The sequence below is a fragment of the Photobacterium sp. GB-1 genome (genome assembly GCF_003026165.1).
In the GTDB taxonomy this organism is placed as follows: domain Bacteria; phylum Pseudomonadota; class Gammaproteobacteria; order Enterobacterales; family Vibrionaceae; genus Photobacterium.
In genome coordinates, this window is sequence record NZ_PYOB01000015.1 from 57,672 (window position 1) to 99,703 (window position 42,032).

Below are 42,032 nucleotides of genomic sequence, written 5' to 3' on the forward strand. Positions count from 1 at the left end.
AATAGGTAAATCGATAACAACTTGATCATTATGGTTAGCGACTAGACCATCGATCTCATTACCATTGTGATCTAATGGTCCGTACTGAGTCATGGTAACTTTTACATCAACATCTTTACCATTCGCTGCTTGAAGGGCTGTCAATGTTACGCTAACAACAGTTGCACCATTTGCGCTTCCGGTTAATACGCCCGTTGCTACATCATAAGTAAATGTTAATGGCTTACCGTCAGAACTAAGCTCTGTTGTAAGCTCATTTTTTAAAGCCTCGAGTTGTTTCTCATCAATCGTAATCGAGCTTGGGTCTAATCGGTCAGCACCAGCGGTAATCGTTAAAGAAGTACTTGCTGAAACGGGATACCCGACTTCATTACCTTCTGGGGTTAAATCCCCTTCTGTAATCGTAATACTTGCAGACTCACCGCCACCGGCAATTGCACCGTCTTCTACTTGAATATTTAATTGGCCTTGTGCGGTATCGCCGTCTTTATCTGTTGCTGTGACGTTTAATTCTATTTTCGCAATATTAAGACTATCTTGGTCCAGCTCGCCTTCTACAATAACTTTGTAGCTACCATCATTAGCGATAGTAACAGTCATTACAGGCTTGCCTTCAGCATCAACGACGTTAATGGTATTACCTGAAACAGAAAAAGTAACAGGTTTGCCATCACTCGTAATATTCGCTAAGCCTGGTTGTTCAGCATCAAAGTGAATGTGAGATATTTCGTCTGAGCCAATATTAAGGGGGATTTTCCCATCGACAACTTTACCTAGAGCATCGGTCTCATTAATTGGATTTTCTGTTCCAAGATCAATACCAAAAACAGGATTATCACCATCATTGATCGTGATATCTACTTGCGCAGGTTTTTCAAGAAAATCACCATCAGTGTCTTTTGCTTGAATAGGAAGATTGATTGAAATGTTACTGCCATTCACAGTAACAAAACCTTGTGAATTTCCAGAAGGGTTATGATCAAGTGGTAATTCTTGAATGATTTGAATTTCGACGTTAACGTTTTGACCCACTTGCGTTGGGATTAATTCAACTCGTACGGCAACTGTATCAGTACCCGCAATGGTACCGACTAAGTTACCATTAGCGTCAATCGTAAAGGTTAATGGTTTGCCACCAGATGTAAGCTCTGCGTTTAGCTCTTTAATTAAATCCGTTTGCTGCGTCGCATCAATGGCAACGGTGGTTGGATCGAGGCGATCTTCCCCCGCAACCAGCGTAAGCTCACCGGTTTTTTCTACTGGGTAAGTGGTATCTGCGCCACCCGTGCTTGTACCGCTCCCATCAACGTCAATATCACCTTCCGTTAATGTAATAGAAACGCGTTCCCCACCCGCAGCATCAGTGCCATCATTTATGGTGATATTTAACTCACCTTGAGCTGTATCACCGTCTTTATCTGTCGCAGTAACATCTAATTTAATATTCGCGATATCGTCACTGTTTTGGTCAATAGGCCCAGTCACTTTTACAGTGTAGGTACCATCATTCGCAATGGTCACCACCATCACAGGTTGCGAAGATGAATCTAAAACAGTTAAAACATTACCATCAACGGTAAACGTTGTTTCTCGACCATTACTTGTAATTGCCGTTAAGCCTGCTTGTTCAGCATTAAAATGAATGGTTGCGATTGCATCAGAACCAACATCAAGTGGAACCTTTCCGTCAATAACCTGATCAGCTTGAGTACCTTCATTAATTGTCACGCCGGTATCAGTACCAAATTCGGGATTTGCACCGTCGATAACACCAATCTCAACATTAATTGGCTTATCTAATGCATTACCACTGCTATCTGTGGCTTGAATAGCAACATCAATATTGATTTGATCGCCATCACGATTGACTAAGCCAGAAACATTATCACCAGAGTGGTCAAGTGGCTGATTAATCGTTGTGGTTACTGTCACCGTTACATCACGCCCATTTTCTGACGTTGCTTCTAATGCAATAGACATAACAGGTTGACCATCGAGAGTACCGATGATCATATTCGTTACTTTATCGTAGACAAAAGTAACAGCCTGACCGCCTGATGTGATCTCACTGTTTAATTCATTTAAAACATTATTGATGGTGAGAGGATCAAATACAAACGATGAAGTCTCAAGAGGAAGCGTTGCCGCTTCTACAAAAATAGATGTCGAAGAAACAACAGGATAGGTATTATCACTGAGATCACCCTCAGTAATAAGTAATGAGCCTAGTTCGCCACCATCAGGAACTAAAATAGCCCGTGGATCTAGGTTATCTATATTTCGACTTGGATCATAAGCCGTATCGAAGCCAGCTTCAGCTAAAAGTGCATCGTTATCGTAATTAATCGTTATAAAACTTGCAGCAGAAGATGATCCATTAAGGCCTACATTACCTGCAGATTCATTACCAGCCGCAGGTGCTTCAAAAAGTTGAGTAGGATCCAGACCGTTTAAAATCGCAGCTTGAATTGCATCAATGTCGTCAGAAGCGAAAGTTGTATGTTCCGCTCCCTCATGATTAAACGCGATTTTGTTATTAAGATCCGTTGCTTTAACACCTACAGGCGTTGTTACTACGCAAGTTGGGCATGTCTGATTAATGACTTGCTCAACGCCATTATTGTTAATAATAAATTTAGCGTTACCATTAGTAACAACGATTTCATCAGGTTGAAGAGTATGCTCATCAATAATTGGCTGAACTTTATCACCAGCCTTAAGAATAAAGCCGTCTCCATTCACAAGCTTGATCATGCCTAAATTCTTATTATCAATGGTAGTCATACTCTCTTAACCTTTTTTGTTTATTCAATTTGATAGTAACGATCCCAGTCATACAGAACATGTTACGCACCACCAATTGATGTTTTTATAATCGATAGAGGTTTTCTATTAAAAACGGTATTTTTTTAATTGATTTAAAAAAACATATCGTCAATAATTTGACGACATATTTAGCTAAAAATTCTTATTATTCAACTATGATTTTGCAAGCTTTTGTAACATACTTCATAGAAATATCAATAATAAATACCAATTAAGAACAAATAAGAGCGAAAAAATGCCCTGCAAACTTAATGATACTAGTGTTGATAGCATACAGTAAATAGTATAAAAACTGTAATGCGAACGACCATTTTAAATAACAAAATACATGGACGTCGGTCAGCATTTCCCTTTAGTGAGCATCTAACGCGGACAACTAATGAACAAGAAAAACACTTCTATTTCAGCAGACAACCTAGAGTATGTGGATGATAAATCAGCAGCATTGTTGCTTAATACCCCTAAAAGCGCGCGTGTTATTCTGTGGGTAATGATCTTATTCTTTGTCACGGCTTTCATTTGGGCTTACTTTGCCAAGTTAGATAAAGTGACCACCGGTAGCGGAAAAGTTATTCCGTCATCTCAACTTCAAGTCGTTCAAAACCTGGAAGGTGGTATTGTCAAAAAAGTGCTTGTTAAAGAAGGTGAACAAGTAAAGAAAGGTCAAACACTATTATTAATTGATGACACGCAATTTAAATCCGATTTTAAAGAAAAAACACAAAGCTTAGCTTCTATGCAAGCAGACTCCCAACGTTTAAATGCGTTACTTGCGAGCGTTACAGTGAGCAACAAAGCCGATAATACGCATTGGCGAAATAGTGTCACGATTGAACGTAAACCACCTGTTTTTGATGATACATTTAAAAAAGCACATTCAGCATTAGTTCGTCGGCAGCTCAATCAATTTACAGACAAATTAAATAACCTACAAAACCAGCTTTCTGTTGCTTCTGAGCAAGCATCGCAAAAAGAAAGAGAGTTGGCTGAAACACAATCTCGAGTCAGCAACTTACGTAACAGCTACAATATTGCTCTAAAAGAATACAATATTACGAAACCATTAGCTGAGGAAGGTGTTGTACCACGGATAGAATTACTGAAGTTACAACGGTCACTCAACGATACGAAACGTGATTTAAACTCTGCAAAAATGCAAATCCCTGTCACGCAAGCAGCGATTCAAGAAGCTGGCTTTAAGTACATTGATATTGCATTACAGTTCCGTTCAGATATTCAAGCACAACTAAATGAAACCAGTGACAAATTAGGGAGCTTAAGTGAAACCCAAATTGGTTTAGAAGATCGTGTTAAACGAACAACCGTGGTTTCACCAGTAACTGGCACAATTCAAAAAATATATGTCAATACTGTAGGTGGTGTTATTCAACCAGGCATGCCACTTGTGGAAATTGTTCCAACGGAAGATACCTTGCTAATAGAAGCTAAAATAGCACCGCAAGATATTGGCTTTCTACGACCAAATCTACCTGCAATTATTAAGTTTAGTGCCTATGATTTTACTAGCTATGGTGGTTTACATGGAACATTGGAAACAATCAGTGCAGATACAATCCAAGATAAAGAAGGCAATAGTTTCTATCAAGTCAGAATTCGTACTGATGCGAGTAGTTTAAAGGGACCTAATGGCGAAGCTTTACCGATTATACCCGGTATGACAGCCACCGTTGATATCATTACAGGAAAACGCTCTGTACTTGACTACCTTCTTAAACCAATACTCAAAGCGCGACATACCGCGTTAAGAGAATAATGAAGTGACTATGAAATATAAATTAAAAAAAATTACTCTTCTCATCGGTCTTCAATGTATGGCTGCGCCTGTAATGGCGCAATCATTGGAACAAGCTGTAGCTGAAACGCTCTCAAGTAATCCAGAGATTAAAAGTGCCTACAATGAGTTCCAAAGTAAGCATCAATTGATCAATGCTTCAAAAGGTGACTACCTACCAAGTGTCGATCTTGAAGCGGGTGTTGGCTATGACGATTACAAAGCGAAAAGCCCTTCTGGTGAATATAAACCTCGTAATGCGAAAATCAACATTCGACAGCTAATCTGGGATGGCTCGATTACGTACAACGATATTCAACGTAATAAGTCAGAAACAGAAGCAGAGCGTTATCAATTACTGTCTGATGCACAAGACAAAGCATTAAAAAGCACAGAAGCATATCTAAATGTGCTTCATGCTCAAGATGTACTCGCTTTGTCTGAATCAAACCTTAAAGTTCATCAAAAAATGTATTCAGACATTAAAAAACGTGCAGACTCAGGTATTGGATCAACAGCTGACTTAGCACAAGTCGAAGGCCGTTTAGCCAGTTCTAATACAAATCTACTGGCAGCACAAAGCAATTTGCAAGACAAGATCACCCAGTTTGTGCGTATCGTTGGCCAGTATCCTAAAGATCTTGTAAAGCCTGAAGTTGACGTGAACTACCTACCAAAATCATTAGATGATGCATTAGAAAAAGCGAAGAAAAATAACCCTGTGGTACACGTTGCCTCAAATGACATTGACGCTGCTGAATATCAGTACAAGCAAGCAAAAGGTACGTTCTACCCATCATTTAGTATAGAAGCATCACAAGAATGGGGAGATGACTTAAATGGCTCTGAAGGTAAAACTGATGAGCTAAAAGCCATGCTAAAAATGCGCTATAACCTGTATAACGGTGGCAGTGATGTAGCAAAATCTCGTCGTGCTGCATACCAAATTAACAAATCTAAAGACATTCGTGATCGTGCTCACCACATGTTAGAAGAAGGTACTCGCCTATCTTGGAGCGCACTAGATTTAGCGAAAAAACAAAAACTGTTCTTGCAAGAGCACGTTGATGCCTCTGCACGTACCGTTATCGCATATGAAAAACAGTTTAAGATTGGTCAGCGTACATTACTGGATGTACTCAACACCGAAAACGAATTATTTGAAGCACGTAAAGCTTATTTAGCAGCTGAATATGATGGTATTTTAGCAAAATACCGTGTTCTTAATGCAACCGGTCTAATCCTTGATGAGATGCGCGTTGAGATCCCAGAAACTTGGGCAAAGTCTGTTAAATAAAAGGATTAAAAATGAAATACGTAATCACGGTTTTACTGTCTTTTTCTTTACTTGGTTGTTCACTCTCTGTACCGCAGCCTCCTATTGCAAAGCAAACAAAAGATCTGTTTGACGCAGATAGTGATGGTGTGATCAATCAGCGTGACCGCTGTGCTGATACGCCTATAGATGCCGTCGTAGATAACGATGGCTGTCCTACATATGTTAAAAATTCAGAAGAGAATAATATTCACGTATTATTTGCTAATGACTCTGCAGAAATCCCTGAAAGCTATATGGAAAACATTAGCAATATGAGTGAATTTTTAGCCAAATACCCAAAAACACACATTGAACTAAAAGGGTATGCGAGTCCAGTTGGTAACGCGGCATACAATGTTGCGTTATCAAAGCGCCGTGCTGCAGCTATTCGACAAGCACTGATCACTGAAGGGGTTGCACCGTCTCGCATTAAAACTATTGGTTTTGGTGATAGCGATCCTGTGAAAGCGTCAGATGTTGAAGAAAGTAACACACTTAGCCGTCGCGTTGTCGCTCAAGTTGTTGGATCTCAAGGTAACGTTGTGAAAGAATGGAGTATCTATACTGTTCGTGAAAATTAATAAATAGAATCCACGTTGAATAAAATAATCTTCTGGGCTCTGTGTTTAGTCGTGGCAGTGAATGTATTCGCTGCCACGAACAAGCAACAGATCGCAAAAATAGAACACTTTTACGGAGAAAGAGCTGGGAAACGAGCGACTGCGTGGCGAGCACTCATCCAAAATTCACAACACTTAAGTGAACAGCAAAAACTGAAAGCTGTTAATAACTTTTTCAATCAATTTGTTTTTATCAGTGATGAGAAGTTATGGGGTAAAGAAGATTACTGGGCCACACCTTATGAATTTGTAGGTGCAGGTGCCGGTGATTGTGAAGATTTTAGTATCGCCAAATACCAAGCATTAAGAGAACTGGGTATTCCAGATAAAAAGCTGCGATTAATTTACGTAAAAGCTTTAGAACTGAATCAATTCCACATGGTTGTCGCTTACTACCCTACTCCCTCCTCTGTACCTCTAATTTTAGATAACTTAAAAGGTGAAATTTCACCTGCAACACAACGAAAAGATTTACTACCGATTTACAGCTTTAATGGTAGCAAGTTGTGGCTAATGAAAAATAGAGGGCAAAGTCAAGTCGCAGGAAAAGCGTCACGTCTTAGCCTATGGAACGACCTCCGTGATCGTTCCAATAAAATAATACTACACCGCCCTAAAAATACTTATTAACGAGTGAACATCAATGACACTTTATCGACAGCTTTTACTATGGATGCTGGTTGTATTTTTCGCATTTATCAGTGCGGTCTTTGCAATCCAATTCAGTACTACAAAAGACTATCTTGTTCACCAGCAATCAACAGAGTTAACTAATGCAATAAGCTCTGTTGGTTTTGCCCTGTCTCCTTACCTTGAAAATAAAGACATGGTTGCTGCAGAATCAGTGATAAGCGCAACGTTTGACTCAAGTTTTTACAGTGAAGTTAAACTGGAGCTCTTAGATTCCGACAAGAAAATCGTTCGTCAGTATCCTCAGAAGGTTGCTGGTGTACCTAGCTGGTTCCAAAGCCTCATTAATATTGAACCGATAACGCAATCAACAACACTTGCAAGTGGTTGGATGCAACTTGCAAACCTTACAGTAACAAGTAGCCCAGCTACAGCTTACCAACAATTGTGGAAAGCTACCGTGCAGCTCATGCTAGGTTTCGTTATATGTTCAGTTTTAGGTGCAATCGTTTTATCGCTTGTTCTCAATAAAGTATTACAACCGTTAAAACAGATCCAAAATAGTGCAAAAGAGATGGCATCACAGCATTTCACATCTTCTCTTCCAATGCCTCTCACCCGCGATCTAGCTGATGTGGTTACCGCTTTTAACTCAATGAACCAACAACTTCAAAGTCACTTTGAACAGCAAGCACAAGAGGCAGACAACCTTCGTATTCGTGCTTATCAAGACCCTGTATCAGGTTTGGCTAACCGTAGTTATCTCCTATCAAAAATTAACACCTGGCTATCTCATAAACCAAGTGGCGGTATGGCGTTATTGAAAGCAGATGATATTGAAGATAGCTATACTCAATCCGGCTATGAAGCTGGTGACCAATTAGTTCAAAAAGTTTCTTCTCGCTTAAAAGAACTGTCGAATGACGATGTAACCATTGCACGTCTAAACCAATCAGAGTTTGCTTTAATATCTCCTAACGCGACCAAAGAAGAACTTATCGAAACTGGTCGAAAAATGCTTAACATGACTTCAGAACTTAATTCAGATCCATTAGGCATAGCACCATTACATGCTGCTGTCGGCATTGTGATTTGTTCAGACAATGAAACAATCTCTACATTATTAGCCAGTGCTGATAATGCGTTAAACAAAGCACGACAAGAGCCTAAAGAACCACTCGCGCTGATTGAATCTCATGAGAAGAAAGAAACGGCATCATTAGGTAAGCAACAATGGAAAGCACTGGTTGATGAAGCTATCGCCAATAAGCTTATCCACTTCACATTCCAAAAAGCGATCAATGTTGGCAATAAAATACTGCATAAAGAAGCTTTCGCTTACATTCAAAAAGACAACCAGCGCTTTAATGCCGGTCAATTTTTATCTGCGATAGAACAACTCAATGAAGGTGCTAATTTTGACCGCTACATCGTTGATGCATTATTTAGCGATATAGAGAGAAATCCAACCTCTGTTCCTATTGCGATTAACATTACACAAAGCAGTATTAACGATACGGGTTTCATTCGTTGGTTAAACAGCAAGCTCCAAAGTTCACAGCAAATTAAAGATCGTGTTTTATTCGAATTACCTGAAATTTGCTTTATTAAGCAAATTGACAATGTATCTTTACTGTGTGAAATCATTCATCAAAATGGCTTCCGCTTTGGTATTGATAATTACGGGCATAACTTTAGCTCAGCTGGTTATTTAAATCGTCTCCGCCCAAACTACGTTAAATTAGATTTTGCTTATACCTCACAACTCGATGATCAGATAAAAACGGATGTACTTCAATCTATCACACGTACGGCCAATAACCTTTCTGTCACCACAATTGCAACACGCGTAGAAACGGCTGAGCAAAAAGATAAATTAGCTGCGATGGATATCCTCGGGTTCCAAGGTTTTGTTACTGATCAATTGAATCACGAGAATTAAAATGAAAGATCCTTTACTTCAGTCACTCGTATATGTCAGCCGTTTTTATGGTCAAGCAAATTCACCAGATGCTCTCGTGGCAGATTTACCATTAACTGATGGTTTACTTTCTCCTTTTCTTCTTCCTCGCGCAGCAGAAAAAGCAGGACTGCAAGCCAAAGAAACAAAAATGGAATTGAAGAGTATCTCTTCTCTTCTATTTCCTGTCATCGCTCTACTTAAAGGTGGAGACGCATGTGTCGTTTTAAGTATTGATAAAGAAAAAGGTGAAGCCGAAGTTGTCCTGCCACAAAATGAAGGTAGTGAACAATGGGTCAAATTGAATGAATTAAATGCGCAATACACGGGCCGGTTATTTTTAGTCAAAAAGCGCTTCCGCTACGATGAACGCTCGCCTGAAATTTTAAAAACGCGTGATGGCCACTGGTTTTGGAGTACCTTATGGGAATCTCGTAATATTTACCGTGATGTATTGATAGCCTCAATTCTTATCAATATATTTGCCATCGCCGCTCCCCTTTTCACTCGCTTAGTGTATGACAAAATTGTACCTAATTTAGCGTTTGATTCATTATGGGTGCTAGCCATTGGTATTACGGTTATTTTTGTCTTCGATTTGATATTAAAATTGCTGAGAAGCTATTTCATCGATCTTGCTGGTAAAAAATCAGATATATTAATATCAGCAAAAATATTTAGCCGTGTCATGGGTATACGTATGGAAGCAAAACCAGCTTCTGTTGGTGCGTTTGCTCGCCACTTACAAGAGTTTGAATCTATTCGAGAGTTCTTTACCTCGGCAACCGTATCTTCATTAATCGATTTACCTTTTGCTCTGCTATTCCTACTGATCATCTACATAATGGCAGGGCCTTTAGCATTAGTACCTTTGATTGCTGTACTCATATTAGTGGCGTATAGCTTCTTTATCCAACGCCCACTTCGAAAAAGTATTGAAGAAGGCTCACGTCTTTCTTCGCAAAAACATGCCAACCTCATCGAAAGCCTATCAGGTTTAGAAACAGTTAAAATGTTTGGCGCACAAAGCCAATTCCAATACCGTTGGGAAGAAGCTGTCGCGCATATGTCTAACTGGAGTTTAAAATCACGTCGTTTAACAGACTCTGTACAAAATACCGCAGGTTTCTTACAGCAGTTCGTTTCTGTCGCAATGATTGTGGTAGGCGTGTATTTAATTGCCAATGGCGACCTCACTATGGGTGGTTTGATAGCCTCAACCATGTTAAGTGGACGTGCGGTTGGTCCAATGGTACAACTTGCCCTGCTTTCTACCCGTTATAACCAAGCAAAATCAGCAATGACGGTAATTGAACAATTGATGGCTATGCCACTAGAGCAAGAAGACGGCAAACGTTACATTCATCGCCCTGTTATTCGCGGAAAAATTGAATTTGATAATGTATCCTTTGCTTACCCCAATGCAACACATGCCGCGCTAAAAAATATTAACCTCACCATTAATCCTGGTGAAAAAGTGGCAATTATTGGTCGTATTGGTTCTGGTAAAACAAGCTTAGAACGTTTGTTAATGGGGCTATATAGACCAACAGAAGGTTCTGTTTTAATTGATGATACTGATATTAATCAACTTCATCATATTGATATCCGTAGGAATATTGGCTGTGTTCCACAAGATATCACATTATTCTTTGGCTCGATTCGTGACAATATTACATTGGGGCGCCCGTTAGCCAGTGATAATGAAATATTATTAGCAGCAGAGCGTGCTGGCGTGACAGCCTTTACCCAACACGATGCCGCAGGTTTAGAAAAACAAATTGGTGAAGGTGGTCATGCTATTTCCGGTGGTCAACGACAAGCAATTGCGATTGCGCGTGCATTCTTATCTAACCCACCCGTTATGATTATGGATGAACCAACGAGCAGTATGGATAACCGCTCTGAAATGTATATAAAACGTCAACTGACTAATATGACCCCAGAAGAAACACTGATTTTAATCACTCATAAAACCAGTATGCTTGATATTGTTGATCGACTTATTGTTATGGAGCAAGGACGCATTGTCGCCGATGGTCCAAAAGATGCCGTGTTGAAGTCACTCCGTGAAGGTAATGTAAGCCAGCCAAAATCAGAGCAATAATAACCGTCATCTTGTTTAATTAAATCACACATCAACGCCGATATCTTAATATAATAAAAAAGATATCGGCGTTTTTATTTATTAACAATTACTTAGTTGAAATTTCCCATACCGCAATACTGCCAGAAATTTCATTACCAATAATCACTAACGGCTTTTGAGTTGGGCTATTTTTTGCTTCCACAAATGTCATGCCTTCAGGTGCCAAATCACCCGTGATCGCTTCGCCTTCTACAACACCACGATTAATGAAATAATCGACATAATGCGCTTTACGTGGTTCTGTAATATCATAAACAACTACCCCACCCATGCGCTCTAATCCAACAAAAGCATATGTCTTGTCACCCACTTTTCCGACGGTTAACGCTTCAGGTTCAGCACCTTTAGCGTCAGAACGCGCATCACCTGCATTTTCATCTTCATCATTATTAAATGCTTTACCGTGAATTTTAGCGGTGAGTTGTCCAATCTCATCACCCGAATCAAAAATCATCTTGCCTTGACTATCTAAAATAGAAAAAGAACGTCCGCCAAAGGTATATAGCTCTTCATACTTACCATCGCCATCTTTATCACCTAACTGAGGATTAACTTTAAGACGACCTATATCCGATTCATCATTTTTTAAATAATTAAAATTATCAGCAAGCGTTAATTTTTTTGCGCGAATATCATTAACAAAAGACACACAGCCCTTTTTCTTGTCAAAATCTACTCCGCCTTGTGCTTTACATGATTCCTTATCTTTCGCATCAAAGAAATATTCGCGACCATCACCTTCATTTGCAATCACAACAAAGTTCTTTCCATCTACACTATAACTTGCGAGAGTGTCAGGCTGGAACATGCCATAGAGTCCGGAATAAGTCTTCATATTAATGCCGCCATCTTTATCAGATGCATCCATTTTATATTTAGACCAATCTTTGAAACCTAGGCCTTTTAAAGTGAGTTTATTTGTCGCTAAATCAACAATAGCGATACCATTATTTTCCTGCAACGACACATAAGCAGTTTTACTGTCTATCGACACAGCTACATATTCAGGCTCTATGTCTTGGGCGACTGTTGTTATAATTTTCGAGCCCTTAATGGTTTGACCGCTAGGATTAGAAAAAACCATCCCTTGTTTTTCTAGTTCTGATTGTCTGCCATTAAAAGAAGTAAAGTCGAGTAATTCTGCTTTATCTGCCACTTTGCCATTATTAATACTAATAATACCAATAGAGCCTTCAGGATTGGTTAAGTAATCCCCTGATGGTTCACCCTCATTGGCGACGACAACTTTGGTTTCATCCGGTGTAAATGTCACCATATCTGGTAGATAACCCACTTCGACATTCTTAATAAATGCAGGTATGTCTTTACTTATGTCATAAAAAGCAATGACGCCTTTTTCACCTGTTTTATTAGCAGCCATAGCAACAGCAGCTAATCCTGATTTTTCAGCAATCGCAATACTATTCGCATTTCCTGCTGTATATTTATTTAAATCAATCGTATAGCTAGATTTTAAATTACTACCATTAACCACCCCTTCAGATGTTCGTTTGAGTTTTTTTAAGGGGGTATTAGCAATATCAACAATTTCTACCGTCGATGTCGAACCAGATCCATTAATTGCAAATATTCGTTTTTTGTTATTCTGGTACGCAACAATTTCAGCTGCACCTTCTGGCGATTCAGCATTAAGCAATGCACGTCCAATTAAATGTATATCAAATTGACTTTCAGCCTGAGCGTTAGAAAAAGGTATAGATAAAGACGAAATCAATAGCCCAGCAAATAATGGTTTTTTCACAGTTGATCCTTAACATTAATAAAAAACCACTACACTTTGGCAAACAAAAATGAAAATTTTACTACAATGGAAGGATGTTTTTATGACGAAGAGTAAAGGTGCAATATTCTCTAACATAATACTTATACTATTAAGTCATTAATTTAGTTATTAATTTTCTGACTAGCATGTAACTTAATAAAGGAATTATCATTAATACATTGCGCTATTTCATTGATTTAACTAAAATTCACTCATCGGATGAGTTAATTTATGCGACACAAAGCACGAAAAAGTTTGTGAAGATGTAATATCTCGCTAAAATACGTGCCCCCCTACAAGTGGGTTATATCAACGAAGGTTATGCTCTATGAAAGAAAAAGTAGTCGATTTTATCAAACGTAAGCGTGAAGACTTAGCGCATCACCAGTTTGAGTTTAAAGACTGGCTATCACCAACAATCCGAGATTACTGGGTTGAGTTCTTAAACAAAGCAAACAATAGCCAAATTGCTTCATGGGTTAAAGATCATAGCTTGGTTTCTGTCGCCAATGACAATGCTATAGAAGTTGAAAAGCCAGAACCTATTGAGATGCACCCTGAAGCTCAAAAGCTAATGAATACCTTAACTGCAACATTAGGTGAAGAAATTCATGTTGGGGAATGGTTAACAGTCGAGCAGTCACGTATTAACCATTTTGCTGATGTCACTGAAGATCATCAATGGATACATACTGATCCAGAGCGCGCACAAACAGAATCACCTTTTAAAACAACTATTGCTCATGGATTTTTAACACTGTCATTATTATCAGTATTAACAGATAGTGTCGATCCTAAAGATCAAAAATTTCCTACAGCCAAAATGACCGTGAATTATGGATTAAACCAAGTGCGCTTTCCATATCCTGTAAAATCAGGCGTAAATGTGCGTGCTCGTACTAAAATTCAATCCGTCACGCCAATTAAACGCGGCTTGGAAATTGTGCAAGAAATTACAGTTGAAATTGAAGGATGTCGTCGTCCTGGCTGTGTTGCTGAATCAGTTGTTCGCCTCTATTTCTAACAAATAAGAATAATAAGTCGCAAAGCCGAACATAATGTTCGGCTTTTTTATATAAAAATTAGCCTCGGAATAACGGTCATAATATGAACTCCATAAGCAACCTAACTTTCCATTAATGGCTCTTTATCGTAAATTTTTGCATGGTATGGTGAGAAGCTATCTCTACTATCGGTATATTAAAATGAAAAAGTGGTTTAAATTTCTTCCTCTTATTCTACTTGTGGGTTACTTCATCACTTATGATGTTGTTACACAGGTTGAAAGTACAACGCCCTCTGCACAAACCAGCCAGCAATAAATTTTCATCACGATTAGAGGCATGGTTTCAGCCATGCACTCATTTCAACTTTTTTAATTATTTGCTTTTCAGGTCAGTATTCTTTAACTACGCTTTATAGGGACAGGTTAGAAAATTAACATTTATGTTATCAACCTTACCTTTCAACAATAGCTATATGTTCTGACAACCTGCAATGTTATCCTAATTTTAAGCAATAAAACGCATTAAAATTCTCTATAGAGAAACATAAATATCATTCCCAAATCATATATTCTTCCAGTTTATAATATGTGATTTGGTTTTTTTTTAACTATTACTTTTGTTACATTTAGCGATTTAAGCCAAACCTCACCTCCTTGTACAATAGAAACAGAATCTTCCTCTGCTTTACCTCAATAACGTTACCCTGTAAATTCACTATATTGTCTAGTCATTGTCAGGTCTGTTAAATGTCCGTAACAACACGTGTTTTTATTTCTCAATCAACACAACCTTGGTTTAACCTTGCTGTTGAAGACGCTATTTTCCGAAATATGCCAGCCAATCAGCAGGTTCTCTTTTTATGGCGCAATGCGGATACAGTTGTGATTGGTCGAGCTCAAAATCCATGGAAAGAATGTAACACTAGGAAAATGGAGCAGGATGAGATCACCCTCGCTCGTCGTCAAAGTGGTGGCGGTGCAGTCTTTCATGATTTGGGTAATACTAATTTCACTTTTATGGCAGGAAAACCAAAATATGATAAAAACGTCTCAACAGAGATCGTTTTATCAGCCTTAAAACAACTTGGAATAAACGCAGCAGCAACAGGTCGAAACGATCTCGTTGTATCAACAAAAGACGGTGATCGAAAGTTTTCAGGTTCTGCATATAGAGAGACAATGGATCGTGGGTTTCATCATGGCACTCTTCTTCTAAGTGCAGATCTGACACGTTTAGCTAACTATCTAAATCCTGATAAAAAGAAACTAGAGGCTAAAGGGATCACATCCGTCAGATCTCGCGTTATCAACCTAAATGAACTTCTTCCAAATATAGACCATAAAAGTGTATGTAAAGCGATTACAGCCTCTTTTTTTGCCCACTACGGTGAATATGTAGATATTGAATATATCTCACCAGAAAACCTGCCAGACTTACCTGGATTTAAAGAAAAATACCAACAACAAGCAAGTTGGAACTGGAACTTTGGCAATACGCCCCAGTTTATGCATTCTCTTGATGAGCGCTTTTCTTGGGGAGGCGTTGAACTTCATTTAGATGTTAAAAAAGGTCATATCATTTCTGTAAAAATGTTCACAGATAGCTTAGATCCTACACCTATTGAGCTAGTTGAAAAAACACTCTTTGGTCTTGAATATAATGCAGCCACTATAAGTAACGCCATATCAGAATTAACAGTAGAGCAGGAGCAATATAAAAACGAGCTGTTCGATATTAATACATGGCTTAAACAGGTTATTATCTAGTCATTAATAGCGGCTTTATTCTTTCATTAAATTTAGATATTTGCCGCTTATTAATTATCTTCCCAATTAACCAAGTAGCCTTGATTATATATCCCCTACTATAAGAAGGTGTATAGCTGATATTGCTAATAATAGATATATTTAAAAATAAAGAGGTAATGTGCAGCAACAACATCGCCTCTTTAATTTTTTAAATTTATCGCCTCAAAATTAACTAGTTATTGTCATCACAGCTATCACAACAAGGATTTAATATTCGTTCTTTGCAGTTAAAAGGTTCAATGTGAATAATGATATCAACCACTTCATCTAACACTTCAAGTAAATGCATTTTAAAATTTTCTGCAATCGTATGCGCTTTATCTACACTCATTTCAGGATCGACAAGTAAATGAAAATCTAACAAAATTGTACTGCCAGTACGACGACTACGAATGGCATGTACTTCTTTGATATCCCTTTCCTCTGCCGCGTATGCTTGAATTTTATTTTCAATTTCAGCGTCAGCTTTCGCTTCTGTAATTTCAAGTACCGCAGGCCATAAAATTTCAGCCGCTGCTTTTAAAATCATAGCCGTAACAATTAGCGCGGCAATTTGATCTAAATAATGCAGTTCAGGTACAAAATAATTAGCAATAACAGCAATAGCGACAGGAAGAGAGCTAAGAGCATCAGAGCGGTGGTGCCATGCATTGGCATATAATGCCCGACTATTAATTTCTTTTGCTTTCACTGCAGTCCAGCGATACAGCACTTCTTTGACGACAATTGAGGTAACTGCAGCTGCAAACGCCAGCATACCAGGATGACTATGTGATTGTTCACTAATAGACGTCAGTGATTCCCAGCCAATACCAATACCAACAAGAGCGAGTAATATACCAATAAATATATTGGTTAACGTTTCAAAACGCCCATGACCATAAGGGTGTTCTTTATCGGCAGGCGCCGTCCAATAACGCGATCCAATAAGTATTGCAGTATCTGTGACTAGATCAGAAAAACTATGTACACCATCAGCAATAAGTGCCTGACTTCCCGTCATTTTACCAATAGTAATTTTGATAAATGCGAGGCTAATATTGGCGATCGATCCTATCCATGTAACTTTTTGTATAACTTTTACTGCTGTTTTAGGCATAATTAACCAATTAAGTAACTATTATAAACCAACACATAATAGCGAATTTTGTTCATGAATGAGACAAATTTTCTTTAATCATACTAAGTTAAACACTCAATTGTTCACTTACTTTGATTTAGATAATGACAATTAATCAGCGTAAAAATAAATTAAATATTAGTTATCAATTGATTCTCTTAAAGTATTGTTTTCACTATGCCTAATTAACAAAATTATACATGTAACACACCGAATAATTCGCCCACAAACATTCCATAAACATATATGTTGACAAAAAACAACCTATTTACCATGCCTTTTTGAAATATTAATGAAACTATTCTTTGTTATATTTTATAAATCATATGATAAAAAATGTTGATAAAAGTAATAATTACCTTAAATATCATTTCAGATCACACTATCTATAAAAAATTTCAGGACTATATTTCATAATTTAGTTTTTTGTACATAATGAACATGTGAGTCAATATTTTATATTGATCAACATAAAGGACGTTTTATGAGAAATCTGGCAGATTTTATATATCAAATGGAAAGTGAATTGCAAAATTTCACTACTTGGGTACACGATTCAAGAGGACACTATAAAAAACTGCATATTTCTGATATTGATTGCAAAAATATAAGCTTAAGTGATTTTTTAGAAAATCAACTTAATGTTATTGTTGAAATTATCACAGACGATGGCACCAATTGCGCCTATTTACTGTTACCTGAAATCAACGTTGCAACCACTATCAACTTCGATAACGGAGATGTTATCTCTATTATCGATGCAAAAGCAGCATAAACACAGAAACAAATTAAACACGAACGATTAAGAAATACTACGGCTAGGCTTTCTTATTATTCACTCTAAAAAACAGATCATTTGATCTGTTTTTTTTTACCTGAACATTTTGCATCTTATTGTAAGAAGATTATTACATCTATATTCTTTTACCAAATTATTTATTGCGTTATTTGAGATTGGTCTCATCTTATCCATTAATTAGAATTTTCAGCATTTACAACTTTAAATAGATAAATTCTTAGCATTAATATCATCAATAACTTTCATTTCTCCCGTAGCACACGCTTGCATCCCATCATCCCATCCCATATTAAAGCGAGAGTCTGAACCATCTAATGTCGAGTCTTTCTTAGAACCAGCATTCGAATGACCTCTCTGAGCCAATACAGACTTGCAACCTTGGTTATAACCATAATAATAAATGCTATCGTGTTGAACATTACTGACATACTGTTCAGGTAAGAAACGTACTCCGTTATTAGCAGTATGAGTACAACCGAGCATCATAAGTGCGACAAATACTACAGTGATATTATTTTTCATTGAACGTCTCCTGTTAGATAATACTTCAGCAAATCAAGTTTGGCTCACTATCCAATAAATTGTTAATCGATTGTTGGTATTTTCACATGTCACATCACATTTAACGCAAAAAAAAGCTGCCCTTAAGACTCGCTTAAGGACAGCTTTACAACTCTACATTTTCCGATTAAGGCTCTTCAGCTATTGGTTTCGGTTGGTAATGTTCAGGTTTTAAGCCTAAATACTCTGGTAATAATGTACCGACAGAGATTGAAGACCAAGTACCCGTTAAGATACCGATAAACATCGCAATAGAAAATCCTTGTAGTGACGAACCGCCTAATAACCATAGTGAGCTTATAGTCATCAATGTTGTACCAGATGTCACCATAGTACGAGAGAACGTTGCAACAATCGCTTCATTGTTTGTCGTTTCAATATCTTGCTTAGGTTTCGCAATCAATAATTCACGAATGCGGTCAGCAATAACAATTGAGTCATTTAGCGAGTAACCTAGGATAGCTAGGATCGCAGCAAGTACTGTTAAATTAAATTCCATTTGCGTCATAGCAAAGAAACCAACAGCAAGAATAACGTCGTGTAATAACGCTAGTAATGCACCTGCAGCAAGACGCCATTCAAAACGGTAACTTAGATAACCTAAAATACATAGCATTGTTACTAATAGCGCTAAACCACCTTGCTCGGCCAACTCAGCACCAACTTGGGGACCAACAATACTGGTATTTAACACCTGTATATTGGCATGGAGCGGCGCAAGAACTTTTGTAATTTCTGGATAGTCAACACCTTTAGCTGGCGCTGCATAACGTAAAATCCAACGGCCCGGTTCATCTGCAGCAATAACAACAACATCTTGATTAAAGCCTGCATCCATTAATGGCTCAATTTCACTGTTTGTGATTTGGCTGTCCATTTGAATTTCACTAACAACACCGCCAGTAAAATCTAAACCCCAGTTAAGACCTCTTACACAAATAAAAGTAATAGAGATAACCATTAAGGCGATAGAGACAATACCTGTCATGTAACGCAATTTGGTTAAGTTTTTAATAATCCAATTTTTCATTGCGTTAAACCCTTACATTTCGACGCGAATCACGACCCCAAACCAAGTTAATAATGGCTCGAGAAGCGAAAATACCAGTAAACATACTTGTTAATAGACCAAGACCTAACGTCAATGCGAAGCCTTGAATTGGACCATTACCAATAGAGTAAAGCACAACAGCTGTGATCATTGTTGTGAAGTTAGCATCGAAAATAGTACCAAATGCACTGCTAAAACCACGGTCAATGGCTTGAGCCATGCTTCGACCATCACGGATCATATCGCGAATACGTTCAAATATAAGTACGTTGGTATCTACCGCCATACCGACGGTTAACACTAAACCAGCGATACCAGGTAAAGTTAATACCGCACCTGGAATCAACGCCAATAGACCAAATAGCATGATCATATTTGTAATAAGTGCAATGTTAGCAACCCAACCAAGACGACGGTACCACACAGCCATAAATAGCAGTGTTACACCCATACCTAGAGCAAGTGCAGCGAAACCATTTTTGATGTTTTCAGCACCCAATGTTGGACCAATAGTACGCTCTTCAACAATTGTTACAGGCGCAGTAAGCGAACCTGCACGTAGAAGTAAAGCAAGTTGCTGTGCATCTTCTAGCGAACCTGCCCCCGTAATACGGAAGCGACTACCTAATTGTGTTTGAATCGTTGCAACACTGATGATCTTATTAGTTTGTACCGTCTGACCTTGGGCATTACGGCTATATTCACTGTAAGACGTCGCCATTGGTTTACCCACATTCATACGTGAGAAATCAGACATGATCTTACCGCCAGCACTGTCCAGCGTAATATTTACTTCAGGCGTACCGTTTTCACCGAAACTTGCACGCGCATCAACAATGTGATCACCTGTAAGTACAGGCTTACGGCTAACACGAATAGGATTACCATTCTTATCAGGTAGAATCATTGTGCTACCTGTGCCTTCTTCTTTCACAGCATAGAAAGCAAGACTTGCTGTTGCACCAATAACATTTTTCGCTGCCGCTGGATCTTGAACACCAGGAAGTTCAATACGAATACGGTTTTCACCTTGACGCTGAACAGATGCTTCCGTGATACCAAGCTCTTCAATACGACTACGCATTGTTTGTAAGTTCTGCTGAACGGTTAGGTTACGCAAATCTGTTTTCTCTTTCTCACTAATTGTAAGAAGAAGATTATCAGCAGAACCATTGGTAGCTTGCCATTGTGGGTACTGTTCCCGAATAAACTGGCGAACCTTATTATTTGCCGCCTCACTAGGCAAACGAACAATAACTTCATCCATACCTTTTAATTCAGCACGACCGCCACGAATATCTTCCTTACGGAAATTAACGCGTAAGTCATCCATTAATTGCTGAGCATGGTTTTTGTAAACTTGCTTAACATCAACATCTAAAAGAAATTGAACACCACCGCGAAGGTCAAGACCTAGCTTAATTGGTTCAAAGCCCATGTCTTGTAGCCACATTGGAGCTGCTGGTTCTAATGCTAGCGTTAAACGTTTTTCACTTTTCAACAGTGTATCTAACGCCGCTTTAGTATCCGTTTGCTGTTTAGTGTTATCTAATACAACAATTGTTTTATCAGGCTTTTGTTCAATTTTTAGCGGTACAATATCATGTTCTTTTAACACCTTTTGAATTTCAAAAGGTGTCGGCATTGGACCGCCTTTATTGCTGATTTGTACAGCTTCATTGTCGCCATACCACGTTGGAATAGCACTTAATAACATTATTAAAACTGTCACAATTAACACAACATATTTCCATGCTGCGTAATGATTCAGAATCTGTTTAGTATTCTTTTTTCTCATTATATTTAGCCATGTACCTTGCAACAGACAGCCTGTCGCAGTCGATAGAACACCTATAATTATACCTTTATCACAAGAGTTTGTTAAAGATACTCATAAATATGACCACTTTTAAAGGATCAATATAATTACAGATACGATAAATAGAACTTAATAATCAGACAATTATTAATATATTTTGAAAGGCTATTACTATTAGCTGAATCGTAATTTTCAACTAATAAATAATATTTTAGACAACTTGTAGTTGTTCGCCATATTGAGAGTAGATCAGATTTGTATCTTTCCAACCTGAAATACGTGATGAAGATGATTTAATTTTGAGTATCCACTCAACCGTTGGTGACAGAGGCTCTTGATAACCGAGGGTAAGTGGTACAGCAACAAGGATAGGAAGCTCAAATGCTAATCGATATTCAGGCGAGACTTCTTCAGGGTTAAGATGAAGCGCATTTAATAAACGGCTCGATGTCCCTAAAGCAATATTGTAATCGCTAAATTCAATACGATGTTGCTTATTCTTATCACTGCTTTTATTTGGCTTAGAAATTGGGAAATTCCAGACAAATTTTGAATTATTAACAGAAACAGGTAAACCAATACTGTTATTGCTTTGTATTAATTGGTGTTCATTACCAGAAGAATGTTTAACTATTTGATTTTCATTACAATTAAGTGGTGCAACATCCGCATTATGATTGACAGAGTGCGATTGCACAACCATTTCATTGCATTGATTAACAGTATTATGCACGACATACTGTTGAACATTTTCGTTGATATGTGTAGATGCCGAAGCTAATGACGCAGCCCCTAAGCAAATACTTAATATCAAAAAACGAACAAAGGTCAGAAACATAATACCAAAAATAGTGAACAAAAATAAGGTCATTGCAATGATAAGCGTCGATACTCATGGTGACAAGGAAATTATTCACAAAATCTTGTTATATTTTAATTTCTAGCGCTAAAATCAAATAGTTTCCTTCTTTGTTACTGATACTAATAAGCATTAAATAACAATAAGATATGGATATTTATTGAAAAGCACGTATTAAAAAACCGCAAAGCAAACTCTACGGCTATAAATTTTTATGCTGTTAATAACGCTTATAATCCGATAAAAATACCAGCAAGCGCCGCACTCATTAAGTTAGCTAATGTTGCCGCTAAAACGGCTTTAATACCTAATTTTGCAACATCACCACGACGCTCAGGTGCCATAACACCAATTGAACCAATTTGAATAGCAATAGAACCAATATTCGCAAAACCACATAATGCGAAAGTGATGATCACTTGGGTATGTTCAGATAACGTTTGTTTAACCGCTGCGAAGTCCATAAAGGCAACAAATTCATTTAGAATTAGCTTCTCACCAATAAAAGTACCTGCTTTCATCATTTCTGTCGCCGGTACACCGATAACAAAAGCAAGTGGCGAGAAAATATATCCCAAAATAGCTTGCATAGTTAGTGGCGTTGTAGCGAACCAATGCGATACCGAATCAAGACCAATCGTTGCCGTAATGCTAGCTAACCAATGCCCTACCCCTTCAAGGCCAGCATTCGCCATTGCGATCACACTAACAAAAGCAATAAGCATAGTACCAATCGCAACAGCTACTTTCATACCGTTCATTGCACCAGCAGCTAATGCATCAATAGCATTACTGTGCTCACTTTTTGCCATTTCGACCTCAGTTTGTTCCATTGGCTTTTCTTGTTCTGGTACAAGAATTTTAGCCATTAGTAAACCACCGGGTGCAGCCATAAAACTTGCTGCAATCAGATACTTAAGTTCAACACCTAATCCTGCATAGCCACCTAATACAGAACCCGCAACTGACGCCATACCACATGTCATTACCACGAAAAGTTCAGAGCGTGTCATTTTTGCAAGGAATGGACGAATAAGAAGAGGAGACTCACCTTGAGAAAGGAAGATATTACCTGTCGCAACCAAAGACTCTGCGCGACTGGTGCCTAATAGTTTTTGGATACCACCACCTAAAACTTTAATTACCCATTGCATAATACCGAAGTAATAAAGGAGAGAAATTAAAGCACTGATGAATATAACAAGAGGAAGAACACGAATAGCAAAAACAAAACCGCTTTTTTGGATATTAGCTAAATCACCGAAGACGAAATTGATACCAACATCAGCGAAACTAAGAAGACCAGCTACACCGTCACTCATTGCACCTAGCATCTTCTGACCAATGGGCACATATAGTACAAGAGCGGCAAAGCTCGCTTGTAAGAATAAAGCACCGCCAACGGTTCTCCAATTGATCGCCTTTCTATTATCAGAAAGCGCCACTGCGCATAGAACCAGTACTACGATACCGGCTAATGTAATTAACAACTGCATTATTTCGTCCTGCTGTTTTTTAAATGGGTGTCGAATAATGAAGGTATTGCTGTTTGCTGCCATTGAGTAACAATTACTTTTGGGGAAAAAGTAAAAAAGGTAGGATTAACGTAATACAACGCTAAAAATATGAATGTGTTCGCCCAATAATACAACATACGAGTCACCTAAATTAACAAGCTACAAATAACGCCGGTCCAACTCCGTGGGTCGTTCACTTATCCCTGGTGACAGCTTGTAAAATAAGGTGGCTGAACTTAACTGTTCTGACCGAGGCGAGAGTATATAGAGATCTTGCTCACAATAACAATATCATTTTTCACAATTAGCATACTTCAAGGCCAAGTGAATACTATATAAGCAAATAATACCTTATATAAATCCTTTAACGCATAACTGTTGATTTATCGTACAGCGCACTCAATTGATAACAAAAAAGCCGAACACGATAAATGTTCGGCTTTTGGGAATATATTATTAGTGAGCAATGTTTACTTTGTAAGTGCTTCATTTAGCCATTGGTCGAAATGCGATTTCGGCATTGCGCCATTTAGCATATCAACCATCTTGCCTTCTTTAAACACCATGATTGTTGGAATACTACGGATACGATATTGAGCAGCGAGTGCTTGTTGTGCTTCAGTATCAATCTTCACACAACGTATTTGGCCATCACGCTCTTGAGATACGTCTGAAAATACAGGAGCAAATCCTACGCATGGATTACACCACGGTGCCCAGAAATCAACAACGACAGGCTTATCACTTTCTAATAGTGTAGAGAAATTATCGCTAGTACCTTCAATTGGCATGCCGTCGAATAATTTTTCCTTACATGAGCCGCAGCTTGCTTCATCATTTACGCGCTCAGAAGGTAAACGGTTCAGTGCTTTACAGTGTGGACAGCGTGTTGTGATTGTAGTCATTGTTATCATCCATCTTTAAACTTTATCTGTATTTACTGTAACGCTTACAGATAAAAAAGCAATATGATTCAACTTATTAGAGCAATAGTCTAAAACTATCAAAAGCCGAATGTCGCAAAAAAGATTGATAAAAAACTATTATATCGAACGCATACAAATGGGATGCAAACATCGCATCCCATTCAGTGTCACTTATTATTAGTTAATTATGATTACACTGCTTATTCTGGAACTCCCACAACTACAGTGACAATGTCACAATACGATTAGCGTTAATAACTTAACTGGTAATTAATGTAATAACCCTAACTCACGGGCTTCGGCAATGGTAAGCCCGCTCGCTTGAATATCACGGAGAAGCTCTATACGTCGTCTTGCTGCCGCTTGTTGTTTTTTACTCTCAGCAATATTGGTTGCCGACTCATCCTTGTGATCCCACTTAGATGATACGGAAGAAATTTCTGAAAAATCGATAGAGTTAATAGACACAACAACCTCCTAAAGTAACCTGTGTCATTATGATTTACTTAGTATCAGAGGTAATTAGAGGAGTTAAGCTGATAAATTTAACTTTGTGATCAAATCGAGGTTCATGTAATAAAATTACAAAAACAACTGAAAATGACTAGTCAATAACGAATAACAAGCGTAGTAATAGAAGTTCTTGGCAAATAAAAAACGTTTAATATTTAGACATATTTGACCCAAGCTATTTATATATAAGCTTTAATTAATAAGGCATGAATATAACAACATTTTGTGTATATCTATTTATCAATAAAATGCGTCAACATTTTTGATTTAAGCTTATGATAAAAAAAATAACTGTTTTCTGTCAGTATGTTATGTCGCACTTTACACACTCACATTTAGTAATTTAACATTACATTATTCATACTATAGTTATGAGTATAAAAAGCGTAGCGTAATAAAAAAATTTAAAGGTTTTTATTATGAATACTCAATTATCTGAACTTGCACAACCTGGTGCTATTTCTAACCCTAATACTTTCGCTGAATACCTCACCTTTATTTTCAAAGAAAATATTGAAAATGATGACGTAACAAAAATCTTTGCCAAAATTCAAATTATTGAAAAATCCATCGCGCAAAAAGATCCTTCAGCTAACCTTTCTTTAACCATTGGTATTTCAAATAAAGGTTGGCCTACCGTTTTTCCTGATGTTCAAGCGCCATCTTTATTGCATGATTTCATTGCTATGACTGACGGCGAACGTAGTTTCCCAAGTACACCGGGAGATATTTTCATCATGATAAAATCTGAACGTATGGATATTAATTTTCAAGCTGCGAAATACATTGCCGCAGCGCTTCAACCTGTCGCTAATTTAATTGAAGATATTCAAGGCTTTAAATATCTAGACAACCGCGACATGATCGACTTTGTTGATGGAACTGAAAACCCAAAAAATGAAGCTCGTTTTAATGCCGTATTAGTTGATAATGACCGTGATATCCATCAAGGCGGGACTTACTTAACCGTACAACGCTATGTAGATCGTCAAGGCTTATGGGATAAACAAACCACAGAATACCAAGAGCAAGTTATTGGTCGTACCAAGCTTGATGATATTGAACTTGATGATGATCAAAAACCCGCTTGGGCGCACAATAATAAGAGTAAAGTTATTATTGATGACCAAGAAATTAAAATGCTACGTCAGAACCGTCCATTTGGTAATGCTATGGAACATGGCACTATGTTTGTCGGGTTTGCCGCCTCACCTGAAATTCTAGATATCTCATTGAAGCAAATGATTTATGCTGATGAAAATGGTAACTACGATCGCTTACTGGATTTTGTGGAAGCAAAAACAGGTACTCACTACTTTGTACCTTCACAAACACTAATGAATACTTTCGCCGGTTAATCTATCGCCTCAGCAATGTGCCTACAAATGAAAATTTGTGGGCATTTTTTTATTAAAAATCATAAAGAAATAAAAATGTAATTTATTTTTAACTTAACCAATTGAAAAATAACAAATACATTTTATTTTACAGAATATTTTCTTGATTCCTCACACGTTCTGTTGTCCCCTATACACTTAATAATTAATTCTATCTTTTTATTTATATATACGAAGAGTATTTCTGGGGGCAAGAATGCGCAAAACCCTTTTAACCCGAGTATCACTAGCAAGTCTTATTGCTACCGTTGCGGGTTGTTCATCAACACCACCGCCGCCAGCTCCAAAAGTTGAAAAAAGTTTCAAAACGATAGCTAGCCAATTTATGACTTCTGATGCAACACGTAGCCAAGGTACAGTTGTTGATAAAGGTATGTTTTACCCTAAAGAAACCTTCTCTCTAAGTTATCGTTACTGCTCTGCAAGTGCCGAACAAGCGAAACAAGATATTGATCAATTTTATCAATTAGCAAAAAAAACATGTAAAGCTAACTCTGGCACCATGATCAACCAAGATACTGATGCCTGGTGTGTGAGTCACCCTAATACGCCTGATGAAACACCTATTTTCTCAGCACGAATTACGTCAACAGATCTATGGGCTGATGTTTGTCCTACAGGGCCATTTGTTACAATGCGTGTCATTGAAAATAAAGACGTCAATGAAGCCGCTTGGATTGATGGCGCTAAACTTCTTGGTTATCAACCCTATTCTGTACATAGAAAAATTGTCCCATCAAACCAATCTCAAGCAGCACTGTTTAATGAGAAAGAAACACCTGCACCGGAACAAGAACCTTGGACTGAAGAAACCGGCTTTATTGCGACACACGTAGGTGAAACTGTGTGTATGTATAAGAAGACCAAAGACGAAGCTTATGGTGTGACCTACAAAGGTAAAATCCAAAGTGTAAATGACAACCGCGTTAGTGTATTAGCGACTGAAAAGTTAAAAGGCGATATTCGTATTGCACCTGAAATTGATCCACTACCTTGGTATAAAGAAGCGGTAATTGAAGCAGATGCACGTTCTTGGTTTATTTGTCAGTAAATAGTATTACTCTCTTTAAAAAATAACAAAGCCCAGCATAATCTCATCGTTATGCTGGGCTCTTTATTTATCTTACGCATGAATAGCATAAAATCATTAACTGTAAGTCTCAAAAAAGTCTAACGTATCGTCTAATGCCTGATTACGTAAGCAATCTTTTTCCATTAACAATTCATGTCGAGCATGTGGGATCACTTTCATTTCACACTCTGCACATTTTGCGTAAAAAAGATGATGAGAATTATTATCTACAACGGTATCGTCGCCTGCCTGCAACAATAAAATGGGCGTATGGATATGTCCCACATCCCGAATACAGCTTTTCGCGGCAGCTAATGCTTGCCATACCCATCGTGCACTAGGACCACCAACACGCAGTTCTGGGTGGCACTGATACAAATGCTTCGCCCAAACGTAACGTAATTGACTTTGGCATTGATCATTTTTTTCAAAAGGTGCTTCGTGATACGGCTTATATCCAAACACATAAGACGGCTGTGTTTGATAATGCTCGATAATTTTAGCGATTGAAGATGCGACTAATTTAAGGGGGACAGGAAGATTGATACCAAACATAGGTGCATTAAGAACAACGGCATTAAAATGAGTCTGATAATGCTCTAAATATAAGGTTGCTACCGCACCCCCCATTGAATGAGCTAATAAAAACCGTTGTCTGTATGTTTGTTTTCCAACGACATTTGTAATAAATGAATGAAGATCTGACACATAATCATCAAAACAAATCACATGTCCAAGTTCACTATCGTTAGTTAATCGTCCTGATGCGCCTTGACCGCGATGATCGTAGGCATACACGTCATAACCTTTACGAGATAACTCATAACATAACTCCTGATATTTCCAGAAGCTCTCATTACGCCCATTAACAATGACCACACAACGTTCATTTTGAGGATGTCGAATACTTATCCATCGGATCGGTATTCCATCAACACCTTTAAATTCGCCTTGCTCCCTCTTCTGCCACATATAATGGACTTCACTCGCCATTAATTGTGTAAAAACCGACTCCTTGGTAACAAAATCCCTCTCACAATTTTGTTTAACCATGACAACTTCTTATAATTATTATACAAACTTACATAAATCGCTGACTTCTTCTCCCACTAAATGGGATGCATTACAATGAGGTTCATCAATATCAATATAACGACCCACAGTGTTTAAAAAATACTTACCTGATTGATAACCAAGCCTATAATCTTCTTCTAAAGATGGCATATCACTACCAATCATTTTTGATTTTAGTGCTTTTTGCGGATGAATCTCATAAATAGTAACATCATCAGGTGGATTACTAAGAAACTCTTGTGTTTTTCTATAGTTATCTTCGTGCTCTAACAACATCTCAATCATACCTGCGGCTTTTGATTGGCCTAACGCACGACGAATATTACTCATCCAACAATGATCAAATGATGTATCAATAGGCACAGTGCGGATCACCACAATATGACGATAACCGCGCTCATAAGCTTCTTGAACAGGAATGGGGGCAGATAAGCCACCATCAACCCAATATTCATTTTGTGAGTAAATGGGTTGTCGATTTAAAACAGGGATCGCGCATGAAGCTTTTAATGCCAAAGACCAATTATCCGTATTTAAATTAAAATACGCCGCTTGATGACTCACCGTATTACTTGCTGATGCGAGTACAGTTCGATTACGCATATTCTGTCGGCCTTGATGCCAATCAAGCTCAAAGCGTGTCTGGGTTTGCTGCATTAACCAATCAAGATCAAGCCCTTCACGACCAAACAAAAAACGATATACGTCAAAGAAATGGTGATTCGTTGTTGCTTCTGTGATCACCTTAAAAGCATGTTTCTTTTGACCACAGATATAAGACGCTAAATTAAGCGATCCTGCAGACGTACCAATCATTAGTGAGAACGGATTAAAATCCTGATCTAAAAATGAATCCAATACCCCTGCGGTGAAAATCCCTCTTTGGCCTCCACCTTCCGTGACAAGTGCTATCTTAGATACGTCCTGAGGCTTATGGGACAATGCGTCATAATTTTGTACCGCATAAGATACATGCTTACCTGTCATGTTACTCTCTCAAGATTACTGCATACTTTGATGCATATTCATCATACAAATATCGCAAGGCATACTATCAAATAGGGGTCTAATGTCTAATAAAAAACGATCAATATTTGATTGTAAAAATATACGCTCTAATTTCTAAACATTAACAGCTTGAACTTTAGGTTTTATGTGATTATACAAGTTAATATTATCAGAGAGTATTTAACTCGTTATTCAACATTACCTCATATAAGGCTTAAATAACGCATGAACATTCACTCTTGCTTTAAGCTTGGCTGCCAACAAATATAAACCACCCAATTTACGGTGTAAAAAAATAGCATCTGCGGGCGGTGTATGCCAATAACCACTATTCATACTCAAGGCACTACCGGCATCGCGAATGCGTTTCCCCATATCTGTTGCACCAAAATCATACACACCATCAAAGGCTAATGGCTCACAAGCTTCTACACACAAATTCACGACTGCTTGTTGTGCGACATCTTCAATGTGCTGATGGAAAAAGCCTATTTGTTTTAACGCGTTAAGCATAGATCCCCGATCATTTTTCACCGCACCAGTCATCAATTGGCGATAGCCTTCAGAGACGTGCTCGGGATATTCACGCGTGGCGCCGAAATCAAGCAAGATAAACTGATTCGTTGTGAGGTTATAACGATAGTTAGCAAAATTCGGGTCGGTTTGCACCAATCGAAATTCAAACACTTCTTTGAACAATAAGGTAAAGGCTAATGCCATCACCTCATCACGTACCGCTTGGGGTTGCTTAGCCAGTTGCTCTATTTCTATGCCTTCGACAAAACTCATCGCAAGGATCGTTTCACATGTTAAATCATCGTATATATCAGGGATCAAAAAGCGGGCATCATCAGAAAGTAACTGGCGAAACTGTTTAAGATATTGTGCTTCTTTCTGATAATTAGCTTCGGCATGTAACTGTTTTTTCGCCTCGTCTAATAACTCTGACACATCAATAGACTTAGGGATCAATCCTGATACATTTAGTAAGGTTGAAACATTATGTACATCGCTATCAATACTTTCTCCAATACCTGGATACTGTATCTTTAAAGCAATATCTCGACCGTCTTTGGTTTTTGCTCTATGAACTTGTCCTATTGATGCTGCAGCAACAGGGTAAAACGAAAACTGAGCAAATTTGTCTTGCCAATCTTCCCCCCAGTTAGCAATGAGCACATGATTCAATTGGCTAATAGGCATAGGTTTAGCATCAGCTTGCAAACGAGATAGCAGTTCAGTTAATTCTTTCGGGAGTAAATCACCAGCATCCATCGATAAAAGTTGACCTACTTTCATCGCAGCACCACGTAACTGTGCTAATTGATCAGCCACACGTTGAGCATTTTTCGGCGTTAAGAGCAACTCACTGGCTTTAGGACGATGTCCTGACGCTAACTGTTTCACCCCTTCAGCAACCATGCCCGTTGCGACTCTTGACGCCAGTGAGCCTAATTTCGATAGTCGTGATAATCGCCCTTTAGGCACTTTTGAATACTGATGTGGATCTTTCATGCTTAAACCTTATCTTACGATGATGTGTAACAACGTCATTACTGGCGATTAAACACGCCTTTTCTTTATAGTGAATTAATATGGCGTAAATAATACTCGGCTTGCTCTACAATAACAGATTGCTCATTATCATCTAATTTATCCCAATAACTAAATAGCATACCTACACGAGGATTGTTTGCTAATAACCCTCTATGTTTATCCATAAAACGCCAATATAAACTATTAAATGGACAAGCATTCAGCCCTGTTTTCTTTTTAACCTCATACTGGCATGATGAGCAATAATCGCTCATTTTATTAATGTATGCCCCACTTGAAGCATAAGGCTTTGTTGCAACCACACCACCATCTGCAAACAGCGCCATACCTAGCGTGTTGGGCTTTTCTACCCACTCAACCGCATCAATATAAATACCTAAATACCACTGTTCGACTTCACTCGGCGCAATCCCCGTTAATAAACAAAAATTACCCGTGACCATTAAACGCTGAATATGATGAGCGTAGCTATAATCAAGCGACTGTTTAATCGCATGACGCATACACTGCATATTGGTTTTTGCATCCCAGAAAAAATCAGGTAACGAAGCGCTAGCTTCTAGCGTATTCTCTTTTCCGTAATGGGGCATATTGACCCAATAAATAGCACGAATAAATTCACGCCAGCCTAGTATCTGGCGAACAAACCCTTCAACTTGGGCAATATCAATTTTTGAATCTGGCTGAGAGTAAGCATCAATAGCCGCTTGGATCACTTGCATGGGATGCAACATTTTCGCATTCAAAGCAAAAGATAAACGAGAATGGTATAAGCTCCATGCCGACTCACTTTTGGTGGTCATTGCATCTTGAAAGCGTCCAAAAAAAGGCAATAAATCACGGCAAAAATAACTCAGTAGCGCTAGTGATTGTTTACGGTTTGTTGGCCAAAGTAGCTGCTCACAAGATTGACCGATTGTGTTGATATCGTGTTTTTCGAGTCGTTTAGAAATAACACTAACATCATTACTAAACATTAACGGTTGAGGAATCGCTTCAATATCAACAGCCTTTAATTTATTTCGATTTGCGCCATCATAATTCCATTTACCACCTTGAGGCTTTCCTTCAACCATTAATACATCAAATCGTTTCCGCATAGCGCGATAAAAATGCTCCATACGGTGATGTTTGTTTGGTGTTATATACTGCTCAAGTTCGGCCAATGTCAGTAAGAAATGCTCGCTATCACATGCTTGAACGGTTACATCAGGAATCTTTAATGTTGCTAACTGTTGCGATAATCGGTATTCGTCTGGTTGTTGATATTCAAATGCTTGGCAATGATATTGCTGACAAAGTGAAATAATTAAATCAGGTAAATCATGATAGGTATGAGTATCGTCTAATGTTAAATGTAAAACCTCATGTCCTGCTTGTTGTAGCGCAATCGCGAAATTTTCCATCGCAGCAAAAAATGCACAGATCTTTTGATGGTGGTGAGTAACATAGTTGGTTTCTTGCTTTAGCTCTGCAATAACATACAGCACATGTTCATTGGGTTGTTGATACCAATGATGACTCGCATTGAGTTGATCGCCTAAAATAAAACGAAGAGTTGTATAGCGCGATTGCATGATTATCCTCTACCACTCATTGGCCAATCATCAATATTTACGCTGTCTAAGGCGTTAAGGTTTTCATCCCCTCGCCAATGGCGAATAAAATGCTGATTAGGATCAAATATTCGTGTTTGTTTTTCTAAGTCAAACCAACGTTTTTCACGACTGTCTGTTCCCACCCCTGCAATATATTGCCAATTGCCCCAGTTTGCCGCGACATCATGATCAATCAGCTGTTGTTCAAAATAAGCTGCACCGTAGCGCCAATCAACGGATAGCTCATTAACCAAACAACTTGCAACTATTTGGCGCCCACGATTAGACATATAGCCCGTTTGGTTTAACTGTTTCATAAACGCATTAACAATAGGATATGGTGTTGAGCCCTCACACCATTGTTTAAAACGAGTTGGATAAAAACTGCTTAATAAACGTTTATTTTGCACGCCACTGAAACGATACAGATCTCGCCCAACAGCATGCGCATGCCATTGAAAAAACTCACGCCATAACAACTCAAAGAAGATCCAGTAGGTTGATGAATTTTTCTCTTTGTATTTTTCATAATCTAGCAAGGTAGCCATAATCATTTTGGCGGATAGTGCACCACACGCTAACCACGGTGAAAATTTGGTTGAGTTATCCCAACCCTCTATGGCATTACGCGTCTCTTTATAACTAGACGGTAAACGAGAAGAAAAGTATTGCTGTAAATGCATCATTGCTGCATTTTCACCACCATGCCACTCCACCTGATCATTATCTAAAATGGGAACATTTCGAATATCTAAATATCCAGAACAATATACATTGGGTTGTGGCGGTAAATAATCAGGCACAGGTAGGGACGAAAAAACAGTGACGCTTTGCTCTATCTGTTTACGAAATTTTGAAAATCTATTTGGCATATCTGAAAGAGGAAACGGCAGTTGATTTTGTGAATACAACGTATGCGTATCAACTTCTACAAATTGAAAATGGGGGTAACATTGTTTTAGGTAATGCCATTGCTGTTGTTCATACCAGCCGCAGTGACGACTCCGATAGATAAGGTTAATACCGTATTGTTCTATTAATTTAGGCATAAAAACCATAGGATCGGCTTGCATCACTAATAAACGCTGACCCAATGTGGCTAAATTAGATTGCAGTGCTTGTAGCGATTGCAGCAGGAAGCGATGGCGAATGGCTCCCACCGAGACAAGTTGATAACGATTAAATTGCTGCTTTTGTGGCTCCATAAAATAAATACACAGCAAGTTGTCACAATACTCGTAAGCTTGATGAAGTATAGGGTTATCGTGTAAACGTAGATCATTGGTGAACCAATAAAGAGCTTTTATCGCCATAAATTATATGCCTTATTTTTTATCGACTCTTCATTTACGATACGAATAGGCATAACGATCGATTTTTATTCTTTCTGTCAAGAAATTTAGGCAATAAAAAAGCCAGTATTATTAACAAGAAAGGTAATAATACTGGCTGAAAATGTAATTAGTCGTTAATCAAATTCTGGCTGATTACGGTTTTTAAAATTCACCAATAATCCCATCACCAGTACCACAACCGTCACTATTAAAATAGACTGGAATACGTGGTGATATTGCGCAGCAGAAGTAATTAAATCAATGGCATCACCTTTTGGTGTATTGGTTGATGTTAACTCAGCAATGTTTGCTGCTAAATAGTTTGCTACCGAACCACCCATTAACATGTAAATACCCGCGACCGTACCTGTTGCTCCTTGCGGATTCATACGCGTAATTGCAGCTAACGCGACAGGGTCAATAAATAGCTCAGCGATACCAATGAAAAACAAACCAATAAATAGCCATAGGAATGTTGTATGACCTGTTGCCATTGCTAACTTAGAAGACAACGTAATCAAACTAAAGCCCGCAGTTAAGAGAAACAAACCCATGTTTAATTTAGTTAATGTACGAACAGAGATCTGACGTGTCGATAATACTTTCCACAACCATGTCACCGCAGCACCACCCACAATAACGGCTACAGGATTCACCGATTGGAAGAAAGCTGTTGGAATATGGTAACCAAAAATATCAGTATCAATATTACGCTCGATGAATAAGCTGATTGAACTGCCACCTTGCTGATCAAATGCCCAAAACACCATACCAAAAATCATAAAGTACATAATTGAGTGAAGTTTCTTGCGATCTTCAGCATCACTCTTACGGTATAAACGCAGCATTTGTAGTGCTGAAAATGCAAGGATCACGGCAAGAATGTAACCTGCTAATAAATCTTTAAGTACAAACACAAGACCTATCGCGGCAGCAACGACACCGAGAATGATTAAGAACCAGTGACTAATACCTGCTGTTTTTTGTGTTAACGCCGCTTTATTGGCTTTTTGTACATGGGCAAAGTTTTTACGGCCCGTACTAAAAATGATTAAGCCAATAAACATACCAATACCTGCAAGAGCAAAGCCCACATGCCATCCCCAACGGCTTGCAGCATACCCACAGAAAATTGGCGCTAAAGCAGAACCAATGTTACCGCCTATATAGGATATAGAAAATCCTGATTCACGTGCGCTTTCATGACCTTTATATAACTCACCCAATAAACAGCTTGAGTTAGTTTTAAAAAAGCCATAACCACAAATAATTAATGCTAACGCAGAATACAAGGTCGTATGATCGTTACTCGGAATACTTAATACAATGTGGCCAGCAACCATCAGTGAGCCACCAATAACAACAGCCCAGTAATTACCCAAATAACGGTCTGCTAAATAACCCCCTAAAATGGGTGTCACATAAACTAAAGATGTATATGCACCATATAGAGCATAAGCATGTTCATCTGACATTAAGAGTTTTTGGGTTAAAAATAGAATTAATAGCGAACGCATGCCGTAGTAGCTAAAAAATTCCCACATTTGTATTGCGATGAGGTGAAAAAGCCCTTTAGGCTGAGAGGATAATTGCATATTGATTCCTGTAAAAAGGCCCGTTTAGCTAACGGTTGTCATTCTTATGGGTGTGTTTATACCTAGGGTATTTAAGAATGAAAATACACTGAACTTCTCTAAGCTCAAGCATATTCTTACCCCATATTTAGTATCTTACTTTTCATAGTTTTAGACATTTAATCATTGCTTCACTAGAAATAGATTATTCCATTTACAAGCAGTAAACAAACATCATTCCATTTTTAGTTCTAACAAAGCATCAATTTTGAAAAAAACTAAGTATTCATAAGGTTATGTTAAAAACACGTCACTAAACTAAAATCTTCAGTAGAGCTATATAACAAAAATCACAACATTAATGTAACAAAAAAGCCGTAACAATCGCTGCTACGGCTTTAATAAAAGAAACAGTTAGAACACGTTATAGCGTTAAATCTAACTCATTATGAATTAATACGATGCATTGAGAAGCAAATAACATCTTAGGACCTAAGCTAATCTTCTGTGCGCCTAAGCGTTTTAAGCTATTATAACTTTTCTTCGGCATTGGCATGTGATCGGTTAATAAGAAACAAGGGTTCGCAGCAAGTTCAATATCGCGAACAAAATCCCCTTTCTTATCTAACATGTATAATTGGTAGTCTTCAGCAAGTTCAACTATCAGCTTTTCAAAACTGATCGTACGAACTGTGATCCCCGGTTCTACATTACGACATTGCTCTTTATCCATGCCTAATGATTTATCAAGCGCATGAGTAATCTTATCTAACCATGCTTGCTCATGAAAACCCGTTAAATTAGTAATATCATTTGAATTAAAGCTAATGGTACGAGAAAAGTCTTGCGTACTTTCAAGCACTAAATGCACCATAATATCTTCGCGGTGAGACTGCGCCACAAAAATAGCATTCATTAAAACGTGAGCCAAAATTTCAGTGTGAGCATCTTGACCCACAGATGCTAATAGCATTTTACTGTCGGTGGGTGCAGAACGGGCTCTTAATACGAAAGCACGCATAGTTAATATCCTAGAAGTTGAAAGTGACACCAGCATCGCTACACATAGGTATATACCAATCATATACCTACAGCGAGCGCAGTATTATCCCCGCTTTTCATCAATATGTAACCCCCATTGATCAGATTCCTATTTTTAAGCGTATTAAGTTAATCAATCAATGACGACTAGGTAATATGAACACTATCACTCGATTACCCTCCCACACACTTGGCTATCTAGGTCTTATTCCTTTTGCCCTAAGTGCACTCGCTATCAGCCTTGAGATACGTATTTTTAACACTTCCGCTTTGCTCATTTTCGTCAGTTACAGTGCCATTATTCTCAGTTTTCTTTCTGGCGTTATGTGGGGAAACAGTCTTAACCATAACGAAAGTTCAACCTATCGATATGCTCTACTCTTAAGTAATCTTTTTGCGCTACTGGCTTGGTTTTCACTTTTACATTCAACGAGTAACTACACGTGGGCTATTGTTGCATTAACGCTGGGCTTCATTTGTATTCGTATCACCGAGATAAAGTTTAACTCAGGTCATCAAGATGAGTCTTATCAACAATTACGTAATCGTCTAACCACTTGTGTTTGCGGACTACATGCGGTTGTATTTGCAATCACATAATCAGGGGATCAGAAAAATGGAAAAAATGATCATATTTTATGACGGAAGTTGCCCACTTTGTGTCGCTGAAATGAAGCAACTTCGACAACTTAATAAACATCAAAAACTACAATTTGAAGATATTCTTGCGCCTGATTTTAACCAACGCTTTCCTGATATATCAAAAGAAAAAGCCAGCACTGTTTTACACGGTTTACTCTCTTCTCAAACCGGCTCAGAGCAACAACTTTTGCTTGGTCTTGATGTCACTTATAAAGCATGGAACCTTGTAGGTAAAAAGAAGTGGTTAAAAATACTTAGGCTTCCAGTGATACGTATCGTTGCCGATAAAGCATACTTATTTTTTGCCAGAAATCGTTATCGTATTTCCTATTTATTCACCGGAAAATCCCGTTGCAATAGCTGTTCAATTGATTAATAGGCTTCAGTGAAGCTAAATGTTTAACACTATAATCAAGCACTATCTTACTTCTCTATTAGGTTATTTATCTTTTGATAAATCAGTGAAATAAGTACAATACGACATAGCAAAACTTAACATCGCGGTGGCTATCTTTAGCCGCTACTTTGTATCAATATACGTTAGCGTTTTATTTCTTGTACTCGATAAACAAACAACTATTCCCCTCAAAAATTAATACTAATACCCCCCTAAAATTAAGAATAAAGCGCCACCAATTAGACTGCACATAGTCATAAAAATGACCATTTCAATTCTTTTAAGCGATACCTCTAATTTTTGTATTTATTTACGTGCATATATATAAAACACTATTTACACTCGCCGCACTTTCTAACACCTCATTTTCTGAGACAACAATGCAACTATCACTGAAACAAAAGCTGATCAGCGCGAGCTTGTCTGCTGTTGTCCTTATGGCAACAGTATTAACTTGGCTTGCTGCCAGTAATTTACAACAACAAACAAATGAAAATATCTTAGATCGCGTACAAAGCGTAGCAACCACAGCTACCAGCGGTATTGAAGATTGGATTAATATCCGTCGCAGTATTACCTCTTCAGTAAAAGAACCCTATCAAAAAGCAGATCTTGTGCCTTTCCTTCAACAAGCACGCGATGCTGGCGGTTTTGACGATATTTACTACGGCACCGTTGCAGGACAAATGCTGCGTTCACACCCAGAACGTAACCGTGCTGATTACGATCCTCGTACTCGCCCTTGGTACGGTGATGCCGTTAACAGCAATAAACAAGTGATCACCACCGCTTATCAAGACGCTATTACTAACGCCCTTTTAGTGACGATTGCCGAGCCTATTCGACATAGCGGCGCACTTGCCGGTGTTATCGGTGCCGACGTATTAATTGATCAACTCATTAACGATGTGATCAGTTTGAACGTTGGTGATAATGCTCATGCTATGTTAATCGATAAAAAGAATGGAACTTTCCTTGCTCATTCTGATAAGTCACTGTTATTGAAACCGATTGCTAATTATAGCAATCAGTTAAACATGGGTAACATTGAACAAAGTGCCAATACAAACCGCTTAGAGCAGATCTCAATCAAAGGGGTAGATAAGCTATTTTACTTTGCAAATATCCCAAATAGTGATTGGATATTTGGCCTTGAAATGGATAAATCCACAGAAGAAGCCAGCTACTATTCACTATTAACAGAGTTAATCATCACCGCTATTGTGATCACTTTGATCGTCGTTATGGCGGTAGCGTGGCTAGTAAACTATCTTCTTCGTGATCTTAACCGTGTATCAAAAGCACTGGCTGAAATTGCAAATGGTGAAGGTGATTTAACACAACGTTTAGAACCAAGAAGCCAAGACGAAGTGGGTAAGCTTGCACTAAATTTCAACCAGTTTGTCGGTAACATGCACCAAATGGTGACTCGATTACGTCATGTTTCAGAATCACTTAATCATCAATCTCATATAACCGCTTCACAAGCCGAAGAGCGCAGCACTCGTATTCAGCATCAGCAAGATGAAATTAATATGGTCGCAACAGCAATCAATGAAATGGCAGCCGCCACACAAGAGATTGCTGCCAACGCAGAAAACACCGCAAGAACATCAGAGCAAACGGTAACCGCTTCTAATCACGGCGCCACACTGGTCAACCAAAGCCAACAATCCATCAGCACATTAGCGCAAGAAGTGGATACGGCAACATCTGTGATCAGTGAGCTAAATCACCATGCTCAAAGCATTACAACTATTCTATCTACAATTCAAGGGATTGCTGAACAAACCAACTTATTGGCATTAAATGCCGCGATTGAAGCAGCCCGAGCTGGTGAGCAAGGTCGAGGGTTTGCTGTTGTTGCAGATGAGGTACGTGTACTTAGCCAACGGACGCATGCATCAACTCAAGAAATTCAACAAATGATAGAGACCCTACAAAAAACCACAGGTCAAACTGTGAATATCATGGAGGATAGTCGTCATCTCTCTGAAACCAGTGTTGATGATGCCAATGCAGCAGCAGTAAGCTTGTCGCAAATTACGACTGCCGTAACCACGATCAATGATATGGCAACACAAATTGCTTCCGCCGCTGAAGAGCAATCTTCCGTAACATCTGAGATCACCCGTAATACAGAGGGAATTCGTGATGTTTCTAATGAACTTGCTGTAGAAGCCAATGAAGCCGCCAAACAGGCAGCTGAGCTATCAAATTTATCTCATGAACTACAACAAGAAATCAGTCGCTTTAAACTCTAAACATACCGTTATAACAACGAAAAACTAACGACAAAAGCTAGCATATAACATGCTAGCTTTTGTTCTATATACCGCTAACTACTATGCCAATATTTCCATTTCTCTTCACACTTTGTTTCAGTATTAACACCATGCGGCATGGGGTAACCCAACAGATCGCTATAAAGATGAATATGAAAAACACTTAAGCGCAAGCTGCCCTATTGCTAGTGATAACATGAAACATTTCGTCTATTTTGCTAAAGACAGACAAGCCATTAAATCTCATCCTTTACTCAACAAACCTCGTTTTGTAGGCGCACAAATCATGTATTCATGGTCTGACTTAGAACCTCAAAAAGACGTTTAAGATTTCTCTATCATTTTTGATGATTATGAATACCTAAAAAAGCACGGTAAAAAACTGTTTATTCAACTTCAAGATGCAACCTTCTATTCTGAAAATAAAGCCGTACCTAAATACCTTCTCACTATTAGTGCAAGCATTAGGACGCCAGTTTGACGAAAAATGGAAGGGATAAACTTACAAAAAACCGCTATTGGTGTATCAGTAAAAACCGATCCAAGCTTTAATGAAAAAGACTATATAACAGGTATCAAAGCAAACATGCTGAGCTTGAAACAGGCGTTTCCTTCCTCAACAACCATGCAATATGCCAACTTTGTTAACGGTGAATGGCTTCCTTGGGAAGACAAAGGTTACCTGAAAGTATTTATCGATATGGCGAAAAAATGGGTGTGGGATTAGGTGCACCTGATCTCATGGTTAAGCGTCGAGGACAACTAAACCATGCTTTAGCTATGATGCATGAAAATAAGTATTCCGTCCCTTTAGGGATTGCCATTCAAGACGGTAATTACATAGGGCAAACAAACACAACTGCAGTAGTTGAAAAACGAAACAACATCGTACCGATGCTGCACTCATTTAGTCAGCACTTCCTAAAAGTAAAATACATGTTCTGGGGATACCAAGAACCCTACTTTACAGAAGATGTTGTTACTTGCTTAAACGCTTAACTTAACACATCGGGTTAATAGCAAAACCAGCATTTATTGCTGGCTTTGTTAACTTAAAACGAACATATAAATTATTGCACAGACTAATAATAAATAAGTAATAATTCTATAAATAATAACTTTAATAATAATTTATTGTTATTGTATATGATCTTAAAAACCGTCCAAACTGAGGTCCGGTATCATTACGGGGATTAAAATCCTTAATCGGCTTTACTATTACTTGATACTTTAAATGATTAAGCTCATATAAATTATCATTATATATATGACCAAACTGAATTGGATCAAACCCATTACGATAAAAATGAACATCAACTGCATCACGGTTAATTTCATCAAATACTTCATTTGGCGTCATTGTATATGTCGCATACATCGTATTCGGTTCAGGAGAAATTCCTGCTTGTCCAGTACTAATATCACTATGTGTATACTGTAGAGCAGCATCTAGATCTCGCATACTTGAAGTCTCACCGGGAGTCATATCACCAACATCATTATTCAATTCACTATCAACAAATCCACATGTATTTTGAACAATATGTAACTGTATATAATCTGTATCAATTATTGAGGTATTATTATTTGTCGTTCTTTTGGTATGTATCGGAATATTATAAATTGTACTTACAGGACTGATAGGAACTTCAAATTGAATCTTGGTTAATTTAATATCGTAACTTGCTTTATAACCATCAAGCCTTCCATTACCTGTTTTAAAACTAAAACCAGCTCGAACATTGTTTTCGACATTTTTTTGTATCATAATCACCGTTATAACCATCAAGATTGACATCAACAATAACAGTACGTCCCGGATTTACATAAATATGTTGTTCATTATCCTGTGAAAAAGAAGAAATTAAAGATAAACACAGAATCCTTTTATTCATTAATTAATACCAATATAAATATAGCGTTTTAAAGATTAAATTTTATTAAAATATTCTAATATTAAAAATATAAGATAATTTAACAATCTCGATATACAAC

The 42,032-nt window shown here is 38.0% G+C and carries 35 protein-coding genes (1 of these 35 only partly in view); 17 read left to right on the plus strand and 18 right to left on the minus strand.

Features of this window, described 5'->3' with window-relative positions; genetic code table 11:
• Window positions 1–2,784, minus strand: partial view of a retention module-containing protein gene (locus tag C9J45_RS14470; RefSeq protein ID WP_107292693.1) — the 5' portion only. It extends 13,989 nt beyond the left edge of the window; only the first 2,784 of its 16,773 coding nucleotides appear in the window; its start codon is at window positions 2,782–2,784; its stop codon lies beyond the left edge, outside the window.
• A 421-nt stretch (window positions 2,785–3,205) separates the two neighbouring features.
• Between C9J45_RS14470 and C9J45_RS14475 the strand changes: the two genes are divergently transcribed.
• The 6 genes from C9J45_RS14475 to C9J45_RS14500 are packed head-to-tail and all read left to right on the plus strand — an operon-like array spanning window position 3,206 to window position 11,253.
• A complete protein-coding gene (locus C9J45_RS14475; protein ID WP_107206652.1) occupies window positions 3,206–4,600 on the plus strand; it encodes an HlyD family type I secretion periplasmic adaptor subunit in 1,395 nt (464 codons plus the stop codon).
• 10 nt (window positions 4,601–4,610) lie between these two features.
• Window positions 4,611–5,915 carry a TolC family outer membrane protein gene (locus C9J45_RS14480; RefSeq protein ID WP_369917486.1) on the plus strand — a complete coding sequence of 435 codons (1,305 nt, stop codon included), beginning with the start codon at window positions 4,611–4,613 and terminating at the stop codon, window positions 5,913–5,915.
• Between the two features lie 11 nt (window positions 5,916–5,926).
• A complete protein-coding gene (locus tag C9J45_RS14485; protein WP_107287546.1) occupies window positions 5,927–6,517 on the plus strand; it encodes an OmpA family protein in 591 nt (196 codons plus the stop codon).
• 15 nt (window positions 6,518–6,532) lie between these two features.
• Complete coding sequence (locus tag C9J45_RS14490; RefSeq protein ID WP_107287545.1) at window positions 6,533–7,186, plus strand: transglutaminase-like cysteine peptidase; 654 nt, start codon at window positions 6,533–6,535, stop codon at window positions 7,184–7,186.
• Window positions 7,187–7,199: 13 nt separating this feature from the next.
• Window positions 7,200–9,128: an EAL domain-containing protein gene (locus C9J45_RS14495; protein ID WP_107206656.1), complete on the plus strand. Its 1,929-nt coding sequence runs from the start codon at window positions 7,200–7,202 to the stop codon at window positions 9,126–9,128.
• Between the two features lies 1 nt (window position 9,129).
• The gene (locus C9J45_RS14500) at window positions 9,130–11,253 is read left to right on the plus strand and encodes a type I secretion system permease/ATPase (RefSeq protein WP_107287544.1); all 2,124 of its coding nucleotides are present in this window, start codon (window positions 9,130–9,132) and stop codon (window positions 11,251–11,253) included.
• Between the two features lie 88 nt (window positions 11,254–11,341).
• Here C9J45_RS14500 and C9J45_RS14505 read toward each other — a convergent pair whose 3' ends face one another.
• Window positions 11,342–13,057 (minus strand): choice-of-anchor I family protein, encoded by a 1,716-nt coding sequence (locus C9J45_RS14505; protein ID WP_107292694.1) that lies wholly within the window; start codon window positions 13,055–13,057, stop codon window positions 11,342–11,344.
• Window positions 13,058–13,406: 349 nt separating this feature from the next.
• Between C9J45_RS14505 and C9J45_RS14510 the strand changes: the two genes are divergently transcribed.
• Window positions 13,407–14,102 carry a MaoC family dehydratase gene (locus C9J45_RS14510; RefSeq protein WP_107206659.1) on the plus strand — a complete coding sequence of 232 codons (696 nt, stop codon included), beginning with the start codon at window positions 13,407–13,409 and terminating at the stop codon, window positions 14,100–14,102.
• A gap of 729 nt (window positions 14,103–14,831) precedes the next feature.
• On the plus strand, window positions 14,832–15,851 hold the full coding sequence (locus C9J45_RS14515; RefSeq protein ID WP_107292695.1) for a lipoate--protein ligase: 1,020 nt from the start codon (window positions 14,832–14,834) through the stop codon (window positions 15,849–15,851).
• A 214-nt stretch (window positions 15,852–16,065) separates the two neighbouring features.
• Here the strand turns inward: C9J45_RS14515 and C9J45_RS14520 are convergent, their stop codons facing one another.
• Window positions 16,066–16,992, minus strand: a complete 927-nt coding sequence (locus C9J45_RS14520; RefSeq protein ID WP_107292696.1) for a cation diffusion facilitator family transporter — start codon at window positions 16,990–16,992, stop codon at window positions 16,066–16,068.
• A 505-nt stretch (window positions 16,993–17,497) separates the two neighbouring features.
• Here C9J45_RS14520 and C9J45_RS14525 point away from each other — a divergent pair.
• Window positions 17,498–17,788 carry a hypothetical protein gene (locus tag C9J45_RS14525; protein WP_107206662.1) on the plus strand — a complete coding sequence of 97 codons (291 nt, stop codon included), beginning with the start codon at window positions 17,498–17,500 and terminating at the stop codon, window positions 17,786–17,788.
• A 225-nt stretch (window positions 17,789–18,013) separates the two neighbouring features.
• Here the strand turns inward: C9J45_RS14525 and C9J45_RS14530 are convergent, their stop codons facing one another.
• The 7 genes from C9J45_RS14530 to C9J45_RS14560 form a co-directional block, all read right to left on the minus strand.
• The gene (locus tag C9J45_RS14530) at window positions 18,014–18,334 is read right to left on the minus strand and encodes a hypothetical protein (RefSeq protein ID WP_107292697.1); all 321 of its coding nucleotides are present in this window, start codon (window positions 18,332–18,334) and stop codon (window positions 18,014–18,016) included.
• A gap of 166 nt (window positions 18,335–18,500) precedes the next feature.
• Window positions 18,501–19,403: a protein translocase subunit SecF gene (gene secF, locus C9J45_RS14535; RefSeq protein ID WP_107206664.1), complete on the minus strand. Its 903-nt coding sequence runs from the start codon at window positions 19,401–19,403 to the stop codon at window positions 18,501–18,503.
• Between the two features lie 4 nt (window positions 19,404–19,407).
• The gene (gene secD / locus C9J45_RS14540; protein WP_107206665.1) at window positions 19,408–21,222 is read right to left on the minus strand and encodes a protein translocase subunit SecD; all 1,815 of its coding nucleotides are present in this window, start codon (window positions 21,220–21,222) and stop codon (window positions 19,408–19,410) included.
• Between the two features lie 232 nt (window positions 21,223–21,454).
• Window positions 21,455–22,102 carry a hypothetical protein gene (locus C9J45_RS14545; RefSeq protein WP_233217773.1) on the minus strand — a complete coding sequence of 216 codons (648 nt, stop codon included), beginning with the start codon at window positions 22,100–22,102 and terminating at the stop codon, window positions 21,455–21,457.
• A 230-nt stretch (window positions 22,103–22,332) separates the two neighbouring features.
• Window positions 22,333–23,598 carry a NupC/NupG family nucleoside CNT transporter gene (locus tag C9J45_RS14550; protein WP_107292698.1) on the minus strand — a complete coding sequence of 422 codons (1,266 nt, stop codon included), beginning with the start codon at window positions 23,596–23,598 and terminating at the stop codon, window positions 22,333–22,335.
• 491 nt (window positions 23,599–24,089) lie between these two features.
• Window positions 24,090–24,524, minus strand: a complete 435-nt coding sequence (trxC, locus tag C9J45_RS14555; protein ID WP_107206668.1) for a thioredoxin TrxC — start codon at window positions 24,522–24,524, stop codon at window positions 24,090–24,092.
• Window positions 24,525–24,815: 291 nt separating this feature from the next.
• Entirely contained in the window at window positions 24,816–25,013 is a 198-nt protein-coding gene (locus tag C9J45_RS14560) for a hypothetical protein (RefSeq protein ID WP_107206669.1), read from the minus strand.
• A gap of 464 nt (window positions 25,014–25,477) precedes the next feature.
• On the opposite strand from C9J45_RS14560, the gene C9J45_RS14565 reads away from it, so the two are divergent.
• Both C9J45_RS14565 and C9J45_RS14570 read left to right on the plus strand, forming a co-directional pair.
• On the plus strand, window positions 25,478–26,416 hold the full coding sequence (locus tag C9J45_RS14565) for a Dyp-type peroxidase (RefSeq protein ID WP_107206670.1): 939 nt from the start codon (window positions 25,478–25,480) through the stop codon (window positions 26,414–26,416).
• A gap of 235 nt (window positions 26,417–26,651) precedes the next feature.
• Window positions 26,652–27,506 (plus strand): hypothetical protein, encoded by an 855-nt coding sequence (locus C9J45_RS14570; protein WP_107206671.1) that lies wholly within the window; start codon window positions 26,652–26,654, stop codon window positions 27,504–27,506.
• A gap of 96 nt (window positions 27,507–27,602) precedes the next feature.
• On the opposite strand, the gene C9J45_RS14575 is transcribed toward C9J45_RS14570, so the two are convergent.
• The 7 genes from C9J45_RS14575 to trmY form a co-directional block, all read right to left on the minus strand.
• Window positions 27,603–28,520, minus strand: a complete 918-nt coding sequence (locus C9J45_RS14575; protein WP_107292699.1) for an alpha/beta fold hydrolase — start codon at window positions 28,518–28,520, stop codon at window positions 27,603–27,605.
• A gap of 78 nt (window positions 28,521–28,598) precedes the next feature.
• On the minus strand, window positions 28,599–29,588 hold the full coding sequence (locus C9J45_RS14580; protein ID WP_107206673.1) for a patatin family protein: 990 nt from the start codon (window positions 29,586–29,588) through the stop codon (window positions 28,599–28,601).
• Window positions 29,589–29,807: 219 nt separating this feature from the next.
• A complete protein-coding gene (locus C9J45_RS14585; RefSeq protein WP_107206674.1) occupies window positions 29,808–31,124 on the minus strand; it encodes an AarF/ABC1/UbiB kinase family protein in 1,317 nt (438 codons plus the stop codon).
• A gap of 65 nt (window positions 31,125–31,189) precedes the next feature.
• A complete protein-coding gene (locus C9J45_RS14590) occupies window positions 31,190–32,743 on the minus strand; it encodes a cryptochrome/photolyase family protein (protein WP_199190691.1) in 1,554 nt (517 codons plus the stop codon).
• Window positions 32,744–32,745: 2 nt separating this feature from the next.
• Window positions 32,746–34,077, minus strand: coding sequence for a DASH family cryptochrome (locus C9J45_RS14595; RefSeq protein ID WP_107292701.1), 1,332 nt, complete (start codon window positions 34,075–34,077; stop codon window positions 32,746–32,748).
• Between the two features lie 155 nt (window positions 34,078–34,232).
• The gene (locus C9J45_RS14600) at window positions 34,233–35,693 is read right to left on the minus strand and encodes a peptide MFS transporter (protein WP_107206677.1); all 1,461 of its coding nucleotides are present in this window, start codon (window positions 35,691–35,693) and stop codon (window positions 34,233–34,235) included.
• 403 nt (window positions 35,694–36,096) lie between these two features.
• Window positions 36,097–36,693, minus strand: coding sequence for a tRNA (pseudouridine(54)-N(1))-methyltransferase TrmY (gene trmY / locus C9J45_RS14605; RefSeq protein ID WP_107292702.1), 597 nt, complete (start codon window positions 36,691–36,693; stop codon window positions 36,097–36,099).
• A gap of 176 nt (window positions 36,694–36,869) precedes the next feature.
• Between trmY and C9J45_RS14610 the strand changes: the two genes are divergently transcribed.
• From C9J45_RS14610 to C9J45_RS21785, 6 genes are all read left to right on the plus strand, one after another.
• On the plus strand, window positions 36,870–37,313 hold the full coding sequence (locus tag C9J45_RS14610; RefSeq protein ID WP_107292703.1) for a DUF3429 domain-containing protein: 444 nt from the start codon (window positions 36,870–36,872) through the stop codon (window positions 37,311–37,313).
• 16 nt (window positions 37,314–37,329) lie between these two features.
• Window positions 37,330–37,731: a thiol-disulfide oxidoreductase DCC family protein gene (locus C9J45_RS14615; protein WP_107292704.1), complete on the plus strand. Its 402-nt coding sequence runs from the start codon at window positions 37,330–37,332 to the stop codon at window positions 37,729–37,731.
• A gap of 401 nt (window positions 37,732–38,132) precedes the next feature.
• Window positions 38,133–40,016, plus strand: coding sequence for a methyl-accepting chemotaxis protein (locus tag C9J45_RS14620; protein WP_107292705.1), 1,884 nt, complete (start codon window positions 38,133–38,135; stop codon window positions 40,014–40,016).
• 217 nt (window positions 40,017–40,233) lie between these two features.
• Window positions 40,234–40,365, plus strand: coding sequence for a hypothetical protein (locus C9J45_RS21840; RefSeq protein ID WP_255418312.1), 132 nt, complete (start codon window positions 40,234–40,236; stop codon window positions 40,363–40,365).
• A gap of 159 nt (window positions 40,366–40,524) precedes the next feature.
• Window positions 40,525–40,764 carry a hypothetical protein gene (locus C9J45_RS21780; protein WP_233217775.1) on the plus strand — a complete coding sequence of 80 codons (240 nt, stop codon included), beginning with the start codon at window positions 40,525–40,527 and terminating at the stop codon, window positions 40,762–40,764.
• Window positions 40,749–41,036: a hypothetical protein gene (locus C9J45_RS21785; RefSeq protein WP_233217778.1), complete on the plus strand. Its 288-nt coding sequence runs from the start codon at window positions 40,749–40,751 to the stop codon at window positions 41,034–41,036. The genes C9J45_RS21780 and C9J45_RS21785 overlap by 16 nt, the downstream gene beginning before the upstream one ends.
• Window positions 41,037–41,157: 121 nt before the next feature.
• On the opposite strand, the gene C9J45_RS14630 is transcribed toward C9J45_RS21785, so the two are convergent.
• A complete protein-coding gene (locus tag C9J45_RS14630; protein WP_146144326.1) occupies window positions 41,158–41,811 on the minus strand; it encodes a hypothetical protein in 654 nt (217 codons plus the stop codon).
• Window positions 41,812–42,032: the final 221 nt, after the last annotated feature.

What these genes read in the sequence shown, in the direction of transcription:
- C9J45_RS14475 (WP_107206652.1), top strand. Translation starts at nt 3,206, where the DNA reads ATGAACAAGAAAAACACTTCTATTTCAGCAGACAACCTAGAGTATGTG.
- C9J45_RS14480 (WP_369917486.1), top strand. Translation starts at nt 4,611, where the DNA reads ATGAAATATAAATTAAAAAAAATTACTCTTCTCATCGGTCTTCAATGT.
- C9J45_RS14485 (WP_107287546.1), top strand. Translation starts at nt 5,927, where the DNA reads ATGAAATACGTAATCACGGTTTTACTGTCTTTTTCTTTACTTGGTTGT.
- C9J45_RS14495 (WP_107206656.1), top strand. Translation starts at nt 7,200, where the DNA reads ATGACACTTTATCGACAGCTTTTACTATGGATGCTGGTTGTATTTTTC.
- C9J45_RS14500 (WP_107287544.1), top strand. Translation starts at nt 9,130, where the DNA reads ATGAAAGATCCTTTACTTCAGTCACTCGTATATGTCAGCCGTTTTTAT.
- C9J45_RS14510 (WP_107206659.1), top strand. Translation starts at nt 13,407, where the DNA reads ATGAAAGAAAAAGTAGTCGATTTTATCAAACGTAAGCGTGAAGACTTA.
- C9J45_RS14515 (WP_107292695.1), top strand. Translation starts at nt 14,832, where the DNA reads ATGTCCGTAACAACACGTGTTTTTATTTCTCAATCAACACAACCTTGG.
- C9J45_RS14520 (WP_107292696.1), bottom strand. Translation starts at nt 16,992, where the DNA reads ATGCCTAAAACAGCAGTAAAAGTTATACAAAAAGTTACATGGATAGGA.
- C9J45_RS14525 (WP_107206662.1), top strand. Translation starts at nt 17,498, where the DNA reads ATGAGAAATCTGGCAGATTTTATATATCAAATGGAAAGTGAATTGCAA.
- C9J45_RS14530 (WP_107292697.1), bottom strand. Translation starts at nt 18,334, where the DNA reads ATGAAAAATAATATCACTGTAGTATTTGTCGCACTTATGATGCTCGGT.
- secF (WP_107206664.1), bottom strand. Translation starts at nt 19,403, where the DNA reads ATGAAAAATTGGATTATTAAAAACTTAACCAAATTGCGTTACATGACA.
- secD (WP_107206665.1), bottom strand. Translation starts at nt 21,222, where the DNA reads ATGAGAAAAAAGAATACTAAACAGATTCTGAATCATTACGCAGCATGG.
- C9J45_RS14550 (WP_107292698.1), bottom strand. Translation starts at nt 23,598, where the DNA reads ATGCAGTTGTTAATTACATTAGCCGGTATCGTAGTACTGGTTCTATGC.
- trxC (WP_107206668.1), bottom strand. Translation starts at nt 24,524, where the DNA reads ATGACTACAATCACAACACGCTGTCCACACTGTAAAGCACTGAACCGT.
- C9J45_RS14565 (WP_107206670.1), top strand. Translation starts at nt 25,478, where the DNA reads ATGAATACTCAATTATCTGAACTTGCACAACCTGGTGCTATTTCTAAC.
- C9J45_RS14570 (WP_107206671.1), top strand. Translation starts at nt 26,652, where the DNA reads ATGCGCAAAACCCTTTTAACCCGAGTATCACTAGCAAGTCTTATTGCT.
- C9J45_RS14575 (WP_107292699.1), bottom strand. Translation starts at nt 28,520, where the DNA reads ATGGCGAGTGAAGTCCATTATATGTGGCAGAAGAGGGAGCAAGGCGAA.
- C9J45_RS14580 (WP_107206673.1), bottom strand. Translation starts at nt 29,588, where the DNA reads ATGACAGGTAAGCATGTATCTTATGCGGTACAAAATTATGACGCATTG.
- C9J45_RS14585 (WP_107206674.1), bottom strand. Translation starts at nt 31,124, where the DNA reads ATGAAAGATCCACATCAGTATTCAAAAGTGCCTAAAGGGCGATTATCA.
- C9J45_RS14590 (WP_199190691.1), bottom strand. Translation starts at nt 32,743, where the DNA reads ATGCAATCGCGCTATACAACTCTTCGTTTTATTTTAGGCGATCAACTC.
- C9J45_RS14595 (WP_107292701.1), bottom strand. Translation starts at nt 34,077, where the DNA reads ATGGCGATAAAAGCTCTTTATTGGTTCACCAATGATCTACGTTTACAC.
- C9J45_RS14600 (WP_107206677.1), bottom strand. Translation starts at nt 35,693, where the DNA reads ATGCAATTATCCTCTCAGCCTAAAGGGCTTTTTCACCTCATCGCAATA.
- trmY (WP_107292702.1), bottom strand. Translation starts at nt 36,693, where the DNA reads ATGCGTGCTTTCGTATTAAGAGCCCGTTCTGCACCCACCGACAGTAAA.
- C9J45_RS14610 (WP_107292703.1), top strand. Translation starts at nt 36,870, where the DNA reads ATGAACACTATCACTCGATTACCCTCCCACACACTTGGCTATCTAGGT.
- C9J45_RS14615 (WP_107292704.1), top strand. Translation starts at nt 37,330, where the DNA reads ATGGAAAAAATGATCATATTTTATGACGGAAGTTGCCCACTTTGTGTC.
- C9J45_RS14620 (WP_107292705.1), top strand. Translation starts at nt 38,133, where the DNA reads ATGCAACTATCACTGAAACAAAAGCTGATCAGCGCGAGCTTGTCTGCT.
- C9J45_RS21840 (WP_255418312.1), top strand. Translation starts at nt 40,234, where the DNA reads ATGAAACATTTCGTCTATTTTGCTAAAGACAGACAAGCCATTAAATCT.
- C9J45_RS21780 (WP_233217775.1), top strand. Translation starts at nt 40,525, where the DNA reads ATGGAAGGGATAAACTTACAAAAAACCGCTATTGGTGTATCAGTAAAA.
- C9J45_RS21785 (WP_233217778.1), top strand. Translation starts at nt 40,749, where the DNA reads ATGGGTGTGGGATTAGGTGCACCTGATCTCATGGTTAAGCGTCGAGGA.